We start from the raw sequence: 41492 nt of genomic DNA on the forward strand, positions 1-41492 counted from the left end.
CCAACGGCTCGGCGGGCGTGGCCGTGGTGGACATTGGCGACCCCATGACCCCGGTGCGGTTGAACACGCGCACCGTGGTGGGCACGGCGTACGACGTCGCCGTGAGCGGAGACCTGCTGCTGGTGGCGGCGGGGACGGGCGGCCTGCGCGTGCTCGACCTGCGCAGCCCGTCCCTGGTGCAGCGCGGCTTCGTGGCGCTGCCGGGCGAGGCCGTGCGGGTGGTGACCCAGGGGAGCCGGGCCTTCGTGGCGTGCCGTGACTCCGCCGCCACGCTCGCGGTGGTGGACGTGTCGAACCCGGCGGAGCCGCTCCTCCAGGCGCTGGTCCCGCACCGTTCGGCGCGACAGGACCTCCTGGCCACCGGCCTGTCGGACGTGGTGGTGGAGGGCAACCTCGCGGTGGTCGCCGCCTCGCTGGTGAAGGGCACCACGCCCGTGAAGGGCCTGCTGACCGCCTCCGTGCTGGGCACGAACGGCACCGTCACGCCCTTCGTCCGGGCGAACCTGCCGAGCGCGGGCGGACTGACGCTGACGTCCGGCACGCCGGTGGCGCAGTTCGGGGACGAGGGCGGCGCCATCTACACGCTGCCCCGCTTCGTCGTCACCGGCGTGACGCCGCTGGACGGCACCCAGGGCGTGGCGGTGAGCGCCCCGGTCGCGCTGGAGTTCTCCTCGCCGCCCGAGGAGGGCGAAGTCACCGTGGACACGGTGATGCTGCGCGAGGCGGACCCCACGCTGGGCCGCCGGGTGCCCGTGACGCTGACGGCGTCCGGCCGGTCGGTGACGCTCACGCCCCTGTCCACCGAGCCCCTGAAGGTGTCCACGCCGTATTTCGTCGTCGTGACGTCCGCGCTGCATGACGTGGCGGGCAGGGTGCTCGCGAAGCCCTTCGTCTCCGGGTTCCGCACGCGCGCCACGATCCAGGACGCGCCCGTGGTGTCGAAGGTGGTGCCCGCGGCGGGTCCGCTCGGGGGCGGCTCGCGGGTGACGCTGACGGGAGCGCACTTCGTCACGGGCGCGAAGGTGTACTTCGCCGGGGCGGAAGGGCAGGCCGTGGAGGTGGCGGAGGACGGCGCGAGCCTCACCGTGACCACGCCCGCGCGGGAAGAGGGCCCGGCGCTGGTGACGGTGGTGAACCCGGACGGCGGCGAAGGGTCGCTCGTCGGCGGCTTCCTCTATCTGCCCATGTTGCAGGTCTCCTTCGTGGCCCCCGCGTCGGGGCCGCTGGCGGGCGGCACGCACGTGGAGGTGTCCGGCGCGGGCTTCCAGCGCGGCGCCACGGTGACGTTCAACGGCGTCGAGGCGACGGCCGTGCGCGTGCTGGCGCCCGGGCGGCTGGAGGCGGTGACGCCCCCTGGTGCCTTTGGTCCGGCGGACGTGGTGGTGACGAACCCGGACACGAAGCAGGCCTTCGCCGCGGGGGCCTTCCTCTACAGCCGGCTGGCCGTGTCGACGCGCATCGGGCGGTACGACCCCCAGACGGACGGGAGCCCCAAGCCCACTTACCGTCTGGCGAAGGGCGCTCCGCTCGCGGTCGTGGTGAAGGACGGGACGGCGTGGGTGCTGTCCGGGGCCCAGGTGAACACGCAGGGCCTGACCCCCACGGAGGTGACCGATACGAGCACGGCGGGCGGCCTGGGCGCGGTGGACGTGTCCCTGCCGCAGGCCGGGGTCGTGGGTGGCATCAACATCCTTGCTCCGTACGAGCCCGCGGCGCTGGCGGTGCGGGGCCACCACGCCTATGTGGTGGCCAACGCGCAGTCGCTGCCGTTCGTGGACATGGTGGGCGAGGGCGGTCCGTCGCTCCTGGCCTTCGACATCTCCAATCGCACCGGTCCCGAGGCGCGGGGAGTCGTGCCGTTCCCTGGCACCGCGCGGTCCATCGCGCTCGTGGGGGACCTGGCGCTGGTGGCGGCGGGTGACGGGGGCCTGTTGACCTTCTCCCTGGTGGACAAGGATCAGCCCCTGCTGCTCGGCGCCCGCACCCAGTTCCTGATGGCGGGCAGCAGCGCGCCCGTGAGCGTGGAGCAGGTGGCGGCCTGGGGCGACCGTGCGCTGGTGGAGGTGAAGCGCGGCAACGTCTTCAGCACCCTGCTGCTGGACCTGGCCCCGGCGGGCTACGCGGTCCTGGGCGAGCTGTCCGGTGAGTTCGGCGCCATGGCGATGCGCGACACCCAGGCCCTGTCCGCGTGGCGCACGCTGCGCACGACGTCCCTGGTCCCCACGTCGCGTCCGTACACGCAGGCGGTGGTGCCGCCGATGATGCGCGGCGGCCTGTTCGTCTCCGGCGCGCTGGGGCCGCAGGTGGCCGCGGCGGTGACTTCCTCCATCGGAATGACGGGCAGTCCCGCGTCGCTCCAGCTGGTGGAGGCCTCGGACCTGTCCACGCCCCGCACCATCGACGCCATCGACCTGTACCCGGCGACCCAGTTGTCCGACGTGGACATCGAAGGGGACGTCGCGGTGGTGGGCATCTCCGCGACGGAGAGGGGCAAGGCCCTGGACGGCCTGGCCGTGGTGCGCCTGCCGTTCCCCATGGTCGTGGCCTCCGTGCCTTCCGCGGGAGAAGTGGCGGCGCGGCCTTCCAGCGCGCTGCGCCTGACGTTCAACATGCCCGTGGAGCAGGGACCCTCCGCCGAGGTCCGGCTGGTCCTGCTGGATGGTTCCGCGAACGGCGCCAACGTCACCGTCAGCGTCGGGGGGATGGGCACGGATGAACTGACGATTTCGCCCTCCGGAGGGACCCTGGCGACGTCGCAGCGCTACCGGCTCACCGTGTCGGGCCTGCGCTCCCAGGACACCCAGGCGGCGATGCCCGGCGTCTACACGCTGGAGTTCGGCACGGCGAAAGTGGCCAATCCCTCGCCCATCAGCGTGACGTCGTTGACGCCGCGTCAGGGGCCCGTGGGCGGCGGCACCGAGGTGACCGTCGAGGGTACCGGCTTCGAGGCGGGCCTGGCGGTCCTGGTCAACGGACAGGAGCTGCTCCCCGCGAAGGTGACGCTCTCTGGTTCCACGCTGAAGTTGATCACACCCCCGGGAGCGGAAGGGGCCGCGACGCTGGAGATCCGCAACCCGTCTGGCACTCGCTTCGTGCTTCCCGGCGCGTTCGTCTACACGGCGGACCTGTCGCTGGTTTCCATCGCGCCCGCGCGCGGCCCCACCGCGGGTGGGACGCGCGTGGTGCTGACGGGCCATGGGTTCTCACCCACGGGCACCGTGAAGGTCTGCTTCAAGACGCTGACGGATTGCGTGAACGCCAAGGTGCTGGGGCTCAACACGCTGGAGGCCACCACGCCCAATGGGGCGCGCGGCACGGTGGACGTCTCCGTGGTGAACCCGGATGGCGTCCACGCCACCCTCCCCAATGCCTTCACCTTCGACCAGCCCACGGGCGCGTCGGTGGCCCTGGGCGGCACGCTGCGCGACGCGGTGGTGATTGGCTCCTATGCCTACGTGGTGGGCAGCACGGGCCTCACCGTGGTGGACATGTCCGGCCTCTACACCAAGGGCCCCAAGGCGGACGCGGGCATCGCCATCCCGCCGCAGCAGCAGGCGGAGCTGGTGGACGAGGACAAGCTGGGCGGCGATGACCGCATCGTCGGCTTCGAGTCGGCGGGGGACCTGTGGTCCGTGTCCTATCCGTCCACCGGAGGCACCCGCATCTTCGCGAGCGGCGTCCTGTCTCGCGACGAGGATGGAAACCCGAGGACGGGCGCGGTCTACGAGTTCGACGTCTCCAACCCCTTCCAGCCGAGGCGCGTGTCTACGCGCGCCATCCCGGGGGACGGCGTCTATGGCGTGGATGCGCGAGGCGACCGGCTGCTGGCCGCCGCGGGGACCGAGGGCTTCCACACCTTCGACATCTCGTACGCGCCCTTCCCGATCCGGAGCGACGCCTCGGCGCCGGGCGCCCAGGCGCTGTCCGTCGAAGGCGGGCAGGCTGCGGCGGGCGTGGGCACGCGCACGAGCGCGGGCACCGTCCAGAACGGACGGCTGCGGATGCTGTCCGTGGAAGGCCCCGTCACCCAACGGGGTGAGCTGGCGCTGAACGTGCAGCGCGTGCGCCTGCGCGGATCCCTGGCGGCGGTGGCCGCGGGGACCGAGGGACTCGTGCTCGTCGACGTGAGCGACCCGGCGCACCCCGTGCGCATGGGCGACATCGACGTGAAGGGCTTCGCGACGGACGTGCGGCTCGCGGGCGACCTCGCGTACGTGGCCGCGGGCGCGGCGGGCGTCGCGGTGGTGGACATCAGCGATCCGGCGTCGCCGCAGCTGCGCTACCACGTGACGGGCGCCCAGGCGGGCAGCACGTACGCCGCGGTGCTGACGCCGGGCGGCCGCGTGGTGAGCCTGCGCCAGCGCAACGGTTCGGGGGCGTGGTCGGTGGACTTCGGTCCCGGCACGGACCTGTCCGTGGTCAGCGCGAGCGTGGCGACGGGCGACGTCGTTCCGCTCGGCCTGCAGTCCGTCACGGTGGTGCTGTCGTCCACGGTGGACCCCACCTCCGCGCAGACCGCCTTCCAGCTCACTGCGGACGGCGTGCCGGTCCCCGGAACCCTGGCTGCCGGCGATGCGCAGCAGGCACTCAGCACGATGGTGTTCACGCTGGCGGCGCCGCTGCCTCCCGACGCGCAGATGCGGCTTGTGGTCGCGGACACGCTGCACAGCCGCGACGGGCGGCCGCTCGCCGCGCCGCTGCAGGTGGACTTCCGCACCGCGTTCGCGGAAGGGCCGGCGCCGGTGATTTCGCAGCTCGTGCCCCGCGTGGGCCCGGTGGCCGGCGGGGGCGTGCACCAGCTCCTGGGCGCGAACTTCGACGCCTCGTGTGAGGTGTTCATCGGCGGTGTTCTGGCGACGGTCGGCTCGCGCTCGTCCACGCGGATGGACGTGGTGGCCCCCCCGGGCGCACCGGGCCTCGCGGACGTGGTGGTGCGCAGCACGGCCACGGGCCTGAGCGCGCGTCGGTCGGGCGGCTACTTCTACACGCTGCCCCTGCAGGCGATGGCCGCGACGCCGCGCTTCCTGAATCCGCGCGGCGGCAGCACGGTGGAGGTGGAGGGCCAGGGCTTCTTGCCGTCCTGGGCGGATCCGCTCGGCCTGTCCACGCAGGTCCGGGTGCGCGGCATTCCCGCCACGCAGGTGGAGGTGCTGTCACTCACGCAGTTGAAGGCTGTCGCGCCGCCGGGCTCGTTCGGTGATGCGCCGGTGATGGTGCTGTCCTCCGACGGCGTGGAGCGCAGCGTGGCGACCACCACGCGCACCGGCTACGGCCTGCCGTACCTGGGCGAGGAGCCGGCGCTGGCGGTGCGGCCGCGGGCCCTGTCGCGCAGCCCGCTGTCGCCCTTCTACGTGTACTCGGCGGCGGGAGCGGCGGGCGCTGGCAACCGGTTCCCGCAGCCGTACATCGGGGCGCTGACGGGGCAGGGGACGGTGCCGCAGTCCTACCGTGCCGTGGCCTACGACGTGCAGCTTGCCGGTCGTCCGCGCGCCGCGGGCAATCAGATCGTCAAGGCGCCGGATGCCAGCGTCGACCTGGTGATGGCCATCCTCAACCACTTCGTGCCGGCCAGCACGCCGATGCCGGACATCGAGCTGATGCCCGACTCGCTGGACATCGCGCTGTCGGGACAGCAGCTGTACGTGGCCAGTGGCCTGAGCGGACTCGCGGTGCTGAACGGGACCGGCACGCTCCAGGTGAACGCCAACGGTGAGCTGGAGACGATGGGCCTGCTGGGCCGAGCGAAGCTGTCGGGCAGCGGAGAGTTGATCTCCACGCGTGTCATCCCCACGCCGGTGGGCGCCTGGGTGCTGACCAACGGGTTGATGGATCCTCCGGACAGCCAGCCGCCTCCGACGTGCCAGCCCCAGAGGGATCAGGTGGGCGCGGACGGCAGGCTCTACCTGGTGGATACGCGTACGCCGACCGACCCGCTGCTCGTGACGCAGTCGGGAGGCGAGGGCTTCGAGCCGTACGGCGCGACGGTGACGGACGGCCGTCTCTACGTGGTGACGGGCCAGCACCAGGGCGTGCGCTACACGCGGTGCGAGCCGAACCAGCCGCTGCCGCCCCTGCCGGAGGTGTCCCTCAAGGGCGGTGCCCGGGGCGGTCAGCGCACGCTCTACAAGAGCAACGTCATCCCCAAGGGCTCGCTGCTCATCTACTCCTCGGCGGGCGCGGACGCGGCCGTGGTGGGGACGCTGCATGAGAACGGCAACCTCACGGACGTGGTGGTCCGCGACGGCGTGGCCATCCTCGCCTCGGCCGAGTTCGGCCTGACGTTCGTGGACGTGTCGAACCCGCAGACCCCTTCGGTCATCACCCGCATTCCCTTCGACGAGGACCTGTCCAACACGCCCGGCGAGCCGCAGCGGCTTCGCCTCGTGGGCGACGTGCTGTTCGTGGCGGCGAACGCGGGCGGCGTCGTGATGGTGGATGTCTCCGACCTCCACCATCCGGAGCTGCTGAGCGGCGGCAACGTCGAGCCCGCCATGGACGTGCTGCCGGTGAGCGACCGGCTGATGCTGGCCGGAGGCTCGCGCCTGTACGAGCTGGAGACGCCGTTCATGCTCGTGACGGGGACGCAGCCCGCGCGGGGTGAGCTCGTGCCGCCGTCACTGCAGGAGCTGGTGGTCCGGATGAACCGCCCCGTGTCGCCCGGGAGCGTCACCGCGGACTCCGTGCGGCTGAAGGGGCCGCAGGGGACGAACGTGCCGCTGACGCTCTCCGTGCGCGACATCCCGGGGCAGATCGACTTCGCCATCGTCGCGGTGCCTCAGCAGCCGCTGCAGGCGGAAGCGCTGTACACGTTGGAGGTCGACACCTCCGTCACGGATCAGCGGGGCGGTGCGCTGCTCCTGCCGCTGCGCACGAAGTTCCAGACGGCGAAGGCCGGGGCGCGCGCGCCGCTCATCGCGTCGTTCTCCCCGTCCACGGTCTCCACGGCCGGGGGCGGAACGGTGACGGTGCACGGCCATGGGCTCGCGGGCGTGAACCGCGTGTTCCTGGGCTCGGGCGCGGAAGGCATCGTTGGCGACAAGACGGACACGACGCTGAAGGTGACGCTGCCGGCGCTGTTCGCGGGGCCGGTGGACGTGAGGCTCGTGGACGAAGGAGGCCCGGAGACCTTCTTCCCCGCGGGCCTGCTCGCCCTGGAGCCGCTGGCCAACAAGGCCGTCACCCTGAGCCCGAACCACGGTCCGGTGAGCGGTGGAACGCGCGTGCGGGTGAGCGTGGCCGGCAAGGCCGTGGCGCCCGGAACGACGGTCAAGGTGGGCGCGGTTGCTGGCGTGGACGTGGACATCCTCGACCTGTCCTCGCTGGAGTTCACCACCCCCGTCAGCGATGCCGCGGGCCTGGCGCTCGTGACGCTGACGCGGCCGGAGGACAAGGATCCGCTGACGGGGGAGTCCGTGCCCGTCACCGTGGGGACCTTCTCCTATGACCTGCCCATTGGCACGACGCTGAGCCTGCCCGGGTTCCCCCCGCGCGAGGCGTCCGACATCAAGCTGGTGGGAGACAAGCTCTACGTCGGTGTCTCCACGCCGTCCCTGGCGGGCCTGGAAATCTTCGATGTCCGCCTGGAGGAGCGCCCCCTGCGACTGGGGGGCTTGAGCACCCCGTTGCCGGTGCGGGGCCTGGACGTGGCGGGCGCGCTGGCGCTTCTGGCCAATGACGTGGCGGGGCTCGCGGCGGTGGACGTGTCGCGTCCGGAGACGCCCTTCCTGGTGCGGCGGGTGGCCACGGATGGCATCGCTACGTCCGTGCGGCTGGAAGGCTCGCGGGCCTTCGTCACCACCGTGAACCCCACGGTGGCGGGCGGCAAGGTGCAGGTGTTCGACGCGGCGTCGCCCGGCCTGGAGCTCCTGGAGACGGTGCCGTTGGCGACGGGGCAGCTGGGGTCGGACGCGCTGGCCCTGGACCTGGGGCCGGAGCGTTTCTACGTCCTGACGTCCGACGTGGTGGGCACGCAGGGCAACGGGCTCGTGCTGTCCATCCGCGACCGCGCGGGGACCCTGTTGGGGCACATCAGCGTGGACACCGCGCTGACGCAGTTCGAGGATCTGGTGCGCAGCCGCGTGGTGGTGCGCTCGCAGCGCGCCTACGTGACCGCGGGCAAGCGGCTGCACGTGTTCGACCTCACGAATGAGTCCTCGCCGCAGCGGGTGCAGTCCACCGACCTGGGCGTGGACCTTGCGGGCCTGGGCTGGGTGGGCGGGACGCTGTTCGTGTCCACCGACGGCGCGAACACCGTGCAGACGGTGCCGCCCGTGGAGCTGTTGCCCGTGGGCATGGTGCCCGCGTCCGGGGCGCTCACGGAAGCGACGACCTCCGTGCAGGTGGACTTCACCTTGCCGGTGAAGGAGGAGTCCCTCACCGCGACGTCGTTCGAGGTGAAGGCGCTGCGCGCGGGGACGACCCTCGTGGTGCCGGGGACGCGGAAGGTGGAGTACGCCGTGCGCGGCTCCTCCGTCGTCTTCAATCCCGAGGCTCCGTTCCAGGATGGGGACGTGGTCTCGGTGGGCGTGAGTGGGCTCGTGTCGATGAGCCTCAAGCCCCAGGCCGTGCCCTTCCACGGGACGTTCACGGTGGTGGGCGCGCAGGCGCTCCAGCCGCGCATCGACTCGCTGAAGCCGGCGTCGGGCCGGGCGGACCGGACGACGGTGGTGGAACTCACGGGCGCGGGCTTCCGCGCGGGCGACGTCGTCCGCGTGGGCGGCCGTCCCGTCACGGTGACGGTGGTGGATGAGAACACGCTCTCGCTCACCATTCCCCCGACGCCGTTGGACAGCTCCGGCCTGCCGGTGGCGGGCGCGGCGGCGGTGGAGGTGGTGGACCCGAGCGGCCTGTCCGCCCTGAAGCTGGGTGGCTTCGTGTTCCGCGACACGCTGAAGCTGCTCGCGCTGTCGCCGGACCGCGCGCCGCAGCAGGGTGGGGTGAAGGTGCAGTTGTCCGGCCGAGGCTTCGCGCCGGGCATGAAGGTGTCCTTCGGGGGCACGAACTCCTTCGACGTGCGGGTGCTCGGCACGCAGGCCGCGGAGGCCGTCGCGCCGACCCATGTCGCGGGTGTGGTCGACGTGGGGGTGACGCTGGAGGGCGACACGTCGCTGCTGCCGGCCTCGTTCCTGTATGGCTCGGGCGCGGTGTCCCGGCTGTCGACGCCGCCGGTGCGCGACGTGCTGGTGGACAACGGCGTGGCCTATGCCGCGCTCGGCGCCACCGTCGATGTGTACGGCGCGAACGGCACCCTGTTGGCCGCCAACCGGAAGACGCCGAACGGCGGACTGCTGCTGGCAAGCCTCAGCGAGCCCACGCACGTCACCCCCATCGCGCAGCTCACCTTCCCCGGGGAGGGGGGCAGCCGCCGCGTGCTCAAGCAGGGCAACACCGTCTACGTCGCGGCGGGTTCGAGCGGCGTGCAGCGCGTGAACGTGGCCACGCCGGGTCAGCCCGCGCTGTACTCGGCCCTCACGGTCCCTGGCGGCGCGGTGGACATCGCGCTGGGCGGGTCGCTGCTGTTCGTCGGTGACTCCGAAGGCGTCAAGGTGTTCGACGTGTCCAACGCCAATGCCGCCGCGCAGCCCCTGCGCGTTGGCGCGCGCGCCATCCCGGGTGGGGTGGGCGCCCTGGCGTTGCACGGGAGCCGTCTGCTGGTCTCCAGCGCGGCGAAGGTCGCGCCGAAGTTCTACGTGCTGGACGCGCGGACCGGCGACCTGGTGGAGCAAGGCGTGGCGGAGCTCGTGGCCCCGGCGGTGCACATCAGCGCCGAAGGGACGCGGGCCTTCCTGGCACTCGGGTCAGCGAAGCAGGTGGCCATCTACGAGCTGTCGGGCGCCCAGCCCTCGCCCGCGGGGACCCTGGTGGTGGAGGATCCGCTGGGCGGCACCTGGGTGTCCGCCGAGCAGACGCGCGTCGCGGCGGGCGTGGCGTACGTGGCCGCGGGTGGTGGCAAGGTGCAGCGTTTCTCCGTGCGCGAGGGCACTGCGCCGGTCCGGCTGGGCCAGGCGGCGGTGGTGGGCGACGCGCGCACGCTGGCGTTCATGGGGCGCTACCTCCTGGTGGGCACGCTGGTGCTGGACGACGCGGGCACGGCGGTGGAGCTGCCGCTGACGGACCCGGCCCAGGCGGGGCTGCAGCTCGCGGGCGCGCTGGCCTCCGTGGAGCTGGACACGCTGGAGATCCGCGGCACGGAGCCGGCGGAAGGGGACATCGTCGCGCCGGGCGCGGAGGTCCACGTCCTGTTGACCTCCCTGCCGGACGTGGCGAGCGCCGGACAGGTGACGCTGGTGCGCGCGAATGACGGCGAGCCGGTGTCGGTGTCGCGCTCGGTGGTGACCGACACGCAGGGCGGCCAGGTGGTGCTGACGCCGGCGGCGCCGCTCGCGCTGGACACGCGGTACGAGCTCCGCGTGGGCGCGGGGTTGAAGGACCTCCGGGGCGCCATGCTGGGCACCGAGGCCCGGGTCCGCTTCCGCACCAGCCTCAACGCGTCGCAGGAGCGGCCGGAGGTGGCCTCCGTGTCGCCGGCCTACGGGCTGGAGGCGGGCGGCAACGAAGTGGACGTGCTGGGCACGGGCTTCCTGCAGGACTGCACCGTGAAGGTGGGCGGCGCGGTGGCGGCGGTCTCGCAGGTGTCGCAGGACGGCAAGCGCGTCCACGTGACGGTGCCGCCGGGCAAGGCGGGCGCCGCCGCGGTGGAGGTCATCAACCCGGGTGGCCTGTCGCACGTGCGGCTGGGCGCCTACCGGTACCTGTCGCTTCCGTCGCTGGCGGCGGTCCAGCCGGCGCGCGCGCCGTACAGCAGCCGGCAGGTGGTGACGCTCACGGGCCAGGGACTCTTCCCGGGCTCGCAGGTGTCGTTCGGTTCAGTGCCCGCGCGGTCGGTGACGTTCTCCGATTCCGGGGCGCTGCTCGTGGAGGTCCCGGATGACGTGACGGGGCGCGTGGACCTCACGGTCCTCACGCCGGGCACGCCGCCCCAGCAGGCCACGCTCGCGGGAGGCTTCACCTTCACGCTGGCGAAGCGCGCTCAGCTGGACGGCTTGGGCCAGGTGGTGGCGCGCAAGGACCACCGGCTGTTCGTGGCCCGGGATGGGTTCCTGACGGCCCTGGACTTCTCCGTTCCGGGGAGCCCCACGGAGGTGGGGACGGTGACGGGCGTGACGCAGCCCGTGGACCTCGCGCTCCACGGTGACTCGCTGTTCCTCGCGGGCAAGGGCGAGGTCGTCCGCTACGACGTGTCGTCTGGTGCGTGCGCGCCCCAGCCGCTGGCGACGTGTGGTCCGCTGGAGAAGGACCGCGTGCAGCTCGCGCCGACGTCGGGTGTCACGCTCCGCGCGGTCGCGGCGGGCGACGCCGGGGCGTACGTGGCGGTGGCAGGTGGCAACGAGCTGGCGCTGCTGGCTCCCGTGAACGGCGTATACGCGGTGGTCGCGCGGACGCTGCTCGACTCGGGCACGGTGCTGGACCTGGACCTGGTGCGCGGCGCGCTGGTGGTGCTGGTGCGGGATGGCGCGGCCGGTGCCCGTCTGGAGGTTCGCAGCACGGAGATCGCCAGCCTCACGCGTCTGCGCGAGGTGTCCCTGCCGGGCACGACGTCCGGCGGTGACGGCGCCCTGACGCACGAGGGGGCGCGCCTGGCGGCCTCCGTGGGTGGGCAGCTGTACCTCTTCGATTTGACGGAGGTGGAGGCGCCGGGCTTCGTGGCGTCCGCGCTGGACCCCAGCGGCGGCACCTCCAGCACCCTGTCGCTGTCGGGCCCGTGGCTCATGGCCGCACAGGGCGGCCGCGTGTCGTGGCTGGACACCACGCAGGGGCTGCAGGAGCGCACGTTCGCGGACGGCCTGGGCCTCGTGTCGGACGTGGCGGTGATCAACGGCGTGGCCGTGGCCGCCAGCTCCAACAACAGCCTGCACGTGTTCCGGGTGCCGTACCCGGCGGTGGACGGCATGTCGCCGCTGCCCGGTGAGAGGGTGGCGCAGGGGGCGGCGGTCTCCGTGGCCCTGGCCTCGGAGGTTCCCAGCACGGTGACCCAGGCGTCCTCGCTGGCGCTGTGGGACGGCGCGCTCGAGGTGGAGGGTTCGTTGCTGGCTTCGGGCCACGCGCTCGTCTTCACTCCCGTGGCGGCGCTCGACCCGGCGCGCTCCTACGTGGCGCGGCTGGGACTGGGCGCGCTGCCAGATGTCGTCGGTGGCACGGTGCTGGGCCCGTGGGACTACCCGCTGCGCGCGGGCGGCCCGGCGGTGTCGTTGAGCATCTCCTCCGTGACGCCGAACACGGGCCCGACGGCGGGCGGCGTGACGGTGAGCGTGCTGGGCGCGGGCTTCGATGAGGGCACGCAGGTGTTCATCGGTGGCATCGCCGCGCCGCTCGTCGCTCCGTTCGAGGAGAACGAGCTGCAGGTGAGCCTGCCGCAGGCCATTGTCGCGGGCCCCGCGGACGTGCGCGTGCGGCGCGCGGTGGATGGCGTGGAGGCCGTGGCGGCTTCGCGCTTCCTGTACGTGGCGCCGCTGTCGTTCGCGAGCGTGACGCCCCGCGCGGTGGACCTGGCGGGAGGCACGGTGAGCATCACGGGCGCGGGCTTCCACCGCGGCCTGGAGGTGCACTTCGACGGCGTGAAGGCGTTCACCCAGAACCTGACCGCCAGCCGCGTGGACGCGCTGGTTCCGGCGGGTGACGAGCGGCACCTGACGCTGACGCTCAGCCAGCCCGGCGCGACGCCGGTGGTGGTGGCGCAGGCGGTCTACCGCGGTGACGTACGTGCTCCCGTCGTGGAGCGCGTGGAGCCGATGGCCACCGTGGGCAACCAGAATGTCCCGCTGGCCGCCGTCTTCGACGTCCGCTTCGACGAGACGCTGGCGAGCGCCAGCACGCAGGGACTGAAGCTGCTGCGCAATCCCTCTGGCGTGGCCGTGCCTGGCACCGCGAGCCTGCTGGGCGACGGGCGCACCCTGCGCTTCACGCCGGGCGCCGCGCTGACGTCCACCACGTCGTATGCGTTGAGCGTCACCGGAGTGACGGACGTGGCGGGCAACATCACGCCCGCCTTCACGCGCGTGTTCCGCACGGTGGACACGGTGAAGCCCACCTTGCAGCTGCGCCGTGCCGGTGGGGCCGTGGTGGTGGAACAAGCGCGCTTCGCGGCGGAGGTCGCCTGGACGTTCCAGGTGGTGGCCACCGATGACAGTGGCGGCACCACGACGACCACCCTCAAGGTGGACGGCCAGCCGGTGACGGCGACGAACGGCATCTACCGCTACACGTGGCCGTCGTCCGCGATGGGCCCCTCCGTGCTGACGGCGACTGCGACGGACGCGAGCGGCAACGTCAGCGACCCGGTGACGGTGACGGTGACGGTGGTGGAGGACTCGCCTCCGGACGTCTCCTTCCAGCAGCCGGTGGCGGACGGGACGCGCACCGAGGGCGAAACGCAGGACATCCTCGTGGCGGCGTCCGACAACCACGGGCTCGTGTCCGTGGAGCTGCACCTGGATGGCGTGCCCTTCGCGCGGCTGGACGGGTTGAGCGGCACGAGCGCGACGCTGACGCGCACGCTGAGGCTGGACCCGGTGCCGGGGACGGACCTCCAGGTGCAGCGCGTGCTGACCGCCTATGCCACGGACTCCGAGGGCCAGGTGTCGGCCGCGGAGCAGCGCGTCGTCACGGTGACGCGCGATGCGCAGGCGCCCACGGTGGCGCTGCGCTCGCCGGTCGAGGGTGGCCGGGTGGTGGGCGGTTCGGAGCTGACGCTGGAGGCGCTCGCGTCCGACGCGAACGGCGTGGCGTCGGTGGCGTTCTTCGTGGATGGCACCCAGGTAGGCGAGGCCCAGAAGGCCCCGTGGACGGTGGCCTGGAAGGCGCCGGCCGTGACGTCCAATGCGTCGCGCACGGTGAAGGCAGTGGCGAAGGACGTCCGCGGCAACGCGGCGGAAGCCACGGCCCTCATCACGGTGGAGCCTTCGTCCGCCCGGCCGTACGTGGCGTGGTCCTCGCCCGCGGCAGGGGCGTCGTTGCAGGAAGGGCGGCCCTTCGAGGTCTCGGTGGATGCCTCGGCCTCGGCGGGAGTCGCGTCGGTGCGGGTGCGGGCCGGCACGGAGGAGCGGATCCTCACGCAGGCGCCGTGGCGCACGACGTTCGTCGCGCCCGTCCTGGAAGCGGGCTCCGCGCCTCTGGCGCTGGAAGCCCAGGTCACGGACAACGCGGGTGGCACGAGCACCGTCATCCGTCGGCAGGTCACCGTGGTGGATGACGGTCAGACGGCGGTGGGCGTGTCGCTGGCGCAGGAGCCGGACGGGACGTTGCTGCTGGGCGGCTCGACGCTGGTGCTGACGGGCGCCACGGATGGTGGGGTCGCGCCTGTCCTGACCGCGAAGGTCGGGAGTGTGGACCTGCCGGTGCGGATGCGCGCGGGTGGGGTCCAGGGCGAGGCGCAGTTGCCGGAAGGGCCCGAGGGCGCGCAGGTGCTGGCGCAGGCCTCGGTCACGGCCGCGGGCGGTGCCTCGGCGTCGGTGGAGCACGCGGGAACGCTGGCAGTGCTGTCCAGTGGCCAGGCGGCGCGGGTGGAGGACGCGGCGGATTCCCTGACGCCGGTGGCGCTGGTGTCGCGTGGCGACCAGGTGCTGGTGGTGCGCTCGGATGACAGCGGCGCGGGTGTGGTGGAACTGCGCTCGCGGCAGACGGGCGTGAAGCTCGCGACGCGCGACGTCCTCGGAACGCCGGTGGGCGCGGCCTTCGTGGACGATGCGGTGGTGGTGGCCCTGAGCCGCAATGGCGCGGGGTCGCTGGAGCGCTTCTCGCTGTCCACGCTGGAGCCGCAGGATTCGACGACGCTGGCCCGCGCCCCGCTGGCGATGGATGGGGCGGGGAGCTGGCTCGCGCTGGGCACGGACGAGGGTGTTGAGGTGCGTCGCGCCAACGGCAGTCTGGCGGGCCGGTTGCGCCTGGGCTCGGTGAAGGGCGTGTCGGCGGAAGGCGACCGGCTCTTCGCGCTCACGGGCACGCAGCTCGTCGCGGTGGACGTCAAGAAACCGCACGCGCCGAAGGAACTGTCCCGCACCTCGCTGGGGACCTCCGGCTTCACGGCGGTCGCCGCGCTGGCGGACGGCGGCGTGTGCTCTGCGGGCGCTGGCGTGAAGTGCTTCGGGATGGATGGCACGAACGCGCTTGTCGCGCGTGGTGAGGCGACGATGGGCGCGCCCGCGGTGAGCGCGGGTGCCTTCGGAGAGCTGCTGGTGGTGGGCACCGCCTCGGGTGCCCGCGTGGTGGACGTCCGCGGCGCACCGGCCGTGGCCGGCGTGTATCCGGCCATGACCGGGCCGGCGGTGCTGGTGCCGGGAGCGCTCGTCGGTGGACTTCCGCGTGGGATGGCGCGGCTTCCGGTGGTTCGCGGGCCGGCCACGCCGCAGCTGACCTGGACGCTGGTGTCCTCCGCGGTCCAGGGCTCACGCCTGACGCTGGGTGCGCAGACGACGGATGACGCGCTGCCGCTCAACGGGTTCACGGCGGAGCTGTCCGTGAACGGCGTGGTGGTGGACGCGAGGGATTCGAGCTTGCCGCAGTGGGTGGACCTGCCCACCACGGGAAGCAACGCGACGGTGGAACTGCTCGTGAGGGACCTGGCCGGACGACAGGCTCGCGTCACGCGCGAGGTGTCGCTGACGGAGCCCACGGGTGGACCGGTGCTCGCCTCGGCGGAAGTTCCTCCCTTCGTGGAGGAGGGAACGACCTTCGCCGTGAACGCCGTGCCGGTGAATCCGGCACAGGTGGTGAATGTGGAGGTCACGCTCGCGAGCGGAACGCCCGTGCTGCTGCCGGCTCCTGCCTTCACCGGCGGCCTGCTCGCGCCGGCCGTGACCGGTGAGACGCAGATGCAGGTGTCGTTCGTGGCCATCGACGCCCAGGGGCGCCGGGGCCCGGCCCTGGTTCTGCCAGTAACCGTCCGCGATGCCACCAGTGCCGCGCCGTCCGTGGCGCTGGAGCGCCGGGATGGCACCGGTGACTCCGCCATCGAAGGCCAGTTTGTGACGGTCCGCGCGACCACCACGCTGGGCTCCGCATCCACGGTCGTGAGCTTCCGGCTGGATGGGGTGGAGGTGGCGTGGGGAACGGGCCTCATCGTCGACGCGACGGTGCGGATGCCGCTGGTCGTGGGGGCCCGGCAGGTGGTGCTGAGCGCGGTGGCCTGGGAGGCGGGCCGCGAGTCCGCTCTGGCGACGTTGAACATCCAGGTGTTGGATGACCTGACGAAGCCGACCCTCTCCATCGAGACGGATCCACCGGGACCGGTCGTGGCCGCGGGCACCGAGCTCAAGGCGACCGCCAAGGCCTCGGACACGCTGGCGCTGGCGCGCGTGTCGTTGGAACTCTGGGCCGGAGGTGTGCGTCAGGCCCGGAGTGGAACGGTGCTGAGCTTCCATGTCCCCGAGCAGACGCCGCCGGGAACGGTGCTGGAGCTGCGGGGCCGCGCCGAGGACCGGTCGGGCAACGTGGAGACGGTCACGGTGCAGCGCACCGTGGTGTCGCCGGCGCAGCCCGCCGACGCCGCCACCGTGGCGTTGAGCGGAGCCACGAGCGTGACGCGGCTGGGCGAGCGCGTGTACGCCGCCCATGCTTCGGGTTTGTGGATTGGAAAGGTGGCCGGGACGGCCGAGGCGCCGGGGCTGGAGACCCTCGGGTCGCTCGCCACGCCGGTCGCGCCCAAGGCGCTCGCGGTGTGGGGCAAGCACGCGGCGTTGGCCCTGGGCGCATCCGGCCTGTGGCTGGTGGACGTCAGCGTGCCCGCGTCGCCGGTCGTGAAGGCGCGCATCGCAGGCAACTACGTCACCGTCGCCGCCGCGGATGGCTTCTACGCGGGCCGCATCGACTCCATCTACCCCGCGTCGGAGCGGCTGGATGTGGGCGACCCGTCCGCGCCGGTGCGCACGGCCATCTTGCAGAACTCCAACCTGTCGCTCGCCGGAGCGGGGATGGATGGACCGCTGGCGTGGTACGGCACCTCGGACCTCATCGTCTACGAGGCGGAGTCGGGAAACAGCTCGGTCTCGTTCTGGCCCGCCGTCGGCCGCGTGGCCCGGGCGGATGGGGACCGGCTGGTGGTGGGCACGGACCGCTCGCTGGTCGTGTGGACGCGCGAGACGAACAACGTGCTGACCAAGGTGGCGACCCTGGAGCTGCCGTCGGGTGTCCGCGCGATGGATGTGGTGCGAGGCGTCGCGTATGTCGCGGGCGACGACGGCTGGCTGCGCGTGGTGGACCTGCGCGAGCCGACCTCGCCGCGAATCGTGTCGCGCACGGCGCTGGACGCGAGCGGTCTGTCCATCAGCGGTGGCCTGTTGTTCGCGGCCGGCCCCGAGGGAGTGCGCGCGATGCGCCTGCCCGTGCCCACGGCGGGAGAGTCCGCGGGGGCGGTGGTCCTGGCGGACACGGCGCTGGGATTGACGCCGTTCCGTGGCGGAGCGCTGGTCGCGGCGCGGACGGCGGGAGTCCACGCGGTGTCCGTGGCGGGCGGCGTGGCTCCGACCGACCTGGGCGTGCTGCGCTCGGGCACTGACGTGCGGCAGGTGGAGCGCGCGGGCCGGGATGTGCTGGTGCTGGACGGCCAGGTCCTGAATGTCTACCCGGAAACGGCCAACGGAACGTTGGCCGGAACGTCGGCGAACGGCTGGGCCCTGACGGCGTCGCTCGGAAACGTGGACCGCTTCGCGGCGTCCGCGGGTCGCATCTGGTCCGTGTCGGCGGGGACGGTGAAGTCGGTGCGTTGGCCTTCGGCGGATGGCTTTGGCTCGCTGTTGCTGGGCAGCGCCGTGCTGGACGTGGCGGGTGACGAGCAGCATGCGCTGGTGGCGTTGGGCGCCCAGGGCGTGGCGGTGGTGGAGGTGGCGCCGTCCGGCCAGCTGCGCCGTGTCGCGACGTTGCCGGTGAACGCCTCGACGGTGGCCCTGGCGGGTCCGCTGGCGATCGCGGGCGGCGCGTCGTCGTTCTCCGTGTTCACGCTGGCGAATGGGGAAGCGCCCCAACTGGTGGGCACGGTGCCGACGGTGGGCGCGGTGCAGCGCGTCCGGCTGGAGGGCCGGTTGGCGCTCGTGAGCGAAGGGGCCGCGGGCGTCGAACTGTGGCACCTGCCGGAAGGCCAGCCGTTCTCGCTCATGGCGACCCTGGCAGCTACCGGGGCGACCGACGCGGTGGTCTTCGCGGGCCGGGTGCTGGTCGCGTCCGGCGCGTCCGGAGTTCAGGCCTTCACGCCGCCCACGGGCGCGCTGCCAGCGGTGCGGGTGTCCGCGCCGACGGGAACGCAGCTCGTGGAGACGGGAGGCCAGGTGAGCCTGACCGCCGTGGCCACGGGCGTGGGCCTGGACAGCGCGGAGCTGGTGGTGGACGGCCAGCCGGTGGTGACGCTGGACGAGGCGAAGCTGAATGCGCGCTGGACGGTGCCGGGCGGTTCCGTCGCGGGTCAGCGGCACGCGCTCCAGGTGCGCGTGCGCGCCGCGGGCGGGACGGAAGCCCTGTCGTCCCCGTTGATGGTCGAGGTGAAGGCACCGACGACGGGTGCGCCGACGGTGGCGGTGACCTGGCCCTCGGCGAACACGCAGCTGCGTTCAGGGGCCGCGGTATGGGTCGAGGCGCGTCGCTCGGGTGGCGTGACGCCGGCCACGCTGGTGGCGCGCCTGGGAACGCTGTCGCTGGGCAGGCTGCTTCCCTACGCGACGGATCCGTCGCTCTACGGGGCCATGTTCCGGCTGCCAGTGGTGGAGTCGACGCTGGACACGACGCTCACGGTGTCCCTGTCGGATGGCGCGGGCCGTGGGGCGGAGAACTCCATCCTCGTGAAGGTTCTGCCGGATGTGCAGGCGCCGAGCATCCCCAGCGGGCTGCCCTCGAGCCTTCGCGCCGGGCCGTACGTGAACACGTTCCAGGTGAACGCCACGGACGACGGCGTGGTCTGGCTGGAGTTGGAGAAGGACGGCGTGGTGATCGCGGCCACGTCCGAGGCCAATGTCAGTACGGGCCTCTCCTACAGCCTGATCCTCCCCGAGGATTCGGTGGGCCAGCAGGTGACGTTGAAGGCGACGGCCTATGACGTGGCGGGCCACAGCACCCCCGTGGAGAAGACCTACACGGTGGCGCCGGATGGCGTGAAACCGACGGTGTCGTTCTCCTTCAACTTGCCGCCCGCGACTGCCATCGAGGGCAGCACCATCACGGTCCAGGCCACGGCCACGGACCCGGACGGGGACCTGGAGAGCATCCAGTTGTTCGCGGATGACGAGGAGATCGCCTCGAGCACGACGTACATCGTGACGGCGAACTACACGCTGCCCATCCGTGCGCAGAAGCAGCAGGTCGTCTTCCGCGCGGTGGCGAAAGACAGACGTGGTCGCCCGGACGAAGTCACACGCACGACGGTGTTGCAGGCCAATACGCCCCCGGAGCTCACATTCACCCTCAACCCCAGCGCCCCGCGCGAGGGCGATACAGTGAACGTCTGCATCCAGGCCACGGACAACGGCGGCATCCAGTCCTTCACCGCCACTGTGGGTGGGGGGCAGATGGTGGCGGAGGTGTCATGTGGTCCGACCTGCGTCCGCAAGTGCATGGATTACTCGCTGGGCGCGGGGACGGCGTCGATCCATGTGGAGGCAAGCGCCACGGACGATTTGGGCGCGATGACCACGGACGCACGGGACTTCCCGGTCACGGCCAACGAGCGGCCGAAGGTGACGCTGGCGACGCCCAGCATCGCGAGCAAGGGTGTCGACACGGTGCTGTCCGGCACGGTCACGGATGATCGCGGCCCGCTTGACTGGGCGGAGTTCCGGGTGAACGGCGTGCGCGTGGGCAACCGCGTGACATCGGTGCCTTCGGGGGCCTCGTTGAGCCAGACCTGGGTGCCTACGACGTTGGAGACGGTCACCGTCTCGCTCGTCGCGCAGGATCGAATGGGGCTGATCGGCGAAGCCATTCAGGGCGTGACCGTGGCGGAGCCGGTACATCCCACGGAGACCACTGATGTCATCGCCGCGAATGACATGAGTTTCGAAAACCAGGACATCGTCATCCAGGGCAACAAGACGCTGCGCATCGACGGCGCACACACGTTCCGCAACCTGTATGTGCTTTCAGGCGCGACGTTGACCCACAGCCAGCAGGGCGTGTCTGGAGCGAATTTCTTGAATCTGACCGTCACGCAGGAAGTGCGTGTCGACAGCTCCAGCAAGATCGACGTGAGCGGGCGTGGGTACCTGGGCGGGTGGCAGGAAGGAAATGCACAGCGGGTGGGACGGACGACGGGGAACGTGTCGTCCGGGATGAATGTGTCGGCTGGCAGCCACGGTGGCTTCGGCTTCGCGCAGGTCTCGGGCAGCGTGCAGGAAAAGATGCCCGTCCATGACGACGCGCGGAACCCGTCGGACTTTGGCTCGGGAGGCAGTGGCTCAACTTCGCCATCGCAGCCAGGAGGCAATGGAGGCGGGTTGCTGCGGCTGACGGCGGGGAGCCTGAAGCTGGACGGCAAGCTCCTGGCCAATGGAGGCAATGGCTCTTCGTACGGAGGCGCGGGAGGCGGCATCCGCGTGGACGTGGGGGCGCTGACGGGAACCGGCAGCATCGAGGCGAAGGGCGGCAATACGAATGGCTATGGAGGCGGTGGTGGCCGGGTCGCCGTCTACTACGACACGGCGCTCAGCAGCTTCGACTGGAGCAAGATTTCCGCACGAGGCGCACTCAATGGCGGCGTGGGGACGGTGTACCTGAAGGGGAGCCAGCAGCCGAATGGCGAGCTGGTGATGGATTCCGAGAACGTCGCGCCCCACGCCACCAGCACGGGAAGAACGCCGGTTCCAGGCGGGTCGTATGAGCGCTTCGTCGTCCGTAACGCCGCGAGGGTGGACGTTACGGAACCGCTGTTCACGCCCATCTTCCAGGTGGATCACGCAGAAGTAGCCTTCTTGGGGAGCCTGACGGGAAGCTTCACATCCCTGCGGGTATTGGGTAGCAGCACGGTCGATCTCCGGCAGCCCTGGGCCTTCGGAGAAGGCATGACGGTGGAATTGGGCGACGCGTCGACCTTGAAGGTCGTGGGGGGCGCTCCACTACGACTTTCGAGCCTCACGGTCCTGGGCAACAACACGAAGCTGGTATTGAACGAAAGCGTGGACGATGTTCCACGAGCACTGGAGTTGAATGTCAGTGGTGTGATGACGGTGGGAAGCGGGGCCTCCGTCGACGTGAGCGAGCGTGGGTACCTGGGCGGGTGGCAGGGAGGAAATGCACAGCGGGTGGGACGGACGACGGGGAACGTGTCGTCCGGGATGAATGTGTCGGCTGGCAGCCACGGTGGCTTCGGCTTCGCGCAGGTCTCGGGCGGCGTGCAGGAAAAGATGCCCGTCCATGACGACGCGCGGAACCCGTCGGACTTTGGCTCGGGAGGCAGTGGCTCAACTTCGCCATCGCAGCCAGGAGGCAATGGAGGCGGGTTGCTGCGGCTGACGGCGGGGAGCCTGAAGCTGGACGGCAAGCTCCTGGCCAATGGAGGCAATGGCTCTTCGTACGGAGGCGCGGGAGGCGGCATCCGCGTGGACGTGGGGGCGCTGACGGGAACCGGCAGCATCGAGGCGAAGGGCGGCAATACGAATGGCTATGGAGGCGGTGGTGGCCGGGTCGCCGTCTACTACGACACGGCGCTCAGCAGCTTCGACTGGAGCAAGATTTCCGCACGAGGCGCACTCAATGGCGGCGTGGGGACGGTGTACCTGAAGGGGAGCCAGCAGCCGAATGGCGAGCTGGTGATGGATTCCGAGAACGTCGCGCCCCACGCCACCAGCACGGGAAGAACGCCGGTTCCAGGCGGGTCGTATGAGCGCTTCGTCGTCCGTAACGCCGCGAGGGTGGACGTTACGGAACCGCTGTTCACGCCCATCTTCCAGGTGGCTTCAGCCGATGTCTCGTTGACGGGAGCGGCGCCGCATCAACTGCAGGATGTGAAGGTGTCTGGGAGTAATGCCTCCCTGTGGCTGAATCCAAATGCGAATGGATCCCCACAGCCTCTGGTGCTGGACGTCACCGGAACACTTGAAGTCGGCAGCGGAGCTTCCATTGACGTCAGCGGTGCTGGATACCTGGGCGGTTGGCAGGGCGTGAACCAGCAGCGCCCCGGCAGGACGCAGGGCAACGTCTCTACCGGTCAGCTCAATGCCGGTGGCAGCCACGGTGGCTACGGAGAGGCGGGTTCCAGTTCCACGGTCGTGCCTCTCTATGACGACATCCACACCCCGTCGGACTTCGGCGCGGGTGGATCGGGTGGCTCCAGCAGCTCCTCGAAGGGGGGCAATGGCGGCGGTGCCCTCTGGGTGAAGGCCTCCAGCTTCAAGCTGGACGGCGCGCTCAAGGCCAATGGTGTCAACGGAAGCATCTACGGCGGCGCGGGCGGCAGCATCCGCGTGGATGTCGCGGGTGCCATGACCGGCGCCGGCACCATTGATGCGGTGGGCGGAACAGCTGGCGGCGGTGGACGGGTGGCCATCACCTACGACACGGCCAGCAGCACCTACGACTGGAGCAAGGTCTCCGCCAAGGGGGGCGACCGAGCAGGCCCGGGCACCGTGTTCCTGAAGGGCAGCCAGCAGCAGTACGGTTCGCTGTCAGTGGATCACAAGTTGAACAGCCTTGACCGGACGAAGGTGAAGGCCACGCAGGTGCCAGCGGGCCGCTATGATCGCTTCGAGGTCCGCGGCCGTGCCTGGGTCGAAGTGGTGGGGACCTTCCTGGAAGGAAGCGTGCTGGAGGTGTCGGGCTCAGACTCGGTCGTGACGCTGCAAGGCGCTGTGACGCACAGGCTTTCGTCCTTGAAGGTGACCGGGTCCAATTCCTATGTGTCTGTCCAAGGCAGGGCGGACGGCCAACCGCTGCCGCTCAAGTTGGACGTGGACTCGGTGGAGGTCGGGAGTGGCGCGTCCATCAACATGAACGCCGCGGGGTTCCTGGGCGGCTGGCAAGGCGTGAACACGCAGCTGGCGGCACGGACCACGGGGAACGTATCGACGGGCCGGACGGACGCACTCGGAGGCAGTCATGGTGGATACGGGAGTGTCGAATCCTCCACGGCGTCCGCCATCCCAATCTATGACGACATCCAGAACCCCTCCGACTTCGGTGCGGGAGGTTCGGCCTATAGCTCCACGCAGAAGGGTGGCAACGGCGGCGGCGCCCTGTGGCTGAAGGCGGACAGCCTGATGCTCAATGGCAGTCTCCTGGCCAATGGAGTTCATGTCGACGCGTGGGCCAGAGGCGGCGCTGGCGGCGGCATCCGGTTGGAGGTGCGCGCGCTCACGGGCGCCGGAACGGTGGAGGCCGCGGGAGGCGCCTATGGTGGCGGTGGACGCGTGGCGGTCTACTACGACACGGCGGCGACCTCGTTCGACTTGAGCAGGATTTCGGCGCAGGGAGGCATGTACGCGAAATCCGGCACCGTGTTCCTGAAGGGGAGCCTGCAGACGAACGGTGAGCTGATATTGGATCAGCTGAACGTCGGTGCGAACCGCAATGACACCCGGCCCACGCCCGTTTCGGGTGGAACTTATGAGCGCGTCGTGGTGCGCAACAATGCCTTCGCGGAACTGGCCGACGCCGTGTCGACGCCCGTGCTTCAGGTGGAAGGCACTGACGCGGTGCTGGTCCTCAGTGGAACCCAGCCCCGGGCGCTCTCAAGCCTGAAGATCACCGGCCTCAATGCATCGCTGGAAACGGGTCGAGCCGCCGACGGCAACCCGTTGACGCTGGACCTGGACGTCAGTGGAACGGTGGAAGTGGGGACCGGCGCCTCCATCAATCTCGCCGGAGCCGGCTACCTGGGTGGATGGCGAGAGGTGAATACCCAACGGGCGGGACGGACGGTGGGCAACGTCCCGTCCTCGCTGGTCGATGTGAACGCCAGTCACGCGGGCTATGGAGCCCTCAGGAATTCCGTGACCACGCCAACCTACGGCGACTACCAGGCGCCCACGCTCGCGGGAGCGGGTGGCTCCGGTGGCGCGGGCGGGTCCAGCCAACCCGGTGTCAATGGTGGCGGCGTACTTCGGTTGACGGCGCCCAGCCTGATCCTCAATGGCAAACTCGTGGCCAACTCCGCGTCCGGCACCAACTCCTACCAGTCCGGCGCGGGCGGCAGCATCTGGCTGGAGGTAGGGGCGCTGACGGGGGCGGGCTTCATCGAAGCGAGCAGCACCGTCTCAGGTGGAGGCGGGCGCGTGGCCGTCTACCATGATGGTGCCAGCACCACCTTCGACTGGACCCATATCTCCGCGACGGGAGGTCCATACGCGGGTGGGCCTGGCACGGTGTACGTGAAGGACCATCAAGAACCGTACGGCGACCTCTACGTCGACAATGCCAACGCTGCCTCCTTCAACCCGGCCACGGCGCCCGCCACCCCGCTGCCCGCGACCCCCGCCGGACAGCAGACCTTCCGCAATCTCACCCTTACCCGGAAGGCCTCCGTGGCCACGCCGGATGCGCTGATCATCACGGGCACGCTCACCGTGGACTCCAGCTCGCGCCTGCAGTCGTCGAACCTCAACCTCCCATGACCCGTCCTGCTCGTGACCGGAGCGCTTCCGCGCTCCCTCTGTCTGCCCGAATCACATCTGTTCTCTTCCTGACAGCCCTGCTTTCCACGGGCTGCCGTGACGAGGACGTGGTGGCCCGGGTGGGCCGTACCGACCTGCGGCGCGCGGACGTGGAGCTCTTCGCGTCCCAGCGTGCGCCGGAGGCTGGCGGCATCCAGGCCCAGCTCGACGGCCTCATCGACCGGCAGCGGCTCGCGGAGGAGGCGGACACGCGCGGTCTGGATGACCGTCCGGATGTCCGTGCCCGGCTCGCGGCGGCCCGGCGGGAGGTGCTCGCCCAGGCCCTGGTGGAGGAGCAGCTCCAGGGCGCCACGGAGGACAAGGCGCTGCGCGAACGGTACGCGGCCCAGAAGGACGCGCTGTCGCGCCGGGAAATCCATGTGCGGCACATCCTGGTCCGCGTGCCGCAGGGCGCGGACGAGGCCGAGCGGCGCAGGGCCCGGGACCGCGTCACCCTCCTCTATGCCCGCATCCTGGGCGGTGAGGCCTTCGACAAGGTCGCGCGCGAGTCCAGCCAGGACGAGGTCTCCGCGCCGCGCGGTGGGGACCTGGGGCCGGTGCTCGAAGGGCAGGTGCACGCCGCCTTCTTCGAGGCCGCCGCGGCGCTGAAGCCGGATGAAGTGGGCAAGCCCTTCGAGACGCCCTACGGCCTCCACATCGTCCAGGCGATTTCGCCGGTGGAGACGCGGGTGCCCTCGTTCGAGGAGGCCCGGGGCCGGCTGGCGGCGGAGTCGCGCCGTGAGGCGGAAGCGCGGTGGATGAAGGACCTGCGGGAGCGCGTGTCGGTGGAGCGCTTTCCCCAGGCGATGCGTCCGTGGGAAGCGGGCGCACCGGATGCGGGGACGGAAGCAACGCAGGGGGAGATGTCTCGATGAGTGGGCGAGTGCGGATCCAGGGGTTGTGGGGAGCGCTGTTGCTGGCGGTGGTGATGGCGTGCGGCAAGACGCCGGAGCGTCCCCCTGAAGCGCCCGCGTCCAAGCCCTCCGGGGCCGTGGCCTCCACGCGCATGCGGTTGACTCCCGCGGAGCTGGCCCCCGCGTGCGTCGGCGTCATCGAGGAGGCCGTGGGGCCCGCGTGGCGGGGTGGCACCCTGCCTGTGCAGGGCGGTCAGCAGGGAACGTCCTCGTTCACCGGGACGCTCAACGAGCCCGCGCTGGTCGTAGTCCAGAACGGCGACGCGCGCGGCGCGAATGAAGTGGCGACGTCGGAGGTCACGCTCAACGGCACCGTGCTGGGTGGTGTCTCCGCGGGCACCCCGTTGGCGGTGTTCCGCGTGGCGCTGCAGGAAACCAACCAGCTCTCGGCGTCCACGACGGGCGGCGGCTCGGTGCGCGTGTCGGTGGCCGCGCTCGGCGCCCTCCCGTGCTCGCTGGCGGATACGGGCTACGTCCAGGCGGGCCCCGAGCCCGTGTCGAGGTCACTGGAGGTCAAGCCTGGGGGAGAAGGCACGGTGGGCGTGCTGGTGGTGGACATGGTGGGCCCGGACGCGGACGGCACCGTGCGCCTCAACGGCGTGGACATGCTGGCCGGCCTTACGGGCGCGCAGAAGCGCACCTTCGTGTCGAAGGTGACGCTGGCCGCCACGAACCAACTGGAGCTGACGGTCCTGGGCGGGCCGGAGTCCTCGGTGCGCGCGGCGGTGTTCGACGCGGACACGCTGCCCTCCACGCTGACCATGCGGGAGCCGGAGCCGGGGGCGTTCTTCACCAGCTCACCGGTCCGCGTGTCCGGCCAGTTCGGGGCGGACACCAAGAGCATCGTCATCAACGGAATGACCGCCGCGCTCTCCGGGCAGACGGGGTACTTCCTGGACCTGCCCCTGGTGGAGGGCACCAACGCCGTCACCACGGTGATCGCGGACCAGTGCGCCAACGTGACCCGGGTGTGCCATCCGGTCGGGCTCGACAGTCAGGCGCCGGTCATCACCGTCAGTGGGGTGACGGAAGGGGAGGTCACCCGGGGGCCCGTGACGCTCAGCTATTCGGCGACGGGCCTTGCGCCACTGACCCAGGAGGCCACGCTCAACGGGATGCCCATCGCGAACGGCACGGAGGTTTCCGCGGAGGGTTCCCACGATTGGCTCGTGACGGTGACGGACCCGGAGGGCCGGGTGGCGAAGAAGCGGGTGCGCTTCCGCATCCAGCTCACCGCGCCCACCCTCGAGATCATCGGGGTGACCCACGGCGGGTACTACCCGGGGCCCGTGGTGCCCACCGTGACGGTGCGGACCGACTATTTCGACTCCACCTATTTCAGGCTCGACGACACCGACTGGCAGAGCGGCCAGCCCATCGTGAGCGAGGGCCCGCACCACCTCTACCTGGTCGCGAAGGACCGGGCGGCCAACTACGGGTTCCTGGAACTGGACTTCACCATCGACCAGACCTTCCCGGTGGTCTCCTTCGCGGGGGTCGAGGAAGGCTCCTTCCACCCGGTGCCCGTCGAGGTGACCTACAGCGCCACGGACGCCCATCTGGACGTGGACAGCGTGGGCGCGCGGCTCGACGGGGCGGAGTTCACCAACGGGAACACCGTCTCCGGCGATGGGCCGCACACGGTGGCGGTGGAGGCCTCGGACCTGGCTGGCAACCGCACGGTGAAGGAGCTCCATTTCACCCTGGACCTCCACTCGCCTGTCATCACGTTGAGCGGGGTGCCCCAGACAAGCCCGGTCTCCACGACGGTGACGCCCGCCCTCACGGTGGAAGACGCGAACCTGAAGTCGGTCACCGCCACGTTGAACGGCGCTCCCTTCGAGTCAGGCACGGAGGTCACCGAGGACGGCTCGTACCTGCTGGTGGTGAACGCCGAGGACCTCGCCGGAAGGCTCTCGTCGGCGGTGGCCTCCTTCAGCATCGACCGCACGGCGCCCGTCATCGAAGTCACCGGCGTCACGCCGGATGCGCACTACAAGGCGCCCGTGCAGGTGGGCTTCACCGCGACGGACGTCTATCCGCAATCGCTCACCGCGAAGCTGAACGGGGCGGACTTCACCAGTGGGGCGCAGGTCTCCGAAGCGGGCGAGTACACGCTGGTGGTGACGGCGGTGGATCAGCTGAACCACACCTCCACGAGCACCGTGCACTTCGTGCTCGACTTCACGCCGCCGGTCCTCCAGCTCACGGGCCTTCCCGCGCAGCCGCTGACGAACCAGCAGGTGACGCCGGGCTGGACGCTCACGGAAGCACATCCGGACCGGGTCGAGGCGAAGCTGGACGGTGTGGTCTTCGAGGCGGGCACGACGCTCTCCGCTTCGAAGGACTACACGCTGGTGGTGAGCGCGTGGGACCGGGCGGGCAACACCGACAGCAAGACGGCCCAGTTCACCATCGACCGCGTCGCGCCGGTCATCACCGTGACGGGCGTGGCGGACGGACAGCACCGCAACACGCCCGCGACCATCTCCTGGACGGTGGAGGACGCGCACCCGGGGACCGTGACGGCGAAGCTGGACGGCGCGGACTTCACGAGCGGAACGACGGTGAGCGCGGGCGGGTCGCACACGCTGGTCATCACCGCGGTGGACCAGGCGGGCAACAGCGCGGAGGCCCAACGCACGTTCACCATCGACACGGCGCCCCCGGTGCCCACCATCCAGTCGCCGCAGAACGGGCTGGTGACGCGCGAGGCCCAGGTGGAGGTCGCCGTCTCCGTGACGGAGCCCGGCCAGGTGTCCCGCATCGAAGTGGGCGGCGTGGAGCTGGTGAAGGGGACGGACAACGTCTGGCGTCACGCCGTGCCGCTGAACGAAGGGACGAACGTCCTGACGGTGAGCGTGCTGGACGCCGCGGGCAACGCGTCCACCGCGAGCGTGACGGTGGTGCGTGACTCGACGGCGCCGCAGTTGGTGGTGACGAGCCCGTCCTCGAACGCGCGCATCGGCGCCCTCTCCGTGAAGGTGCGCGGCACGGCGAAGGACGCGACGCCGGTGGTGCTCACGCTGAATGGCACCGCGGTGCCCCTGACGGCGGACGGTGCCTTCGAGGTGACCCAATCGCTGACGCAAGGTGCGAACACGCTGCTGCTGCGCCTGACGGACGCGGCGGACAATCTGACCGAGCAGACGCTCCAGTTGCGCGCCAACGCCACGCTGCCCACGCTGTCGCTGACGGCGCCCGTGGACGGCCTGGTGACGGAGCAGACCTCCGTGACGGTGCGAGGCACCGCGTCGGCCGCGGACAGCACGGACACGGTGACGGTGGTGGTGGCGGGCGCGCTGGCCGCGACGTTGCCGGACCACTCCTTCCAGCGCACGGTGCAGCTGTCGCCCGGGACGCAGACTCTGACGGTCGTGGCGATGGACAGCTATGGCCTGCGGACCGAGTCCACGGTCAACGTCACGCGGAACGTCACGTTGCCGGACGGTGGGATCGCGGACGCGGGGACCGGGACCGGAAGCGATGCGGGCACGACGGTGGATGCGGGCAGTCCGCTGGATGGCGGGTCGGGCTCGGATGCGGGCACGTCCGCGGACGCGGGCAGTGGGGCGGCGGCGCCGGTGCTGGCGCTGGAGTCCCCCACGCAGGGGGCGGTGCTGGGGGGCGTGAGCGTGGCAGTGGCGGGCCAGGTGCAGGGCGGGACGTTGCCGTTGCAGGTGAAGGTCAATGGCGTCAGCGCGGCGGTTTCGGCGCGCAGCTTCACCCTGGCGTTGGCGCTCCCGGAAGGGGACCACACGCTGGCGGTGCAGGTGACGGACGCGGAAGGGCGCTCGGCGAGCACCACGCGCACGGTGGCGGTGGACCGCACGAAGCCCACGTTGACCATCACGGATCCGGCGACGAGCCCGGCGACGGTGAACGAGTCCCCCTACGTGGTGAAGGGGACCGCGGGCGACACGCACCTGGCGGGCCTCACGGTGAAGGGGCAGCCGGCGACGGTGCTGGGCGGCGCGTTCAGCGTGCCGGTGGCGCTGGCGCAGGGCCAGACGGTGGTGGAGGTGGTGGCGGTCGACCAGGCCGGCAACACGGAGCGGAAGAGTCTCACGTTGGTCGTCGACCACGCGCCCCCGCTGGTGACGGTGCTGTCGCCGGTGAGTGGCAGCGAGTCGCCCCAGGCCGTGGTGCACGTCCGCGCGAAGGTGGAGGCCTTCGCCGCGCTGTCGGAGGTGCGAATCGGCACGGGGATCGCGGCGGAGGAGTCCGCCGGCGTGTACGGGGCGGATCTCCCGCTGTCGTTGGGTGAGAACACCCTCAAGGTGCAGGCCACGGACGTGAACGGGCTCATCGGGCGCGCGAGCGTCGTGGTGCGCTACCGGAACCCGGCCACGGAGCCGCTGGTGGTGACGGGCGTGCAGCCGTCCGCGGGCGCGAGCGACGTGAAGACGGACGCGCTCATCAGCGTGTCCTTCAACAAGGCGGCGACGCTGGCGTCGGTGCGGCAGGGCTTCAAGGTGAAGTCCCAGGGCAAGAACCTGGAAGGCGGCTACTCCCTGGCGCCGGGAGGCCAGACGGCGACGTTCATCGCCAACGCGCCGCTGCCCGAGGGTGAGCTGCTGCAGGTGGAGGTGAAGGGCATCCAGGCGGAGGTGGGGCCCGAGCAGGGCGCGGCGTTCTACAGCCAGCTCACGGTGCGGCGGCCGCTCACGCGGGTGCGAGGCTCCGTGATGGACGACGCCTTCGAGCCGCTGTCGGGCGTGCGAGTCATCCTGGAGGGAACCGCCGAGACGACGCGCACGTCGGCGGACGGCAACTGGTCGTTCATCACGTCAGCGTCAGGGCCGCGAGTGATCCGCTACGAGGGCGGGACGACGGCGGAGGGCCGTCCGCTGCCCATCGTGCGCCGGCTGCTGACCATCACGCCGGAGGTGGAGACGGTGGACGCGCCGCTGGCGTTGACCGCCGTGGACACCGCGAGCGCGACGCGGGTGGACACCACGCAGGCGCTGCACGTGGACTTCGCCCAGAAGCACGGGGCGCTGGCCATCGACGGAGACCCGGGCTCGCTGCTGTTCGAGGATGGCAAGACGGAAGGCCAGTTGACGGCGACGCGGCTGCAGCCCGTGTCGCTGCCCGTGAGGCTGGAGAACAACGCCACGCCCACGGCGGTCTGGCAGGTGGGCCCCGCGGGCGTGCGCGTCCAGAAGCCCCTCCTGTTGCAGTTCCCCAACGTGACGGGGCTGCCGGCGGGCCGCTACGTGCTGGTGCTCGCGCACGAGCCGCGCATGCACGTGCTCGCGAGGGCGGGCCTAGCCGTGGTGTCGCAGGACGGCGCGTCCATCCGGACGGAGGAGCCGCTGTCACTGCGCTCCGTGGAGCTCGTGGGCTACATGGCCCTGACCGAGCAGCAGGACACGATCGTCCGTGAAGCGCTGGCACGGTCGGGAGGGCAGGGGAGCGCGACCCCGGATGCGGGCATGGAGGGGGCACTGCCTCCGGGAATGTTCCAGACGCCGGAAGCCCCGTGGTGGAAACAAGGGCTCAACCTGATCGTTGGTACGGCCTACGCGCAGGCGCTCCTGGGCTACGCGGCGGCCATTCCTGCACTGGATTACATCATCCAGACCTCGGTGCCCGCCAGCGTCAGTGGCAAGGTGCGCGCACCGCAGGATCAACAGCTCACCGTCCAGCTGTCGCAGGAGTTGGAGACGTTCATCTCCCTCCCCCAGCAGGTGACCTTCCCGTACGCGCTGCCGGTGTCGCTGCGGGCGTCACGGATCTCCGACGGCTCCGGCGCGGAGCGCATCGAGGCATTCCTTTCGGCGAAGGCCGAGGGTGGGGCGGCAATCTCGCCTCCGGCAGGCGAAACCTGGTCGGTCAGCGCGCAGCGCGACGACGACCAGGAACTCACGCTCGCGGGCAACGTCGAACTGGTCCGCGGGGGCACCACTGTCATCACCCTGAACGCTCGGATGGGCACCGAGCTTCGTACGGTGACGCTCACCGTTCGGGCCGTGCCCGTGGCGGACGCGGGTGCGCAGACGTTCCGACTGCTCTTCACCCGGGATGACCAGGCGAGCTCCAGCGGAAAGGAGCTCCAGTCGGTCGTGCGTTTCCCTGGCGTTCGCGTCACGGTGACCGGCCCGGGGCCGACGATGAGCGGCGTCACGGGCGAAACGGGCGGCTACGGCATCCCCGTGCTCGTCCCGGGCGGCGAGGCCATGGGAATCGCCTGCGCGGACATCCCCCTCGGGCCCCGTCCGTTGCTGGGGCATGACCCGGAGACAGGCGCCGCCGTCGTTCAGTCCATGGTGTCGGCGAGCTATCCCACGTGCTCGCCCACCTTCACGACGTTCTCGGGTGGGCAGACGCGCGCGGACATCCTCGTCGATGCCCGACTGATGCACGGCGCGCTCCATTTCGTGGACCGCGAGGGCCGTGCGCTGCGGCATGACTGTGGCGCGAACGCGACCAGCGAATTCGACGCACAGAAGGGGGCCTTCGCCTCCATCGCGGACGTGGACATTCCCCGGACGGAGGTCCACTTCTTCCGCGCGGATGACCTGGAGCGGCCCATCGCCCAGTTCACCGTGGGCGTGCCTGGCACCCAGTGCGACGAGGCACAGTCCGGTCAGCGCATCGCGCAGGGCCGCTACGCGCGGGTGCGGATGGGGCCCACGACGCCGTTCAAGCGCGTCATCCGCGAGCGCTGCCGCGAGCTCAACCCCGCCATCGTGCAGGATCCGGGCGCTCCCACGCCCACCACCCTGAGCGACGAGGACCGGGCCTTCTACGAGACGGAGTGCCGGGACAACCGGACCAACTTCCTGCGGCTGACGGCAGGAGAGCCCCTGGTCGTCGTGGCGGTGAACCACGCGACGGGCCACACGGGCATGACCCGCATCCAGGTGCCGGCCATCAGCAAGATGCAGCTTGATGCGAGCGGCCGTTGCGCCCTGGACGACCAGCTCGGGCCCCTGACGGTCGACGACTTCGGCCAGCCGGCGAAGCTGTCGCGCTGCTCGGTGGCGTCGCTGGGCATCGAAGCGCCGGTGTACCTCTACCCGCCGGAGATCGACGTGCGGGTGTGGCGCAGCGCGGATCCGGAGGGCGTCAAGCAGGACGCGCCGCCGACGCTGGTGCGCACCGGTGGCGCCGCCACCACGCGGGACACCTACGTCCACCTGGACACGCACTGGCGCGTGCGGACGCTCGCCCCCGCCGAGTGGCGCCTGCCGGACGGAGGCGTGAGTGAGTCGCCCGTGGACCTGGGATTGCCCGCGGACCGGGTCGACGGAGGCATCTCCGAGTGCCGGGTGCCGAACCCCGACGGTGGCACGGTTCCGTGCCGCCCGGACCTCCTGCGCGATGAAGGCGTCTCCGGGCGGCTCCTGGAGACCTGCTCCGCGTATGGGCCGGGTGCGGCGAGCCAGCAGACGAAGGCCGCGGCCTGCTTCCGCGAAGGTGACCTGGAGGACGTCCCGGCGGGTGTACCTCCGTTGGCGGGTCGGGTGGTGCGCGTCACCGGCTCCGCGGTGGAGGAGCCCGCGGTGGCGCAGTTCGGCGTCGTTCCGGGACGTGGCTCCGCCGCGCTCCAGGCTGCGATGCGCATCGTCACGGCCTCGGGTCAGCGCGTGACGCTGGGCAGTCTGCCCAAGGCCAACTACTACCTGCACGTCGTGGGACACGAGGTGTTCCCGCGCGACCAGGATGGTGACGGCATCCTGCGTCCGCAGGAGCGCAACGCACCGCCCCCTGATTTCAGCGAGGCCACGGGGGAGCATCCCGCGGGGCTCCCCAAGCGGGCCCTGGGGCTGAAGAACGTCTACACCAGCCTGGATCCGGATGGCTTCAAGGTGCTGCGCTATGACCCGGCTCTCGAGCACGAGTTCCGGGTGATGGAGCTCACCAATCCGGAGGTCGTCGCCCAGGGGCCGCTCGACTCACGCGTCCTGGACGGCGAGAAGCCCGAGGCCGACGCCGATGATCTGGCCTACCAGTTCTTCGCGGGATTGATGCAGCCGGGGGCTGGACGTGCCACCACGCCCACGGGCGACTACGTGGTCCGCTTCGGGAGCGATGACTACGGCGTGGAGTGCGAAGTCGACGTCACGTCCGATTCCATCACCGGAAACTGTGACAACGAGTTCATCGAAGACGTCCTGTCCGCCAATGACCTGCTGTACGTGGAGCTGTACCTCAGCGGCAACGCGGACAACGTCCTCTATCGCTTCAACCTGATGGGCATCTCCCCGCGCGTGGACCTGCTGAAGGCGGGCAGTGCCTATACGGCGAAGCACTCGGTGGAGACTGGAACCGGAGGCCGCTCCGTCACGGACCGCGCCATCTCCATGCCTGCCTCCGCGCACTTCGCGCTGGATCCCGCGGTCATCCACAGCGGAACGGTGAAGGTCTGTACTTCCGAGGCCTGCGGCCCGGGCGACCTGGTCAATCAGGCGGATGTGCAGCTGCTGCCGGACGGCACCTACGACGTGAATGAAGTGACGGGCGGTCTGGCGGAGGATCCGCTGGAGCAGAAGGATCAATTCGGGCTCAACGGGGCCCGGCTGTTCCAGCAGCCCATCCCCGCGCACCTGGTCCTCATGCCCGGCACGAGCGTGGCGGAGAAGCCCCTCTACCTGGTGCAGGAGGTGTTGCTGCCGGAGGCGCGACGTCTGGTCCGGACGCTCGGCAAACCGCGCGGCGCCTTCGAAGGCTTGCACGCGCGCGCGCCGGGACAGCTCACCGTCCAGGGCATCAACGTGGCGGACGGGCACCTGTCCTTCGAGCACGAAGACTTCGCCGTGCCGCAGCTCGCGGAGGTGGTCCGCTTCGCGCGCACGTACAACAACCAGAGCAGCCTCGTCAGCCCCACGGGGGTCGGCTGGACGAACAACTACGAAGGCTACGTGCAGGAAGAGCGGCTGGGCCGCTACACGGTGGTGATCGCGGGGCAGGCCTATGACTTCCCCTCGTGTGCCACTACGGACTCGGACGCGGGAACGGCGTCGGGCTGCGTCAGGGACGGCTCGCACGGCATGGAGCTCTCGGTCGAGCAACCGTCTCCCAACCAGATCGTGGCCCGCGTGCAAACGGCGGAGGGCTTCGTCTACGAGTTCGAGACGCGGGCGAAGGGCTTCCCCCAGAAGGAGCGTCGCCGCTGGCTGCTGGACGGGTTCCACGACGGACACGGTCGCGGAACTGAGGGTTGGACCCGGTTCACCTACAAGCCGGGGAGCAACCTGGTGTCGACGGTGGAGCGCACACCGGGCCGGCTCCAACTCGCGATGACCTATGAGGACATCGACACCGCTGATGAAGCGGTGGCGTACCGGCTGCGCAACATGGCGCGCAACCAGGGCTTCGCGCTGTTGCAGACGGTGGAGGTGCGCCTCAAGGAGGGCGGACAGGTCCTGCACCACCTGGACCTCACGCATGACAAGCGGGGCAATCTGAAGAGCGTCACGCGGACCTCCGCCCTGCCTGCGACGCAAATCTGGGAGTACGACTACGCGCCGCTACCCGGCGGATTGAGTGGCCGCAAGCTGTGGAGTGCCTCCAATGAGGTGACGAACGCTCGGTTGAGGCTGAGCACTGCCTCGCCGGGCGGTACGCCCTTCATCCAGTGGCAGGCGACCTACAAGCGTGAAGCAGAGAAGCGAATCTACCCGCACGAGGAGCCGTGGGAGGTCGTCACGTCCGTGGTGGGGACGGGCATGCCCGAGCCGGGATGGCGCATCGTTGCCGCGAACGAGGGGACGCGCACCGTCAAGCGGCCAGACGGCGTGGACGTGACGCTGGACCTCAACGAGTACGGCAATACGCGCGCCACCGAAGTCCCGGGCCTGGGGACGAGCACGCTCGCCTGGGGCAGCGAGGCTCGCGGCGGCCCGGTGCAGGTGAATTCCTCCGTGTCGGCCATGGGGCGCACGGTGGAAAATGCCGTCAACGACCGGCTCCAACTGGATGGGGTGAAGCTCCTGTCGGCACCCGCGAACAGCCAGGAGGTGCCGGGCGCAAGCGGTGGCTCGCTCTGGTCGGTGACAGGCCGGCAGACCGGCCGGGTCACGGGGATGTCGGTGGCCACGGGGCACGGCCAGGTGAGCGTGAGTCGTCCGCTTTCGGCGTCGGGCGATCCGGAAGGCGTCACGGTGAAGGACACGAATGACGAGATTGTCTTCACCGCGCAGCAGTTCCCAGATCCGGATGGCGTGGTGCAGGGCGGTCAGGATCCGTCAGGCAATACCCTGACCTTCTGGGGGCATGAGACGCAGGCGCTGGGTTTGCCGCGTTTCGGAGAAGTGTCCCGTGCGATCCAGAGCCCCGGCGGCCGTGCGACCTATCAGGTGGAGTATGACTACGACGCGCTCGGCAATCGCATCCTGGAGTGGAATCACACCACGGGGGCCCGGGTCGAACTCACCTACGACGCCGTCGGCCGACTGCTGACGCGTACGGTGGCGGGCAGCCCTGCTCAGGCGTGGTTGTACAGCTATGTGCTTGGCGACGACACGCTCGAGGTCACCGAGACACTGAATCTCGCTCGGTGGGGGCGGAGCCAGTCGAACATAACGGTGTATCAGCAGGGGCTCAAGCGCGCGGAATACTTCAAGTATGGTTTGCCCGGCCAGACGGGGACCATCCTGTACGACACCTATCAGGGCTCGCGGCTGGAGTCGTACCTGGATGCGCGGGGGCACCGGCACACGTTGTCGTATGACAACGCGGGCCGGCCCACTGGCGAGATGGTGGGGAGCAAGACGGTCTACACGAACGCCTTGGATGCGGACGGTCATGTCATCGCGGTGACGGACAGCAACAGCCTCACGACGCGCATTGGCTACGATGCGCTCGGGCGGGCGGTGAGTTGGGCATACGAGACCAAGGGCTCGGGCGAGCCGTGCAATGAGATCTGCCGGTTCGCGGACCTGGAGACGGTGGTCCTGGATGCGGCGGGCGCGGTGGAACAGCGCACCTTCGGCTCGTTGGACAAGAAGCATGTGTTGGACTCCAGGACGCTGGGGCGCGTGTCGTCGGTCCAGAGCAATGCGCAGAGCCACGGCGGCATCCACTCACAGACGACGTATGACCTGGTGGGCAGGGTGCTTACCCGCACGGACCATGTGACGGGGCTGGCGGAGACCTATACGTACGACGATGCCCTGGGCCGGGTGACGAGCTACGTGCGGACGGTGCAGTCCCCGGATGGTGAGAGGACGCTGACCGAGACCCGCGCGTATTCGGACAGCTCCTCGGGGACGGGGTCGGTCCTGGTCACGCGAGTCCTGTCCGGAGAGCCGTCGACGGTGTCCACAGCTCGAACCGAAGTGCGCACCTATTCGGTGGATGCCCTGGGCCGCGTCCTGAGCATCACCGAGACGGTCGATGGACAGACCGCGATCCATACCCGTCAATACGACGCGCTCGGCAGGGAGTACGCCTCCACGGATCCAGAGGGGCGGCGGACGGAACGTGAATACGACGCCGCGGGCAACCTGGTGTCCGTGACCCAGCTTGCTCCGTCACGCAACGTCACGACGACGTTCACCCATGATGCCGAGGGCAATGTCGAAACGCAGGTTGGCCCTCGGGAGAACGAGTCGTGGGGGATGACCTACGACGCCCTGGGCCGGATGGAGACCCGCACACTCGCAGGGTCTTCCCCGGCGAAGTGGATGTATGCCTATCCAGGGAACGGCGTTGAGACGGAGACAGAGCCTGAAGGCACGGTCATTGCACGGACGCGCAACGCACGGGGGTTGGTGGAGCTCGAGGTCTGGAAGGACGGCCAGGATGGCCAGCGTTCCGTGCGGACCCGGTACGACGGTTCCTGGGTGAAGCGGCAGGAGTCCACTGAAGGCACGTCGGTGAAGGTGCTCCGGCGGGACCTGGCGAATGCGATTGACGACCGGGGCCGCACTCGAAGCGAGGAGGAGACCTGGTCTTCCCCCGGTTACAGCTACTCGTACAGCACGGCCACGGTCTGGGCAGATGCGGAACGCAAAGGCACGTCCACCGAAACGTGGCTGATGAACGGCAAGGGCCAGGGCACCCGGACGGTGACGGCCCGGGTCGACAGCCTGGGGAATGTCGTCCGGCGCCTCCAGGAGGGAGCAGAGGACCAGTGGAGCTATTACGCGGACGGCAAGCCGATGTGGTCGCACGCGTATGGTTTTGGGCCGAACGAGCGGACCCAATGGGCCTACGACACCAGTGGCCGGGTGAAGACGCTGCACTTCGGGCCCTCGGAGCAGACGACCTACTCGTACTTCCCGGATGGCCAGCTGCACACGGAGAAGACGCCGGATACCCGGGTGAGGACGCTGACGTACAACGATCGGGGCCTCCTGGAACTCGAGACCTTCGGTCGGGAATGGGTCGGGCAGGAACCTGACGTAAGCCGCACGTATTACGGCAATTACGACAATGCCGGCCATGCCAGAGAGGTCCGGCAGGCGTCTGGGAACTCTGTCGACGAGACCATTTGGCATTACAAATACGGGCCGCGTGACGAGTTGCTTGAGGTGACGCCTCCGAGCCTGGGTGCCTTTGTCTACAAGTACGACCGCCTGGCGAGGCTGGAGTCGATCAAGGCACCCGTGGGCTCGGTGATGCCCGACGTGACGTATGGTTATGATTTCCTGGGCCGCGAGAAGTCGCGCACGCGGGGCACGGCTTCCTGGATTACGACCTGGACGAACGGGAACCCTGAAGTCTCGAACGAGCTGAACGAGCGGGTTGAGCGAGTTCTGGACGGCCGGGGCCGTGTGGTCCACGAGGAATTCAAGGCGGGAACGCCTACAGTGGATGCCTCGGGAACGTTGCGAGTCTTCAAGGACCTGGACTCGGTCGACTACGAGTTCAATGGCCTGGACCAGCTCCGGGAAGCCACGGAGCACCGCGGCACGAACCAGACGGTGCGCTCGCTGACCTACGACGGGCAGAACCGGCTGTGGACCATTGGCAGCGGTAACTCTGACACGATCAGCTATCAGTATCATGGCAGTGGTGCGTTGCTCTCGGTGCAGTCGCCGTCGGGAACAGTGAACTACGACGTGGGGGCGCTGCAGCGGCTCAGCAAGGTGAGGCTGGCGGACGGCAGGCAGTTGGACGTGGCGTGGGAAGCGGGAGGCAGTCGGGTTGAGTCCGTAGGCGACAACGCGCTCAAGCATTCCTACTGCTATGACAACCGTGGGCGTATCGCCTCAGTGACGCACGATGCGCGTCCTGAGGGCTGCGACTCTGCGATTGGTTCACCGTACCTGCGGTACAGCTACACCTACGACAACCGTGGCAACCGGCTCACAGAGGTCGTGGACCGCACCCCGACGGGGATGCCCACGAGCACGGAGACGACGAGCTACGGTTACGACCCGGCGGATCGCCTGACGGGAGTGACATATCCAGATGGCCAGTCCGTGCTCTATGCGCTGCACAATGATGGCTCGCGTAGGGCCGAAAAGAAGGTCACGGGCTACGCAGGAAATTTGAACGAGTCTGGTTTTAATGCCGTGGGGCAGCCTCAGGAGCATCTGGAGTATTTCTATGATGCGCTGGGAGGCTTGGAGGCGACGAAGAACAAACTCGCCTCCAATGCGGTGGTCGCAGAGTACAAAACGGACCATGCCGGCCATCTTGTGAGTGAGAAGCGTGGGAATCTCACAAAGCTGTTCCATTTCGATGCTGCGGAACGTCTGGTCGAAGTGGAGCAGACGGAAGGGAACCAGCTGCAGAAGGCGACGTATCAGTACGACTACGCGGGCTTGCGGCGGTCCCGCACGGTCGGCACTGCGACGACGAGGTATCTGTGGAGCGGGGAAACGCTGGTGGAAGAGCACCTGCCGAACTCAAACCCACTCCTCTATCAGCGGGGGGCAGGACTCACAGCCGCGGTTGGGACTGATCGAATTCTTCAGGATGGCCTGGGCAGTGCGGTAGGTCGCTATCAAATGTCAGGCGAGGTCACGCTGCATCGCTACGATGCATGGGGTGTTTATCGCAACGGAACGGCTCCTACCTCTGCGCAGGCCAGCATCGGATACACGGGGCATGCCTGGGATGCGGAAACAGGTCTGACCTACGTACAACAACGGTGGTTGGATACGAAGACGGGTCGCTTCTTGTCGCACGATTCAGTCGGCGCTGAAGGATATCTCTCTGCGCCAACTGAACTGAATCCTTGGGTATATGGTCGTGGCAATCCGCTGGTCTTTTCGGACCCGGATGGTAGATGCTCCAAGAAGTACGGGAATCGCAGTTGGAGGCTGTGTTTGGCCGAGTCGATGCAGGAGTCGGCTGAGGCGGAACTGGCGGCTGCGCGGGATGACGCGGCACGAAGTGCCGCGCTAAAGAAATACACCGATGGCGCCAGGTATGAAGAGGACACTCTTGATGATGCCGAGTTTCGCCGTAGTGTGGTGGATCCGGTGTTTTTTGGGGTTTCTGCTGGCGTGGTCGCAGGTCCAGTAATTGCGACAAGTGCTGTGCTTTCTGATGGGTTGCTTTTGTATGGTGTTTTCAATGCATCGGTAAAGGCAACGGGAGTGGTGACTGGCGAGAAGGTTGAAATTGGGCTCGCTGGTGTGGATGTCTCTAGGTATAAGAAATGCTATGGCGAGTGGTGGGAGTGTGACCGTGTTTGGGATGGCATAGGTGCGGGCTCGGAGTTTTTCACTGCAGGTGCCGGTAATGTGCTGGCTTCTCGGGCTTCAGGCCAGCCCCTTTTTAGTCCTCAGACTCAAAAGGCTCTCAATTCGGTTGAGGACGCCTGGGCGACTCTGAATGCGAATCCTCCCCGTGGTCATGTGAATCTCAAGCCTTGGGGGAAGGGGCAGAATCGTGGCGGGGGGCGTTATCGGAAGCCGTCAAAAGCGCCGCTGGCTGCGAGAAACAAAGCAAAGCAAGTTAGAGCGAAAGAGATGGCTGATGGAAATGATGAGGTTTCTGGAACGGCTGCCGCATTGGAGCTTCCGAATGGTCATATTTATGACGGCATGAGCACACAGGGGCGACCTCGCGATCCTGAGCTTCATGAAGAGGTTGTGGATTTGCTTGGAAAGACTCCTAAGCATCTAAGGCCTAATCATCACGGGAAATGCGGAGAGCCTGAATGTATCTCCAAGGTCTTTAAGGCAGGAGAGCAGGCAGGTCTCCGGGGCTCCAGGATGGGCACGGCCAAGGTTCGAGGGCCTTATGCTCGCAGTTTGGGCGTGGATGGTGAACCGCATGAGCCATGTGGTTCATGCCAGTGGCTCATGGAGCAGCTTGGGATAAAATATGTTGCTGACTGAGGATCGAGTTCATGGGAAAGCTGTCTGAGGTGGCCAGGGCACGTCTGGTTTCTGCTGGGTGGAAGCCAGGACGCGATGTTCATGAACAAGTCGTTGTTTGGCGGGATGCCTTGAAGGCTCAGGGTGGATTCGAAATCTTCCCTGCTGCTGAGCGGGTGCTTAGCGAGTTTGGCGGCCTTGATATTAAGCAAGGCGGTCCGGGGATAACGGCTCGGCGGCAATCATTTGTGCTTGATCCGATTGTGGGGATTAGAGATAGGGATTTTTTGCGGCGTTATGAGAAATTCCTTGGTGTCGAGCTTTATCCTATTGGGAGGACATTTGAGGACGACATGCTCTTGGTTGTTGCTAGTGATGGTCGCGTGTTTGGTGTTACTGAGGGTGTTTATCTTATTGGGATCGGAATTGTGGATGCGATGGATGCGTTGCTGGTTGGGCGGATGTCGAAATTCTTGGGGGGGGCTCCTGGGGCTTGAGGCGTAGGGCCAAGGAATCGGGTTTCTACCAACCGCTCCAAACGAAAGTGCGAGCCGAGTTGAACCTGAAGGCTCCCCTCATCTAAACGGCGAGGCGTGATTCCCGATCGGCCCGGAGGGTAGGCAGGCGCTGGACGGGTGGGGAAGCGGCAGGAACCCGCTCCGTTCGGCCTTGTGTGCGCAAGAACCAGAAGGAGAAGCGAGCCCTGCCACAGGGGGAACAGCTCCGCCTAC

The 41492-nt window shown here is 69.4% G+C and carries 4 protein-coding genes (1 of these 4 only partly in view); all 4 read left to right on the forward strand.

Annotation, left to right across the window (positions count from 1 at the left end):
* A protein-coding gene (locus D7X99_RS13855) for an Ig-like domain-containing protein (protein WP_121778220.1) crosses the window boundary here: on the forward strand, positions 1–24578 show its 3' portion. It extends 8935 nt beyond the left edge of the window; the window shows 24578 of its 33513 coding nt (coding positions 8936–33513); its start codon lies off the left edge, out of view; its stop codon occupies positions 24576–24578.
* 119 nt (positions 24579–24697) lie between these two features.
* Positions 24698–25492, forward strand: a complete 795-nt coding sequence (locus tag D7X99_RS13860) for a peptidylprolyl isomerase (RefSeq protein WP_158627006.1) — start codon at positions 24698–24700, stop codon at positions 25490–25492.
* A complete protein-coding gene (locus D7X99_RS13865) occupies positions 25489–40782 on the forward strand; it encodes an RHS repeat-associated core domain-containing protein (RefSeq protein WP_147476151.1) in 15294 nt (5097 codons plus the stop codon). The genes D7X99_RS13860 and D7X99_RS13865 overlap by 4 nt, the downstream gene beginning before the upstream one ends.
* Before the next feature lie 11 nt (positions 40783–40793).
* The gene (locus D7X99_RS13870; protein ID WP_121778223.1) at positions 40794–41258 is read left to right on the forward strand and encodes an SUKH-3 domain-containing protein; all 465 of its coding nucleotides are present in this window, start codon (positions 40794–40796) and stop codon (positions 41256–41258) included.
* Positions 41259–41492 lie beyond the last annotated feature (234 nt).

Origin of the sequence: Corallococcus sp. AB032C (assembly GCF_003668935.1) — a bacterium.
Classification (GTDB): domain Bacteria; phylum Myxococcota; class Myxococcia; order Myxococcales; family Myxococcaceae; genus Corallococcus; species Corallococcus exiguus.

Bases quoted from the DNA above. Each gene is read 5' to 3' on its own strand.
- D7X99_RS13865 (WP_147476151.1), top strand. From the start codon at position 25,489: ATGAGTGGGCGAGTGCGGATCCAGGGGTTGTGGGGAGCGCTGTTGCTG.
- D7X99_RS13870 (WP_121778223.1), top strand. From the start codon at position 40,794: ATGGGAAAGCTGTCTGAGGTGGCCAGGGCACGTCTGGTTTCTGCTGGG.